This is a genomic window from Streptomyces sp. NPDC092952, assembly GCF_044754785.1.
Taxonomy (GTDB): domain Bacteria; phylum Actinomycetota; class Actinomycetes; order Streptomycetales; family Streptomycetaceae; genus Streptomyces.
Window position 1 is genome coordinate 1 of record NZ_JBIVPT010000004.1, and the last position, 56,542, is coordinate 56,542.

Annotated in this window: 50 protein-coding genes (1 of these 50 cut by a window edge); 19 read left to right on the top strand and 31 right to left on the bottom strand. The window is 72.3% G+C overall.

Features of this window, described 5'->3' with window-relative positions; translation table 11 throughout:
* Positions 1-419 precede the first annotated feature (419 nt).
* From ACIQGQ_RS11025 to ACIQGQ_RS11060, 8 genes are all read right to left on the bottom strand, one after another.
* A complete protein-coding gene (locus ACIQGQ_RS11025) occupies positions 420-1,040 on the bottom strand; it encodes a hypothetical protein (protein ID WP_402393472.1) in 621 nt (206 codons plus the stop codon).
* Between the two features lie 147 nt (positions 1,041-1,187).
* A complete protein-coding gene (gene ahcY / locus ACIQGQ_RS11030) occupies positions 1,188-2,645 on the bottom strand; it encodes an adenosylhomocysteinase (protein WP_402393475.1) in 1,458 nt (485 codons plus the stop codon).
* Between the two features lie 290 nt (positions 2,646-2,935).
* Positions 2,936-3,934: a cation diffusion facilitator family transporter gene (locus ACIQGQ_RS11035; RefSeq protein ID WP_402393477.1), complete on the bottom strand. Its 999-nt coding sequence runs from the start codon at positions 3,932-3,934 to the stop codon at positions 2,936-2,938.
* Between the two features lie 87 nt (positions 3,935-4,021).
* Positions 4,022-5,191: a mannose-6-phosphate isomerase, class I gene (manA, locus tag ACIQGQ_RS11040; RefSeq protein WP_402393480.1), complete on the bottom strand. Its 1,170-nt coding sequence runs from the start codon at positions 5,189-5,191 to the stop codon at positions 4,022-4,024.
* A gap of 131 nt (positions 5,192-5,322) precedes the next feature.
* The gene (locus tag ACIQGQ_RS11045) at positions 5,323-6,459 is read right to left on the bottom strand and encodes an SIS domain-containing protein (protein WP_402393483.1); all 1,137 of its coding nucleotides are present in this window, start codon (positions 6,457-6,459) and stop codon (positions 5,323-5,325) included.
* A 49-nt stretch (positions 6,460-6,508) separates the two neighbouring features.
* A complete protein-coding gene (locus ACIQGQ_RS11050) occupies positions 6,509-6,691 on the bottom strand; it encodes a Trm112 family protein (protein ID WP_352277050.1) in 183 nt (60 codons plus the stop codon).
* 102 nt (positions 6,692-6,793) lie between these two features.
* Positions 6,794-8,164 carry a phosphomannomutase/phosphoglucomutase gene (locus tag ACIQGQ_RS11055; protein ID WP_402393485.1) on the bottom strand — a complete coding sequence of 457 codons (1,371 nt, stop codon included), beginning with the start codon at positions 8,162-8,164 and terminating at the stop codon, positions 6,794-6,796.
* A gap of 129 nt (positions 8,165-8,293) precedes the next feature.
* On the bottom strand, positions 8,294-8,671 hold the full coding sequence (locus ACIQGQ_RS11060; RefSeq protein WP_402393488.1) for a DUF3499 domain-containing protein: 378 nt from the start codon (positions 8,669-8,671) through the stop codon (positions 8,294-8,296).
* 321 nt (positions 8,672-8,992) lie between these two features.
* On the opposite strand from ACIQGQ_RS11060, the gene ACIQGQ_RS11065 reads away from it, so the two are divergent.
* Positions 8,993-9,421, top strand: coding sequence for a metallopeptidase family protein (locus ACIQGQ_RS11065; RefSeq protein WP_402393490.1), 429 nt, complete (start codon positions 8,993-8,995; stop codon positions 9,419-9,421).
* A gap of 81 nt (positions 9,422-9,502) precedes the next feature.
* Here the strand turns inward: ACIQGQ_RS11065 and ACIQGQ_RS11070 are convergent, their stop codons facing one another.
* The 3 genes from ACIQGQ_RS11070 to ACIQGQ_RS11080 all read right to left on the bottom strand — a co-directional run bounded on the left by ACIQGQ_RS11070 (position 9,503) and on the right by ACIQGQ_RS11080 (position 15,535).
* Positions 9,503-11,038 (bottom strand): DUF5719 family protein, encoded by a 1,536-nt coding sequence (locus ACIQGQ_RS11070; RefSeq protein ID WP_402393493.1) that lies wholly within the window; start codon positions 11,036-11,038, stop codon positions 9,503-9,505.
* Positions 11,035-14,823 (bottom strand): glycosyltransferase, encoded by a 3,789-nt coding sequence (locus ACIQGQ_RS11075; protein WP_402393495.1) that lies wholly within the window; start codon positions 14,821-14,823, stop codon positions 11,035-11,037. Before ACIQGQ_RS11075 ends, ACIQGQ_RS11070 begins: the two co-directional genes overlap by 4 nt.
* Positions 14,824-15,271: 448 nt before the next feature.
* Complete coding sequence (locus tag ACIQGQ_RS11080; RefSeq protein WP_030927001.1) at positions 15,272-15,535, bottom strand: WhiB family transcriptional regulator; 264 nt, start codon at positions 15,533-15,535, stop codon at positions 15,272-15,274.
* A gap of 723 nt (positions 15,536-16,258) precedes the next feature.
* Between ACIQGQ_RS11080 and ACIQGQ_RS11085 the strand changes: the two genes are divergently transcribed.
* From ACIQGQ_RS11085 to ACIQGQ_RS11095, 3 genes are all read left to right on the top strand, one after another.
* A complete protein-coding gene (locus ACIQGQ_RS11085) occupies positions 16,259-16,759 on the top strand; it encodes a cysteine dioxygenase family protein (protein WP_366299267.1) in 501 nt (166 codons plus the stop codon).
* A gap of 98 nt (positions 16,760-16,857) precedes the next feature.
* A complete protein-coding gene (cofD, locus tag ACIQGQ_RS11090; RefSeq protein WP_402393499.1) occupies positions 16,858-17,814 on the top strand; it encodes a 2-phospho-L-lactate transferase in 957 nt (318 codons plus the stop codon).
* The gene (locus ACIQGQ_RS11095; protein ID WP_402393502.1) at positions 17,811-19,127 is read left to right on the top strand and encodes a coenzyme F420-0:L-glutamate ligase; all 1,317 of its coding nucleotides are present in this window, start codon (positions 17,811-17,813) and stop codon (positions 19,125-19,127) included. Before cofD ends, ACIQGQ_RS11095 begins: the two co-directional genes overlap by 4 nt.
* A 200-nt stretch (positions 19,128-19,327) precedes the next feature.
* Here the strand turns inward: ACIQGQ_RS11095 and ACIQGQ_RS11100 are convergent, their stop codons facing one another.
* The 3 genes from ACIQGQ_RS11100 to ACIQGQ_RS11110 all read right to left on the bottom strand — a co-directional run bounded on the left by ACIQGQ_RS11100 (position 19,328) and on the right by ACIQGQ_RS11110 (position 23,022).
* Complete coding sequence (locus ACIQGQ_RS11100; protein WP_402393504.1) at positions 19,328-20,347, bottom strand: DNA-3-methyladenine glycosylase family protein; 1,020 nt, start codon at positions 20,345-20,347, stop codon at positions 19,328-19,330.
* Positions 20,348-20,490: 143 nt separating this feature from the next.
* Positions 20,491-21,582 carry a sugar phosphate nucleotidyltransferase gene (locus tag ACIQGQ_RS11105; protein WP_402393507.1) on the bottom strand — a complete coding sequence of 364 codons (1,092 nt, stop codon included), beginning with the start codon at positions 21,580-21,582 and terminating at the stop codon, positions 20,491-20,493.
* Positions 21,583-21,684: 102 nt separating this feature from the next.
* Positions 21,685-23,022, bottom strand: a complete 1,338-nt coding sequence (locus ACIQGQ_RS11110; RefSeq protein WP_402393509.1) for a peptidoglycan recognition protein — start codon at positions 23,020-23,022, stop codon at positions 21,685-21,687.
* 138 nt (positions 23,023-23,160) lie between these two features.
* Here ACIQGQ_RS11110 and ACIQGQ_RS11115 point away from each other — a divergent pair, with 138 nt between their 5' ends.
* The 5 genes from ACIQGQ_RS11115 to ACIQGQ_RS11135 all read left to right on the top strand — a co-directional run bounded on the left by ACIQGQ_RS11115 (position 23,161) and on the right by ACIQGQ_RS11135 (position 30,942).
* Positions 23,161-23,913, top strand: coding sequence for a TIGR03089 family protein (locus tag ACIQGQ_RS11115; protein WP_402393512.1), 753 nt, complete (start codon positions 23,161-23,163; stop codon positions 23,911-23,913).
* A gap of 181 nt (positions 23,914-24,094) precedes the next feature.
* On the top strand, positions 24,095-25,459 hold the full coding sequence (locus ACIQGQ_RS11120) for an LCP family protein (protein ID WP_402393515.1): 1,365 nt from the start codon (positions 24,095-24,097) through the stop codon (positions 25,457-25,459).
* Between the two features lie 223 nt (positions 25,460-25,682).
* A complete protein-coding gene (locus ACIQGQ_RS11125) occupies positions 25,683-27,509 on the top strand; it encodes an LCP family protein (protein ID WP_402393517.1) in 1,827 nt (608 codons plus the stop codon).
* 49 nt (positions 27,510-27,558) lie between these two features.
* Positions 27,559-29,247 (top strand): LCP family protein, encoded by a 1,689-nt coding sequence (locus tag ACIQGQ_RS11130; protein WP_402393519.1) that lies wholly within the window; start codon positions 27,559-27,561, stop codon positions 29,245-29,247.
* 339 nt (positions 29,248-29,586) lie between these two features.
* Entirely contained in the window at positions 29,587-30,942 is a 1,356-nt protein-coding gene (locus ACIQGQ_RS11135) for an LCP family protein (protein ID WP_402393522.1), read from the top strand.
* A gap of 16 nt (positions 30,943-30,958) precedes the next feature.
* Here ACIQGQ_RS11135 and ACIQGQ_RS11140 read toward each other — a convergent pair whose 3' ends face one another.
* A complete protein-coding gene (locus ACIQGQ_RS11140; RefSeq protein ID WP_366299277.1) occupies positions 30,959-31,507 on the bottom strand; it encodes an acyl-CoA thioesterase in 549 nt (182 codons plus the stop codon).
* Between the two features lie 120 nt (positions 31,508-31,627).
* Here ACIQGQ_RS11140 and ACIQGQ_RS11145 point away from each other — a divergent pair, with 120 nt between their 5' ends.
* Both ACIQGQ_RS11145 and ACIQGQ_RS11150 read left to right on the top strand, forming a co-directional pair.
* Entirely contained in the window at positions 31,628-32,944 is a 1,317-nt protein-coding gene (locus ACIQGQ_RS11145) for an LCP family protein (RefSeq protein ID WP_402393524.1), read from the top strand.
* Between the two features lie 398 nt (positions 32,945-33,342).
* Entirely contained in the window at positions 33,343-33,705 is a 363-nt protein-coding gene (locus ACIQGQ_RS11150; RefSeq protein ID WP_402393526.1) for an SH3 domain-containing protein, read from the top strand.
* 98 nt (positions 33,706-33,803) lie between these two features.
* On the opposite strand, the gene ACIQGQ_RS11155 is transcribed toward ACIQGQ_RS11150, so the two are convergent.
* Positions 33,804-34,814, bottom strand: a complete 1,011-nt coding sequence (locus ACIQGQ_RS11155; protein ID WP_402393529.1) for a DUF5954 family protein — start codon at positions 34,812-34,814, stop codon at positions 33,804-33,806.
* A 132-nt stretch (positions 34,815-34,946) separates the two neighbouring features.
* On the opposite strand from ACIQGQ_RS11155, the gene ACIQGQ_RS11160 reads away from it, so the two are divergent.
* The gene (locus ACIQGQ_RS11160) at positions 34,947-35,714 is read left to right on the top strand and encodes an SMI1/KNR4 family protein (RefSeq protein ID WP_402393532.1); all 768 of its coding nucleotides are present in this window, start codon (positions 34,947-34,949) and stop codon (positions 35,712-35,714) included.
* A 77-nt stretch (positions 35,715-35,791) separates the two neighbouring features.
* Here the strand turns inward: ACIQGQ_RS11160 and ACIQGQ_RS11165 are convergent, their stop codons facing one another.
* A complete protein-coding gene (locus ACIQGQ_RS11165) occupies positions 35,792-36,406 on the bottom strand; it encodes a GNAT family N-acetyltransferase (RefSeq protein WP_402393534.1) in 615 nt (204 codons plus the stop codon).
* Positions 36,407-36,554: 148 nt separating this feature from the next.
* Complete coding sequence (locus ACIQGQ_RS11170) at positions 36,555-37,712, bottom strand: acyl-CoA dehydrogenase (protein WP_402394783.1); 1,158 nt, start codon at positions 37,710-37,712, stop codon at positions 36,555-36,557.
* Positions 37,713-37,918: 206 nt separating this feature from the next.
* Between ACIQGQ_RS11170 and ACIQGQ_RS11175 the strand changes: the two genes are divergently transcribed.
* Positions 37,919-39,262 (top strand): UDP-glucose dehydrogenase family protein, encoded by a 1,344-nt coding sequence (locus ACIQGQ_RS11175; protein WP_402393536.1) that lies wholly within the window; start codon positions 37,919-37,921, stop codon positions 39,260-39,262.
* Positions 39,263-39,305: 43 nt separating this feature from the next.
* Here ACIQGQ_RS11175 and ACIQGQ_RS11180 read toward each other — a convergent pair whose 3' ends face one another.
* Positions 39,306-39,815, bottom strand: coding sequence for a CGNR zinc finger domain-containing protein (locus ACIQGQ_RS11180; RefSeq protein ID WP_402393538.1), 510 nt, complete (start codon positions 39,813-39,815; stop codon positions 39,306-39,308).
* Between the two features lie 109 nt (positions 39,816-39,924).
* Here ACIQGQ_RS11180 and ACIQGQ_RS11185 point away from each other — a divergent pair, with 109 nt between their 5' ends.
* Positions 39,925-40,287 (top strand): VOC family protein, encoded by a 363-nt coding sequence (locus tag ACIQGQ_RS11185; protein ID WP_402393541.1) that lies wholly within the window; start codon positions 39,925-39,927, stop codon positions 40,285-40,287.
* Positions 40,288-40,321: 34 nt separating this feature from the next.
* On the opposite strand, the gene ACIQGQ_RS11190 is transcribed toward ACIQGQ_RS11185, so the two are convergent.
* Genes ACIQGQ_RS11190 through ACIQGQ_RS11200 form a run of 3 tightly spaced genes read right to left on the bottom strand, consistent with a single transcriptional unit; the run spans position 40,322 to position 43,209 of the window.
* Positions 40,322-41,509 (bottom strand): dipeptidase, encoded by a 1,188-nt coding sequence (locus ACIQGQ_RS11190; RefSeq protein WP_402393543.1) that lies wholly within the window; start codon positions 41,507-41,509, stop codon positions 40,322-40,324.
* A 21-nt stretch (positions 41,510-41,530) separates the two neighbouring features.
* Positions 41,531-42,061 (bottom strand): 5-(carboxyamino)imidazole ribonucleotide mutase, encoded by a 531-nt coding sequence (gene purE / locus ACIQGQ_RS11195; protein ID WP_352277006.1) that lies wholly within the window; start codon positions 42,059-42,061, stop codon positions 41,531-41,533.
* Positions 42,058-43,209, bottom strand: coding sequence for a 5-(carboxyamino)imidazole ribonucleotide synthase (locus ACIQGQ_RS11200; RefSeq protein ID WP_402393546.1), 1,152 nt, complete (start codon positions 43,207-43,209; stop codon positions 42,058-42,060). Before ACIQGQ_RS11200 ends, purE begins: the two co-directional genes overlap by 4 nt.
* Before the next feature lie 139 nt (positions 43,210-43,348).
* Between ACIQGQ_RS11200 and ACIQGQ_RS11205 the strand changes: the two genes are divergently transcribed.
* The gene (locus ACIQGQ_RS11205) at positions 43,349-43,843 is read left to right on the top strand and encodes a GtrA family protein (protein ID WP_366299290.1); all 495 of its coding nucleotides are present in this window, start codon (positions 43,349-43,351) and stop codon (positions 43,841-43,843) included.
* A gap of 10 nt (positions 43,844-43,853) precedes the next feature.
* On the opposite strand, the gene ACIQGQ_RS11210 is transcribed toward ACIQGQ_RS11205, so the two are convergent.
* Both ACIQGQ_RS11210 and ACIQGQ_RS11215 read right to left on the bottom strand, forming a co-directional pair.
* Positions 43,854-45,119 (bottom strand): ATP-binding protein, encoded by a 1,266-nt coding sequence (locus ACIQGQ_RS11210; RefSeq protein ID WP_402393550.1) that lies wholly within the window; start codon positions 45,117-45,119, stop codon positions 43,854-43,856.
* 64 nt (positions 45,120-45,183) lie between these two features.
* The gene (locus tag ACIQGQ_RS11215) at positions 45,184-45,861 is read right to left on the bottom strand and encodes a response regulator transcription factor (protein WP_352277000.1); all 678 of its coding nucleotides are present in this window, start codon (positions 45,859-45,861) and stop codon (positions 45,184-45,186) included.
* Positions 45,862-46,355: 494 nt separating this feature from the next.
* Here ACIQGQ_RS11215 and ACIQGQ_RS11220 point away from each other — a divergent pair, with 494 nt between their 5' ends.
* The gene (locus ACIQGQ_RS11220; RefSeq protein ID WP_402393553.1) at positions 46,356-47,846 is read left to right on the top strand and encodes a peptide MFS transporter; all 1,491 of its coding nucleotides are present in this window, start codon (positions 46,356-46,358) and stop codon (positions 47,844-47,846) included.
* 112 nt (positions 47,847-47,958) lie between these two features.
* On the opposite strand, the gene ACIQGQ_RS11225 is transcribed toward ACIQGQ_RS11220, so the two are convergent.
* The 6 genes from ACIQGQ_RS11225 to ACIQGQ_RS11250 form a co-directional block, all read right to left on the bottom strand.
* Complete coding sequence (locus ACIQGQ_RS11225) at positions 47,959-49,305, bottom strand: hypothetical protein (RefSeq protein ID WP_402394785.1); 1,347 nt, start codon at positions 49,303-49,305, stop codon at positions 47,959-47,961.
* A 47-nt stretch (positions 49,306-49,352) separates the two neighbouring features.
* Entirely contained in the window at positions 49,353-50,504 is a 1,152-nt protein-coding gene (locus tag ACIQGQ_RS11230; protein WP_402393555.1) for a hypothetical protein, read from the bottom strand.
* Entirely contained in the window at positions 50,501-51,460 is a 960-nt protein-coding gene (locus ACIQGQ_RS11235; protein ID WP_402393557.1) for a hypothetical protein, read from the bottom strand. The genes ACIQGQ_RS11230 and ACIQGQ_RS11235 overlap by 4 nt, the downstream gene beginning before the upstream one ends.
* Positions 51,461-51,506: 46 nt before the next feature.
* Entirely contained in the window at positions 51,507-52,181 is a 675-nt protein-coding gene (locus ACIQGQ_RS11240) for a peptidase (protein WP_402393559.1), read from the bottom strand.
* A 174-nt stretch (positions 52,182-52,355) separates the two neighbouring features.
* Positions 52,356-52,871, bottom strand: coding sequence for an ATP-binding protein (locus ACIQGQ_RS11245; RefSeq protein WP_402393562.1), 516 nt, complete (start codon positions 52,869-52,871; stop codon positions 52,356-52,358).
* A gap of 298 nt (positions 52,872-53,169) precedes the next feature.
* Entirely contained in the window at positions 53,170-53,538 is a 369-nt protein-coding gene (locus ACIQGQ_RS11250; protein ID WP_366299298.1) for an STAS domain-containing protein, read from the bottom strand.
* A 295-nt stretch (positions 53,539-53,833) separates the two neighbouring features.
* Here ACIQGQ_RS11250 and ACIQGQ_RS11255 point away from each other — a divergent pair, with 295 nt between their 5' ends.
* The 3 genes from ACIQGQ_RS11255 (at position 53,834) to ACIQGQ_RS11265 (ending at position 55,470) form a co-directional block, all read left to right on the top strand.
* Positions 53,834-54,763 carry an RNA polymerase sigma factor SigF gene (locus tag ACIQGQ_RS11255; protein ID WP_402393564.1) on the top strand — a complete coding sequence of 310 codons (930 nt, stop codon included), beginning with the start codon at positions 53,834-53,836 and terminating at the stop codon, positions 54,761-54,763.
* Between the two features lie 221 nt (positions 54,764-54,984).
* Positions 54,985-55,128 (top strand): hypothetical protein, encoded by a 144-nt coding sequence (locus ACIQGQ_RS11260; RefSeq protein WP_402393566.1) that lies wholly within the window; start codon positions 54,985-54,987, stop codon positions 55,126-55,128.
* A gap of 12 nt (positions 55,129-55,140) precedes the next feature.
* The gene (locus tag ACIQGQ_RS11265) at positions 55,141-55,470 is read left to right on the top strand and encodes a hypothetical protein (protein ID WP_402393568.1); all 330 of its coding nucleotides are present in this window, start codon (positions 55,141-55,143) and stop codon (positions 55,468-55,470) included.
* 107 nt (positions 55,471-55,577) lie between these two features.
* Here ACIQGQ_RS11265 and hutI read toward each other — a convergent pair whose 3' ends face one another.
* Positions 55,578-56,542 carry the 3' portion of an imidazolonepropionase gene (gene hutI, locus ACIQGQ_RS11270; protein WP_402393571.1) on the bottom strand. The gene runs 208 nt beyond the window's last position, so 965 of the gene's 1,173 nt are visible here — the last part of the coding sequence; its start codon lies beyond the right edge, outside the window; the stop codon is at positions 55,578-55,580.

Genomic DNA, 56,542 nt, shown 5'->3' on the forward strand with positions numbered 1-56,542 from the left:
CCGACTCTATCAGACTCTTTCGAGTCCCGATTCCCGGTCGAAGCGGGTTTCGCTTTCCAGTTCCTCGCTTCCGCGATTCCCTTTCCGGCGGTTCCAACCTTACCAGACTCTTTTCCGTCCCGTTTCCGGTCCGAATTTGAATTCCGGTGACCCGCTGGAAGGTCTTTGCCTTTCGGCTGATCCGACTTTATCAGAAACATTCGGCCGGAAATTCGGCTTCCTGATTGATACAGGTAAGGATCGGTGGCTCCGCGGAAAATTCCGGCGAGAGCGAAGTAGACATTAACCGTTGCGATCGAACTTGTCCAGCTCGACGCAACCCGTAAAATCTACCTCCCCGCATCGGCTGTGTCAACAGCTTTTTTGGGGCAAGAGGAAGACTAGCAGGTCAGCAAGGGGGAACGCACATCAGGCACCGGCTAGCTCGACGGGGCCGGGGAGGGCGGGGAGTACAGGTCCTCGAGCTCGATGCCCGGGGCCGCGAGGACCACGTCGCCGGCGAGGTGGACGGTGTGCTGTTCGCCGGTGTCCAGGGCGATGACCTGGTACTCGTCCACGGTCAGGAGGCCGTTGTCAGTGGCGTGCGCTTCACTCTTCACCAGGGACCAGGACTGGTCGACGGTGCGGGGCGCGAGGACCGGGTCGGTGAAGGCGACCAGGCGGACGCGCGTCGCGGGGGAACCGGGGGTGAGGCGGAGCAGTCGTGCGGTCGCGACGAGGAACGCGGGCGAGGTGCCGGTGAAGGCGTGGGCGCGGACATTGCCCTCGGTGGCACGGATGCCGGCCGGGTCGGTGCGGACCCAGGTGACGCCGTCGAGGGCGGCGCCGCGGACCTGCCAGCTCGCGGCATGGAGTTCGAGCCGGACGGGGCGGCCGAGATCGTCGACGGTGAGATCGACGGAGCCGGTGTGCTCGCCGGAGGGACCGGTGGTCCGGGAGAGGTAGCGCCAGCCGGAGGGGCCGGGGGCGCAGTGGAAGTGCTCTTCACCGAGGGGGGTGTGATCGTGGAGATCGTGAAGCGAATATCGGCCGCGGGGCATGGGGTCCTTCGAGGTTCCTCGGGCTGAGCGGCGCGGGACGGGAGCAGGCCCCCGGCACGGGGGTGCGGGGGCCTGCTTTCTCGTAGCCGCTGGAGGCCGTTCCGTCCGTCGGCGGCCGCTGGGGGCCGGCGACGGACGGTGGCGGGATCAGTAGCGGTAGTGGTCGGGCTTGTACGGGCCCTCGACCTCGACGCCGATGTAGGCGGCCTGCTCCGGGCGGAGCGTCGTGAGCCTCACGCCGAGGGCGTCCAGGTGGAGGCGGGCGACCTTCTCGTCCAGGTGCTTGGGCAGCACGTAGACGTCGGTCGGGTACTCCTCGGGCTTGGTGAACAGCTCGATCTGGGCCAGGGTCTGGTCCGCGAACGAGTTGGACATGACGAACGAGGGGTGACCGGTGGCGTTGCCCAGGTTCAGCAGGCGGCCCTCGGACAGCACGATCAGGACCTTGCCGTCGGGGAACGTCCAGGTGTGGACCTGGGGCTTCACCTCGTCCTTGACGATGCCCTCGATCTTCGCGAGACCGGCCATGTCGATCTCGTTGTCGAAGTGGCCGATGTTCCCGACGATGGCCTGGTGCTTCATCCTGGCCATGTCGGAGGCCATGATGATGTCCTTGTTGCCCGTGGTGGTGACGAAGATGTCGGCCTGGCCGACGACGTCGTCGAGGGTGGCGACCTGGTAGCCGTCCATCGCCGCCTGGAGGGCGCAGATCGGGTCGATCTCCGTGACGATGACCCGGGCGCCCTGGCCGCGCAGGGACTCCGCGCAGCCCTTGCCCACGTCGCCGTAGCCGCAGACGACGGCGGTCTTGCCGCCGATCAGGACGTCCGTGGCGCGGTTGATGCCGTCGATCAGGGAGTGGCGGCAGCCGTACTTGTTGTCGAACTTCGACTTGGTGACGGCGTCGTTGACGTTGATCGCCGGGAAGAGGAGGGTGCCGTCGCGGTGCATCTCGTAGAGACGGTGCACACCGGTCGTGGTCTCCTCGGTGACGCCGCGGATCTCGGACGCGAGCCGCGTCCACTTCTGCGGGGACTCGCCGAGGGTGCGGTTGAGGAGCGTGAGGATCTGGGCGAACTCCTCGCTGTCCGCGGTCGACGGGTCCGGGGCGGCGCCCGCCTTCTCGAACTCGACGCCCTTGTGGACGAGGAGGGTGGCGTCACCACCGTCGTCGAGGATCATGTTCGGACCGCCGGTGGGGCTGTCCGGCCAGGTCAGCGCCTGCTCCGTGCACCACCAGTACTCCTCCAGCGTCTCGCCCTTCCAGGCGAAGACCGGGACGCCCGCCGGGGCGTCCGGGGTGCCGTTCGGGCCGACGGCGATGGCCGCGGCGGCGTGGTCCTGGGTGGAGAAGATGTTGCAGGAGGCCCAGCGGACCTCGGCGCCGAGGGCGACCAGGGTCTCGATGAGCACGGCCGTCTGCACCGTCATGTGCAGCGAGCCGGTGATCCGGGCGCCGGCCAGCGGCTGCGTGGCGGCGTACTCCTTGCGGATCGACATCAGGCCGGGCATCTCGTGCTCGGCGAGGGTGATCTCCTTGCGGCCGAAGGCCGCGAGGGAGAGATCGGCGACCTTGAAGTCCTGTCGGTTGGCGACCGTCGTCATAACGGGCTGCTCCTCGTAATGGGGTCGAGGCGGGCACGGATGGCTCTGCGGCGGCGGGCACACGAATGCCCGGGCGCTCGCAGCGCAGTCCGTCGGAGGCCCTCTCTCCCTCGGCCGGTCCGGGCGTTCGGACCGATCGACCGCCATCAGCAGCGACGTCTGACACTGCCGTCGAATCTACACCGGTCGGCCCGGCCGTTCCCAGTCGTCCCGGGTCCGGGAGCCGTGGGGCGTGACCGGAAACGACGGGGAGCGGCGGGGTGCGGCCGGGCCGGGGAAGGCGGGGAAGATCAGTGGCCGGGGTCGGCCGGCGGCTTCGGGGCGGCGTCGGGGTCCCCGCCCGGGGCCTTGGCCGGATTGGTGCCGGCCGCGGCGGCGGCCTCGCTGTAGATGTCCGGTTCCAGGTAGATGACCCGGGCGATCGGGACCGCCTCGCGGATGCGCTGCTCGGCGGCGTTGATGGCGTTGGCCACCTCGGTGGCCGTGTCGTCGTGCTGCACCGCGATCTTGGCGGCGACGAGCAGCTCCTCCGGGCCGAGGTGGAGCGTACGCATGTGGATGACACCGGTGACGGTGTCGCCGTCGACGGCCGCGGCCTTGATCTTCTCGACCTGGTCGGTGCCCGCGGCCTCGCCGAGCAGCAGGGACTTCGTCTCGGCGGCGAGCACGATCGCGATCACGATCAGCAGGATGCCGATGCAGAGGGTGCCGATGCCGTCCCAGACGCCGTCGCCGGTCGCGAGGGAGAGGCCGACACCGCCGAGGGCGAGCACCAGACCGATCAGCGCGCCGAAGTCCTCCAGGAGCACGACGGGGAGCTCGGGGGCCTTGGCCCGGCGGATGAACTCGCGCCAGGACAGCGAGCCGCGGGTCTCGTTGGACTCCTTGATCGCCGTACGGAAGGAGAAGCCCTCGGCGATGATCGCGAAGACGAGAACGCCGACCGGCCAGTACCAGGACTCCAGCTCGTGCGGGTTCTTGATCTTCTCGTAGCCCTCGTACACCGCGAACATGCCACCGACCGAGAAGAGGACGATGGAGACGAGGAAGGCGTAGATGTAGCGCTCGCGGCCGTAGCCGAAGGGGTGCTGGGGGGTGGCCTCGCGGCGGGCCTTCTTGGCGCCGAGCAGCAGCAGCCCCTGGTTGCCGGAGTCGGCGACCGAGTGGACGCTCTCCGCGAGCATCGACGACGAACCGCTGAACAGGAACGCCACGAATTTGGCCACCGCGATCGCGAGATTGGCGCCGAGCGCCGCCACGATCGCCTTGGTTCCGCCTGACGCACTCATCGGTGCCTGGTGTCCCTTCGTCGGTGCCGCGCCCTCGGCGCCGCGTTACGGCCGGACATTGTTGCAGCAGCCGGGGCGGGTGGTGCGTCAGACCACCACTGTGGCGCGGAACAGGGTTCCCGTACCGGACACTTCGACCTTTTCGCCTGCGGGTACGAAGACGGAGGCGCCCGGGGTGAGGTCCAGTGCGCCCGCCTTCGTGGTGCCCGCGGCGCAGAGCAGGATCTGCGGGGCGGCGCGGGTCAGGTCGACGGGGGCGGCGCCGGGGGCGAGGCTGAAGCGGGAGAGCCGGAACTCGTCCACGGGCGTCTCGTAGAGCTCCTCGCCCGAGGGGGCGGCCTCGGGGCGCAGGATGCCGGGGTCGGCGGCCTCGAAGCGGACCACGCGCAGCAGTTCGGGGACGTCGATGTGTTTGGGCGTGAGTCCGCAGCGCAGCACGTTGTCCGAGTTGGCCATGATCTCGACGCCGAGGCCGAAGAGGTAGGCGTGCGGGACGCCCGCGCCGAGGAACAGGGCCTCGCCGGGCTGGAGTTCCACGTGGTTCAGCAGCATCGCGGCGAGGACGCCGGGGTCGCCGGGGAAGTGACGGGCGATCCGGGCGTACGGGGCGTACGGGCCGCCGAGGGCCTCGGCGGCGGCCGCGGCGCGGTGCACCGTGTCGGCGGTCTCCGCCGGGTCGGCGCCGAGGATCGCGGTGAGGACCTCGCGCAGGGCGGCCGTCTCGGGATGGGCGCCGAGGAGGTCGACGTACGGCTTCAGGGTGTCGACGCCGAGGGCCGCCATCGTGCGGGCCGCCTCGGCGGGGTGGCGGAAGCCGCACAGGCCGGTGAACGGGGTGAGCGCGCAGATCAGTTCGGGCTTGTGGTTGGCGTCCCTGTACGTCCGGTACGGGGCGTCGACCGGGACGGACCGGCGTTCCTCGTCCGCGTAGCCCCGTCGGGCCTGGTCGAGGTCGGGGTGGACCTGGAGGGAGAGCGGGGCGCCGGCCGCGAGGAGTTTGAGGAGGAAGGGGAGGTGGGGGCCGAACTTCCGGACGGTGGCCGGGCCCAGTTCGCGCTCGGGGTCGGCGGCGATGACGTCGGTGAGGGACTGCCGGGTGCCGGTGCCGGGGCGGGTCAGGAGCGAGGGGGCACCGGGGTGGGCGCCCATCCACAGCTCGGCCTGGGGTTCACCGGTGGGGGCGGTGCCGAGCAGCTCGGGGATGGCCGTGGTGGAGCCCCAGGCGTACGGGCGCACCGTGTTGAGGAGCCGGTCCATGGTGTTCGTCCTTGTGGGATGCGCGGGTCGGGAGCATCGGAAGCCGTGGCACCGGCGGGTGCGCGGGAGTGGTCCGCGGTGCTGGTGTGGACACTGCGGGAACGAGGCGTCCACGGGGAGGACCGCAGGTGTCAGGCTTCGGGCGCGGAGGCGAGTGCGAGGTAGACGGCGGCGAAATCGGTGACGGCCAGCAGCTCGGCGAGGGCTTCGAGTCCGGTGCCCTCCTCGGGTTCGAGTTCGCTGATCGCGGTGGTGTGGCCGAGGGCGAGCTCGCGGGCGGCGGGGGCCGCGCTCAGCCCGCCGGTGGGGCGGTCGCGGAGCAGGACGACGCGGGCGTGCAGCGGGTCCGGCTCGTCGACCCGGTCGCGGAAGAAGTCGTCGGGGTCGGCGGCCGCGGCGAGGCGTCCGGCCAGCAGCGTGCCGTGGGCGGGCAGTGCCTCGGGCAGTTCGGCGGCGAGGGCCGGACGGCCGGCCAGCTCGGCCAGGACGGCGGCGAACCTGCGGCCGACCGGGCCGGCGGCGTCGCCCTCGGTCCAGATGAGGGGCAGGCTGTCGGCGAGCTCGGCCGCGAGGGTCTTGGCCGGGTTGCTGTAGGTGGCGACGGCCGGACCGCACCGTTCCGCCGTGCGGTCCAGGCGGTCGGCGACGCCCTGGAGCGCCTCGGCGGGGGCGGTGAGCAGACCGACCCGGTCCAGCAGCGCGAGGAGCGGGGTGAACAGCGCCCAGAGCGTGCCCGGACCGGCGGCCGAGGTCTCGGCGTCGTACTCGCCGTGCGGGGCGGTGGCCAGCGGGACGAGGAGGCCGCGCGCCCCGTCGACCGTCTCGCGCAGCGGCGACCGGCTCGGGGCCACGGCGACGACGCTGCTCCCCCGGCGGTACGCCTGTTCGGCGAGGAGGGCGAGGCCGGGCTCGGAGCCGTCCGCCGTGACGATCAGCAGCAGGTCCATGGGGCCGGCCCAGCCGGGCAGCGCCCAGCGCATCGCGCCCGCGGCGGGGGCGACCCCGGTGGGGTGGATGCGGGTGACGGGGGCGGAGGCCCCCGCCAGGGCGGTGATCAGGTCGGCGACGCCGGAGGCGGCGGTGCCGGAGCCCGCGACGAGGACGGCGCGGGGCCGCCCCTCCGGGTTCAGCGCGGGGATCCCGGCCTCGGCGGCGTTCCGGGCGGCGGTGCGGACCCGGGCCCCGGCCTCGGCCGCGCCGCGCAGCAGGCCGCGGCGGTCGGCCCGGGCCAGGGCCTGCGGGGTGTCGAGCAGCGACTCGTCGAGCATGGGGGCGGTCCTCCGATCACCTGCTGACACCGTGCGGGTACGGGCTCCGTTACGCGGGGCGGCGGGCCTCGTCGACGAGGAGGACGGGGATGCCGTCCCGTACCGGGTAGGCCAGGCCGCAGTCGGCGCCGGTGCAGACCAGCTCGGGGGTGTCGTCGGCCGTCCGGTCGTCGAGCGGGGAGTGACAGGCCGGGCAGGCGAGGATCTCCAGGAGGCCAGCTTCGAGCGGCATGGTCGGTTCCCTTCGGGCAACGGATCGGGCCACGTCAGCCTACCGCCGTGGGACGGGGGCTGCGGGGCGGGTCGAGGGGGGCGCGGGCGGTGCGGCCGGGCCTCAGGATCCGGCGCGGACCAGGGCCAGCACTTCGTCCCGTACCGCCGTCATCGTCCCCTCGTCGCGGGCCTCGACGTTCAGCCGGAGCAGGGGCTCGGTGTTGGAGGGGCGGAGGTTGAACCACCAGTCGGGGCCGGTGACGGTGAGGCCGTCCAGCTCGTCGGTGGTGACGCCGTCGCGGGGCGCGTAGGCGGCGCGTACGGCGTCGGTGCTGGCCTGCTGGTCGGCGACGGTGGAGTTGATCTCGCCGGAGCCGCTGTAGCGGTCGTACCGGGCGACCAGTTCGGAGAGCGGGCCCGGCTGTCCGCCGAGCGCGACCAGGACGTGGAGGGCGGCGAGCATGCCCGTGTCGGCGTTCCAGAAGTCGCGGAAGTAGTAGTGCGCGGAGTGTTCGCCGCCGAAGATCGCGCCGTGCTCGGCCATCTCCGCCTTGATGAAGGAGTGGCCGACGCGGGTGCGGACCGGGGTGCCGCCGTGTTCGCGGACGACCTCGGGGACGGTGCGGGAGGTGATCAGGTTGTGGATGACGGTGCCCGTGCCGCCGTTGCGGGCCAGCTCGCGGGCGGCGACCAGGGCGGTGACCGCAGACGGGGAGACGCCCGCGCCCCGCTCGTCGACGACGAAGCAGCGGTCCGCGTCCCCGTCGAAGGCGAGTCCGAGGTCGGCGCCCTCGGCGACGACGCGGGCCTGGAGGTCGAGGAGGTTCTTCGGGTCGAGGGGGTTGGCCTCGTGGTTCGGGAACGTGCCGTCGAGCTCGAAGTACATCGGTACGAGCTCGACGGGCAGACCGGCGAAGACGGTGGGGACGGTGTGGCCGCCCATGCCGTTGCCCGCGTCGACGACGACCTTCAGCGGGCGTACGGAGTCCAGGTCGACGAGGGAGAGCAGGTGCGCCGCGTAGTCGGCGAGCGTCTCGCGCGCGGTGACGGTGCCCGGGACGGCGACCGGGCGCGGGGCGCCCGTGGCGGACCACTTCTCGACCAGGGTGCGGATCTCCAGCAGCCCGGTGTCCTGGCCGACGGGGGCGGCGCCCGCCCGGCAGAGCTTGATGCCGTTGTACCGGGCCGGGTTGTGCGAGGCGGTGAACATGGCGCCGGGGAGGCCCAGGCTGCCGGAGGCGAAGTACAGCTGGTCGGTCGAGCAGAGGCCGATGAGCGTGACGTCCGCGCCGCGGCCGGCCGCCCCGCGGGCGAAGGCGTCCGACAGGCCGGGCGAGGAGGGGCGCATGTCGTGGCCGATCACGATCGCGTCCGCGCCCAGCACCTCGACGAACGCCGCCCCGAACTGCTCGGCGAGCGCCTCGTCCCATTGGTCGGGCACCACTCCGCGCACGTCGTACGCCTTCACGATCTGCGCCAGATCAGCAGCCACGGCCGGTCCTCCTGAGATTTCTGCGGACCGCCCAACCTACCCGGGCGCGCGTCCCCGCCCTGCTCAGGGAGGTGTCCGGAGGTATCGGGAGGTGCCTGGAGGCATCCGGCCAGGAGGTGCGGACTCCGGTCAGGAGTCGGGGGAACGCAGCACCCGCAGATGGCCGCGGCGCGCGACCTCCATCGGATCGGCGGTGTGCGGGCCGACGCCCCGGGCGTCGGCCGGGCGCTCCTGCGGACGCGCCGCCTCGCGCACGGCGTTGGCGAGCGCTTCGAGGTCGTCACCGCTGGGGCGGGTGGGGGCGGAGGGGTCGGTGAGCCGGACAACCTCCCAGCCACGAGGGGCCGTCAGCCGCTCACTGTGCTCGGCGCAGAGGTCGTAGCAGTGGGGCTCGGCGTAGGTGGCGAGCGGGCCGAGGACCGCAGTCGAGTCGGCATAGACGTACGTCAGTGTCGCGACGGCAGGGCGGCCGCACGCGGTGCGCGAACAGCGACGTACAGGGCTCACGGTATTGGACGTTACCGCACTCTTGAACGGGCTGCGACGACTCTCCCCCAGCTCACCCCACCGTGTCGCCCCGTCAGGCACCTCCCCAACGCCTTCCGGACAACTCTTCTGACCTGCGGAGGGACACGGAATCGCAGGTCCGGCCGACCTCGCTCCCCGCCTTCATTCCATACAAAAGGCGCCATACAGCATGAGATCAACGGTCAGGAGCAGGGCCGGAAACGAGCCCTTGGTTGGCCGGATTGTTCAGGATTGGACATGTCATTGCCCTGCGCCCGTCCCGTCCCCCTGGCGCGCGCGGAGGGTTACCCTGCGTCAGTGATGGACAGCCCCGTACCTCCCCGCCCGTCCGAGCCGCGCCCGCGCCACCGCGACCGCCACGGCCGCGGCATGCGGGGTCCCGTCGCCCCGCCCCAGGTGCCGCTCTCGGTCAGCAGGGCGGAGAGCTTCCGCGATCTGGTGCAGGACTCGGTGGAACGGCTGGAGCGGCTCTGGCCGCAGCTGGCCGATGTCGACTTCATGGTGCTCGACGTGCCGGGCCCCCAGGAGGAGACCGTGCCGCTGGGGCAGTCGCTCTCCGCCGAGAAGGACCGGCCCGCGCAGATCGTCGTCTACCGGCGGCCGGTCGAGATCCGGGCCAAGAACCGCGACGAACGGGCCCTGCTGGTGCACGAGGTCGTGGTGGAGCAGGTCGCCGAACTGCTGGGGCTCGCGCCGGAGTCGGTCGATCCGCGGTACGGGCAGGAGTAGCCGGGAACGCCGAGGGGCGGGCCGGTCGTGCCGGTCCCGCCCCTTTCCGGTGGCTCCGCCGCCCGGCGCTCGCCCGTCCGACTACTCGTCGAGGACCGAGAGGTCCTGCCGGGCGGCCGGCACCTCGACCGTGCTGCGGTCGTCGGGAAGGGTCTGCACGGTGAACATCTGGATGCCGCCCTTCGGCAGGGTCAGCGTACGGGCGGCGTGCACCGGGCCGCCGGACTCCGTCTCGACCGTCAGCGCGTAGCCGCCCTTGAGGCCGGACGGTACGGGCGGGGTGACCGCCAGCGTCGTACCGGCCTTGACCGTGTACTTCTTGACGGTCTGTTCGCCGCCCTTGCTGCCCGCCGAGGCGGTGACCTTCACGGTGGCGTCGGCGGTCGGGGCGGTGAGCGAGAGGGTCGAGCCCTTGTCGCGGTTGTCGGCCACGGTCGCCCGCGCGCCCACCGGGCCGGTGGCCGGGATGTAGGCGATCTCCTGCTTGTCGCCGGAGCCGCGGACCACCCGCAGGGCGGCGACCACCGGGGTGCGCTTCCCGCTCTGCACGGGGGTCAGCAGCAGGGAGCCGGCCTCGCCCTTGGTGAGGTCCTTCAGGTCGACGCTCGCGGTCATCCGGGACTTGACATGGAGCGAATCGTGGCCGACCGGGGAGATGGCGCCGGTCTTGCCGAGCAGCCTCACCTTCAGATCGGCGTCGTCGTCGCCGGGCGCGAAGGCCACCAGGCGGACCGAGGTGGCGTCCGCGGGGATGCCGGGGAGGACCAGGGTGTCCGTCGGGCCGGTGGAGGCGGGCAGCCAGTCGCTCCCGGCCGTCTCGTCCGAGGCCCGTACGACCGCCGCGACCCGTCCGGTGCGGGTGGTGACGTGCACGGTGACGTCGTCGGCGGCCTGGCTGGTCAGCGTGGAGATCAGGACCGGCACGCTGGAGCGGGCGGGCACCGTGATGCCCTCGCCGACGTCGGACTTGAGGGAGCCGTCCGGTCCGTACAGCTCGATGTCGGCGACGGCCGCGGTGTCGTCCGGGTTGGTCAGGTGGACGTAGTCCTCGCGGGACTTCGCGGTGCTCGCGGCCGGGATCCAGAAGCCGGTGTCGGGCGCGGTGCAGCTGACGCCGAGCAGGCCCCGGCCGGCGCCCGCCTCGACCACGGTGGTCTCCTGGGCGGCCCAGCCGGGGGCCAGCCGGCCGGTGGCGGTGCCGACCAGGGCGGGGCTGCCCGCGCCGGACGCCTCGGCGGTGACCGGCTTCCCGGGCTCCTTGAGCGCGACGACCGGCTTGCCGGGGGCGTCCTTCTTCCCCTTGTCCTTGCCGTCGTCCTTCTTCCCGTCGTCCTTCTTGCCGTCGTCGAGATCGGCCGAGGCGGACTTGTGGAGGTCGGCCGAGCCGGCCGGGCCGCCGGAGCCGCCCGCCGGGGTGAAGGCGGTGTAGGTCGTCTCGGCGAGCGGCGAGAGGCCGGAGGACGGGCAGAGCAGGCTGGTCCGCTCGACCGGGAGCCGGGCGGCGGCCTTCGCCGGGGCCGCGTCCGCGGTGCCGTCGGGTGCGGTGAGCGCGGCGAAGGCGGTGACGGCCGCGAGGGCGGCGGCACCCGCGATGAGGGACAGGCTGGGGGTCTTCACTCGGACTCGCCTCGCGATGCGTTGCCGGTCGGCCACGGGTTCTGGCCCGGGGTCGGGTTCTCGTCGTGCGGCTGGGGTGCCTGCTGCCCGTACGGGGCCTGCGGGTCGTACGGCTGGGGGGCGGCCTGGTAGCCGTACGGGTCGTAGGCCTGGGCGTTCTGCTGGTACGGGTCGGCGGCGAGGTGGTCCTGCCCGGTGCCGTACGCGTACGGCTGCCCGTCCTGCTGGTACGGATCGGCCGGGTACTGCTCGCCGCCCTGGTACTGCTGCGGGTAGCCGGTGTCCTGGTACTGCGGGGCGTCCCAGGTGCCGTACTGCTGCTGCGGGACCGCCGCGTAGCCGTCCTGCCCGTCGTCACCGTGACCGGGCGCGGGGGGCTCGGCGGGGTGCGGGTACTCCTGCGACTGCGGGAACTCCTGGGCCTGCGGGAAGTCCTGTGCCTGCTGGGCCGGGATGTACGGCTCCGCCGTCTCCCCCGCCTCCTCGGCCCCGCTCTCCGTGCCGTTCTCCGCCTCGGCCTCGGCCTGGGCGGCGGCGCGCAGCCGGCGGGCCCGGCGTCCCTCGCCCGCGACCGGCTCCGCGGGGACCGGGGCGGTCTCCTCGGGCAGGTCGTCGTCGATCTCCCGGCGGCGGCCCGGCAGGGCGAGCACCAGCAGGACGACGGCGAGCGCGGCCTGGGTCCAGATCCAGGCGGTGTGGGTGAGCGGGGTGTCGTACGTGAGGTCCAGCGTGCCGCCCTCGGTGGGCAGCTCGAAGCCCTGGGCCCAGCCGTCGACGGTCTTCGGGGTCAGCGTCCGGCCGTTCAGCGTGGCCTTCCAGCCGGGGTCGGCGGCGTCCGCGATCCGCAGCGTCCGGCCGGAGCCGCCCGCGGGGATCTTCGTGTGCGCCTCGACGGGGAGGGAGCCCACGGGCAGCTCCTCGCCGCCGGTGCCGGACGGGACGATCATGACGCGGGCGACCTGGCGCTCCACCCGCCACAGCGCGCTGCCGTCGAGCTGGCTGAGCCGGCTGAGCCCGGGGGTCGCGTCGAGGACCCGGCTCATCCGCTCGGGGGCGCCGTCGCGGACCAGTACGTATCGGATGGCGAAGCCGCTGAGCTGGCTGCCCTGGTCGGCGCCGGAGCCCGCGACCAGGTTGGCGACGACCTTGTCGAGGTGGCTGTTGCTGCCGCCCGCCTCGGTCAGTTCGGCGTCGCCGAGGCGGCCGCCGGAGCCCCGGACCAGGGTGTACGCGACGGTGCCGGGCGAGGTTCCGCCGAGGACCAGGGTGCGCGGCTGGTCGCGGGTGGCGCTCTCCTCGGCGACGAACGCGGGCACCTGGACCGGGTCGCGGCGTTCCAGTGGTCCGTCGGCGCCGCCGATCATCCAGCCCGCGGCGGCCACCACCGGGGCGAGCCCGGCGGCCAGGGCGATCAGCGCGGCGACCGGCTGGCGCCAGCCGAAGCTCAGCTCGGCGACGCGGATGCGGGCGCCGTCCGCGCCGACGAGCGCGGCGGCGATGAGCGCGGTGCCGTAGACGAGCGTGGCGGGTCCGGCCCAGTGCGATCCGTTGGTGAGGGCCGCGAAGACGAGGGCGACCAGCGCGACCGCCCAGGCGGTGCGCACGGCGAACTGCCGCTCGCCGCGCAGCAGCGCGGCCAGGGCGGCGAGCACGATGCCGAGCAGCAGCACCCCGCCGGCGGCCCTGGGGCCGCCGGGGCTGAGGGAGAGCAGGTCGAGCGCGGAGGCGCCCCCCGTACCGATGTCCCGGCCCGCCTCCTCGAAGAAGCGGGACGGTTCGGTGAGCAGCGAGAGCGACCAGGGCGCGAGGACGAGCAGCGGGGTGCCGAGCGCGGCGAGGAGGCGGAGCCCGTACGCGACGATGTCGTCGCGGCGCAGGGCGAGGACGCCGAGGCCGAGGACGGCCGCGAGCGGCCAGACGACCGGCGTGAACGCCATCGTGAAGGTGAGGAGCAGGGTGTACGCCCAGGTGGCGCGCCAGCTGCCGCGGGTGCCGTCGGCGGACCGCAGCCCGTACGCGGCGACGGCGGCGCGGGCGATCAGCGGGAGCAGTACGGCCAGGACGGCGGTGCCGAGCCGCCCGGTCGCCAGGGCGCCGGTCGCGGCGGGCAGGAAGGCGTACGCGACGCTCGCCCAGGCGCGCAGGAGGCGCGAGGGGAGCAGCGGCCGGGAGGCGAAGTAGGCGGTGAGCCCGGCGAGCGGTACGGAGCAGACCAGCAGCAGGGTGAGTGCGAAGCCGGTCGAGCCGAGGAAGAGCGCGGAGAGGCCCGCGAGGACGGCGAGGTAGGGCGGGGCGGTCTGGGTGCCGCCGGTGTTGACGGTGTGCCAGGCGTCCGCGTAGCGGCCCCACAGGTCGGAGACGTCGGCGGGGGCGGGCAGCAGGGCGCCGCCGGTCAGCGATCCGCCGCCGAGGAGGTCGCGGCAGGCGACGAGCGAGACGAGGAGGAGGACGGCGAAGAGCACCGGGCCGGGTTTGCGGCCGATCCGCTTGAGCCGGGCGAACTGCTCGATCTCCAGGAAGTCGGCCTCGTCGCCGCCGGGGCCGGACTCGACGGCGCCGTGCCGGGAACCGGTTTCCGCGTCGGAGCGGCTGCCGAGGTTCCCGGCCACCTGCTCGACGGTGGCGCGGACGGTGGCGCCGGGCGGCGGGAAGAGGCCGCGCAGCTCGGCCTGGTCGACGGCGCCCCTGCCGCGGGCGCGCCGGGCGGCGAGGACGCGGCCGGGGCGCAGGAGGGTGCCGAGGAGTCCGGTGACCTCGTCGAGCGCCTGGCCGGGGACCTTGCCGACGAGGTAGGCGAGGGTGCGCAGGAGGGTGCCGACGACGATCCTGAGCAGCACCCAGGGCAGCACCTTGGGGCGGGCGTTGACCAGCATCGTGTAGACGGCGCCGGCCTTGTCGACGCGGTGCGGGGAGGCGACGGAGCGTCCGACGCAGTCGATGGGCCGGCGTTCGCGGGCGGCCGCCTCGGCGTGGCGCAGGACGGCGTCGGGGGCGATCAGGACCCGGTGTCCGGCGACGTGGGCGCGCCAGCACAGGTCGACGTCGTCACGCATCAGGGGGAGTCCGCGGTCGAAGCCGCCGAGCTCCTCCCAGACGTCGCGGCGGATCAGCATGCCCGCGGTGGAGACGGAGAGGACGGTGCGGACCTGGTCGTGCTGGCCCTGGTCCTGTTCGCGGCGGTCGAGGCCGGTCCAGCGGCGGCCGCTGTTGGCGATGGAGACGCCGACCTCCAGCAGCTGCTTGCGGTCGTACCAGCCGCGGAGCTTGGGGCCGACGATCGCGGCGTGCGGGTCGTCCTCGACGACGCGCAGGAGTTCGGCGAGCGCGTCGGGCGCGGGCGCGCAGTCGTCGTGGAGGAGCCAGAGCCACTGCACGGGTTCGCCGTGCGGCAGCTCGGGCATCTCGTACGCGTCGTCGCGCCAGGTCCTGGTGACGGGGTCCCAGCCGCTGGGGCGCTTGAGGTACGGCAGGTCCTCGGGGGTGAGGACGCCGGCCGTGCGGACCGCCTCGTCGACGGCGGTGCCGAAGCTCGTACGGCGCGCGAGGTGCAGGACGCGGTCGGCGCCGAGCGCCTCGGTGACCAGTCGCGCGGAGTCGTCGGCGCTGCCGGTGTCGGCGGCGACGACGTTCTGCGCGGGGCGTTCCTGTCCCAGTAGTCCGGCGAGCGCGTCGGGCAGCCAGCGCGCGCCGTCGTGGGCGACGAGCACGGCGGTGACGACGTGCCGGGGGAACTCTGGGGCGGTGGCGGCCGCGTACGGCGCCGCCGATTGGCTGTGCACGGACATCGAGGTACGGGCCCTCCGGCCGGGTCCGGGGGCGTCTCCCCGGGGGCTGCATCGGTGTACGCGCGCGCCCCGGCGGGGCGTTGGCGCGTCTCGGACGGGGCCCCACACTAGCCCGTGCGGATCACCCCGGTGGCGCCGAGCGCGGGAAGGCGGCGGTGGCCGGGCGGCACCGGAGCGGTGCGCGGGTACGGCGACGGCCCGTCACCTGCGGGCGGGCGCAGGGGGCGGGCCGTGGTGGGTACGGGATGCGGACGGCGGCCGGTACGGGCCGGACGGCGGCGGCTGCCGGCGGCTGCTCCGGAGGGCGGCCCGGGTCGTACGGGCGCCTTCTCCGGAGGGCGGTCCTCTCCGGGTTCGAGCGGCCTTCCCCGGGCTCAGGAAGCCCGTGCGGCGGCCCGCACCGCTTCCTCCGTGCGGCGTGTGGAGGCCGTGGGACCCCTGTGGCGGCTCACACCGCGGCCTTCTTCAGGCGGCGCCGCTCCCGCTCCGAGAGGCCGCCCCAGATCCCGAAGCGCTCGTCGTTGGAGAGGGCGTATTCCAGGCATTCGGACCGGACCTCGCAGGCGAGGCAGACCTTCTTGGCCTCGCGGGTCGATCCGCCCTTCTCGGGAAAGAAGGACTCGGGGTCGGTCTGGGCGCACAGTGCGCGCTCCTGCCAGCCGAGCTCCTCGTCCGCGTCCTCGACCAGCAGTTGCTGGAACAGCTCGGTCATGTGCGCCCCTCGTCTGTCTCTCGCGTCCCCGTGATGCGGCCGTCACTGTTCGCGGCCGAACGACACGAGTGAAATTACAAGTGTGTAGCTTCAGGCCAGTCAAGCGAGGTTCTGCTATTGGCCCGGGTATTCACCCTGCGGAACCACACCTAGACGGAAAGTGTGCATATAACCAAAAACCTGACATATGCCACCTCGCCTGTCACACCCGCTCCTTCTTCCCATCTCCTTCTCACCCAGTGAGACGACGCGGACGGCCCCGATGTTTCGATTCGATCACCGAAGCGATCAAGATCACATTCGGGTCACGGAGCCTCAGGAAGGTTTCCGGGCACGGCCGATGCGCCACATCTCCGCCCCTCTGACCGAATAAACCTTTCTGCATCCCGGGTGGCCGGATGGGGTGAACCACCGCACGGCGCACCGGGCACCGAGTTGACATCGGCCGATCCGGCCGGTCACTCTCGACGCATGCCAGCGACCGCCGCGATGTACGCCGCCCACGTCCGTGGGTTCCGCACCGCTGCCCCGACGCGCTGTTGCTGTTCCAGCTGTCACAGCTGTTGATGCCCCCGGGGCCCCGGCTCTGATCCGGCCCCTCCCGCAGCACCCTCTCCGCACCTCCGCGCAGGGCCTCCGCCCCTCCGTCCGCGCTCCCCGCGCGGTAGGCACCGTGGCCCCGCGCCCCGCACACGCCCCCCATGCCGAGGAATCACCGCATCCATGAACAGCGACAGCGACCTCCAGATCGCCGGCGACATCCTTGAGGTCCAGCACCTTCTCCAGCCCGCCCGGGAGCACCCCGTCACCGTGGCGGAGTTCGCCGGGCTCGCCCGTTCCGTCGCCGCCGACCGCGCCCGCTGGGAACCGCTGGTCCGGTACGACGCCACCACCCGCTGGTACCACCGGCTCGGCACCGGGCCGGGCTACGAGCTCTGGCTGCTCAGCTGGGTGCCCGGTCAGGGCAGCGGGCGCCACGACCACGGCCGGTCCTCCGGCGTGCTGACCGTCCTGGACGGGACGCTGACCGAGCGCACCGGGCGCGCCGCCCGCTCCCTGGCCCCCGGCGCGCAGCGGGTCTTCGCGCCCGGCTATGTGCACGAGGTGGTCAACGACTCGCTCGAACCGGCCGTCAGCCTGCACGTCTACTACCCGGGGCTCACCGAGATGCCGATGCACGCCGCGCGGTGCGCCGCCGCGGCGGACGCCGTGACCACCGTCTGACGCCGTCGCCCCCGCCGGTCCCGGGGCCCGCCGTCGGCTCCGGCCGCCCGTCCGGTGCCGCGGCGACGACTGTCCGTGCTGCCTGACAGACTGTCCGCATGCGCATTGTGGTTCTGGCCGGCGGTATCGGTGGTGCTCGTTTCCTGCGTGGCCTCAAGCGGGCCGCGCCCGACGCGGACATCACGGTGATCGGCAACACCGGCGACGACATCCATCTGTTCGGGCTGAAGGTCTGCCCCGACCTCGACACCGTGATGTACACCCTCGGCGGCGGCATCGACGAGGAGCAGGGCTGGGGGCGTACGGACGAGAGTTTCCAGGTCAAGGAGGAGCTCGCGGCCTACGGCGTGGGCCCCGACTGGTTCGGGCTCGGCGACCGCGACTTCGCGACGCACATCGTCCGTACGCAGATGCTGGGCGCGGGCTACCCGCTGAGCGCCGTCACCGAGGCGCTCTGCGCCCGCTGGAAGCCGGGCGTCCGGCTGCTGCCGATGTCCGACGACCGGGTCGAGACCCATGTCGCGGTCGATCTGGACGGCGAGCGCCGGGCGATCCACTTCCAGGAGTACTGGGTGAAGCTGCGCGCCTCGGTCGACGCGCAGGCCGTCGTGCCGGTCGGCGCCGAGCAGGCCAAGCCCGCGCCGGGCGTCCTGGAGGCCGTCGCCGAGGCCGATGTGATCCTCTTCCCGCCGTCCAACCCCGTCGTCTCGGTGGGCACGATCCTCGCCGTGCCCGGGATCCGGGAGGCGATCGCCGAGGCCGGGGTGCCGGTCGTCGGCCTCTCCCCCATCGTCGGGGACGCCCCGGTGCGCGGCATGGCGGACAAGGTGCTCGCCGCGGTGGGCGTCGAGTCGACGGCCTCGGCCGTGGCCGCGCACTACGGCTCCGGACTGCTGGACGGCTGGCTCGTCGACACGGTGGACGCCGGGTCGGTCGCCGAGGTGGAGGCCGCGGGCATCCGCTGCCGCGCCGTACCGCTGATGATGACCGACGTCGACGCGACGGCCGAGATGGCCCGGCAGGCGCTGGCCCTGGCCGAGGAGGTACGGGCATGACCGCCGGGGCGGACGGGGCGCCCGCGTACCGGGTCTGGGCGCTGCCCGGGATGCCGGAGGTGCGGGCCGGGGACGATCTGGCGAAGCTGATCGCCGTCGCCGAGCCGGGCCTGGCCGACGGCGACGTCCTGCTGGTCACGTCGAAGATCGTCTCCAAGGCGGAGGGCCGGATCGTCGAGGCGACCGACCGCGAGGCGGCGATCGACGCCGAGACGGTACGGGTGGTGGCCCGGCGCGGCACGCTGCGCATCGTGGAGAACCGGCAGGGCCTGGTCATGGCCGCGGCCGGGGTCGACGCGTCGAACACCCCGGCCGGGACGGTGCTGCTGCTCCCCGAGGACCCGGACGCCTCGGCGCGGGCGATCCGCGACGGGCTGCGGGAGACCCTGGGGGTCGAGGTCGGGATCGTCGTCACGGACACCTTCGGGCGCCCGTGGCGCAGCGGGCTGACCGACGTGGCGATCGGGGCGGCCGGGGTCCGGGTGCTGGACGATCTGCGCGGCGGGACCGACGCGTACGGCAATCCGCTGAGCGCCACCGTGGTCGCCACCGCCGACGAGCTGGCCGCCGCCGGCGACCTGGTCAAGGGCAAGGCCGCGGGGCTGCCGGTCGCGGTGGTGCGCGGGCTCGGCCAGGTGCTGGACCCGGCGGATTCGGCCGGGGCGAGCGCGCTGCTCCGGGGCGCCGAGGGCGACATGTTCCGGCTCGGTACGTCGGAGGCGGTGCGGGAGGCGGTGACGCTGCGGCGCACGGTGCGCGAGTTCACCGACGATCCGGTGGACCCGGGTGCGGTGCGGCGGGCCGTTGCGGCGGCGGTGACGGCGCCCGCGCCGCATCACACGACGCCGTGGCGGTTCGTCCTGCTGGAGTCCGAGGAGTCGCGGACCCGGCTGCTCGACGCGATGCGGGAGACGTGGATCGCCGACCTGCGCCGGGACGGGAAGAGCGAGGAGTCGATCGCGAAGCGGGTGCGGCGGGGCGATGTGCTGCGCCGGGCGCCGTATCTGGTGGTGCCGTGCCTGGTGATGGACGGCTCCCACACCTACGGGGACGAGCGGCGGGACACCGCGGAGCGCGAGATGTTCGTGGTCGCGGCGGGGGCCGGGGTGCAGAACTTCCTGGTCGCGCTGGCGGGCGAGCGGCTCGGCTCGGCGTGGGTCTCCTCGACGATGTTCTGCCGTGACGTGGTGCGCGAGGTGCTGGACCTGCCGGGGTCGTGGGATCCGCTCGGCGCGGTGGCGGTGGGGCGCCCGGCGGCTCCGGCCGCGGACCGGCCGGAGCGGGACGTGGCGGAGTTCGTGACGGTGCGCTGAGAGCCTGCCGGGTGGCCCCGGTGCGCGCGGGGTTCCCAGGGCGTGTCCGGCGCATCTGGGGCGGGCAGGTCGCGGCGTCGGGTGCGGTGCGTCGCAAGACGCCGGGGCGTGTCCATGGCAGAGATCCGGGGGCGTTTCGGCAACGCCGCGAGGTGCCGTGCCGGACGCCGCGGCCCCGGCCATGATGTGCCGGACACGCCCTACAGGCTCGCGATGTCGCCCCGGGTCATGCGCGGGGCGCGGCGCGGCGGGGTGCGGCCGGAGAGCAGGACGAGCCGGGTGGCCCGGTGGCGCTGGCCCTCGTACGGGGCGAGCAGGGCGAGCATCTCCGCGTCGTCGGCGTCCCTGCGGTCGGCGAGGGCGTGGCCGACGATGCCGGGGAGGTGGAAGTCCCCGACGGTGACGGCGTCGGGGGCGCCGTTGGAGCGCTGGAGGGTCTCGGCGGAGGTCCAGGGGCCGATGCCCGGGACGAGCTCCAGCCGGGCCGCGGCCGCCGGGAGGTCCATGGCCGCCGCTTCCTCCAGCCGCCGGGCCACCCGTACCGCGCGCAGGATCGTGCCGGAGCGCTTGGCGTCGACGCCCGCCCGGTGCCACTCCCAGGACGGGATCAGGGACCAGGTGCGGGCGTCCGGCATGACGTACAGGCCCAGCGCGGTGAACGGGGCGTGGCCGGTGGGGCCGGGTGCCGGGGTGCCGTGCGTCCGGACCAGGTGGCGCCAGGCGCGGTACGCCTCGTCCGTGGTGACCTTCTGCTCCAGGATCGACGGGATCAGCGACTCCATCACCAGCCCGGTGCGCAGCAGGCGCAGGCCGGGGCGGCGGTGGTGGGTCAGGGCGAGCAGCCGGTGGCGCGGGCGGAAGGCGTCCGGGTCATCGTCGGCGCCGAGCAGTGTCGGGAGCCGGTCCAGCAGCCAGGGCCCGCCGGGGCCCCAGGCCGCCGCCTCGATCCGGCCGCCCCGGTCGGCGACGCGGAGGGTGCCGGGTCCCTCGGGGGTGCGGCTGGCCCGCCAGAACGTGCCGTCGCCGGTCATCCGGTAGGTGGGGTCGGCGGGGCCCCGGCGCAGCGGGCCGAGGACCAGGCGCAGGTCGAGCGGGCCGGGCGGGGTCCAGTCGCGGGTGAGGGCGTCCGCCGCCGGGGCCGCCGCCTGGGCCGCCTGGCGCGGAACGGCGGCGCGCGGCGTGCCGCGGGGAAGGCCGCGGGGGGCGAATCGTCCTGCCACGGGTCGGGGTCCTCGGTGGTCGGTTCTCGGCGGCCCGGTCGTCGGTTTCGGCCGCGGGCTCTCGGCGGCCGGCTCCCCGGCCGGGTCGTCGGTTTCGGGGCTTGCCCGTCGAGGGTAAGCCCGGCGCGGCCCTTTGTCCGTTCCTACTGGTCCGAGGAGAAGCGCACCGCCCCGTCCGGGATGACCGCCCCGCACCAGACGCGGATGCCGTCGCGCAGCTCGTTGTCGGCGCCGATCCGGGCCCCGTCCCCGACGACCGCGCCGCTGAGCACCGTCCGCCCGCCGATCCGGGCACCGGCCCCGACCAGCGAGTCCTCGATCACGGCGCCGGGTCCGACGACCGCGCCGGCCAGGATCGCCGAGCCGTCGATCCGGGCCCCCGCGCCGACCAGGGCGCCCTCCCCGATCACCGAGCCGCCGCCGATCTTGGCGTCGGGGGCGACGGAGGCGGCCGGCAGGACGAGCCGGTCGCCGCACCGGCCCGGGACGGCCGGGGACGGGGCGCGCCCCAGGACCAGGTCGGCGGAGCCGCGGACGAATGCCTGCGGGGTGCCGAGGTCCAGCCAGTACGTGGAGTCGACCATGCCCTGGAGGTGGGCCCCGGCGGTGAGCAGTCCGGGGAAGGTCTCCCGTTCGACGGAGACCGGGCGGCCGGCCGGGACGGTGTCGATGACCGAGCGCCGGAAGACGTACGCCCCGGCGTTGATCTGGTCGGTGACGATCTGTTCGGGGGTCTCGGGCTTCTCCAGGAACGCGGTGACCCGGCCGTCGTCGTCCGTCGGGACGAGGCCGAAGGCGCGCGGGTCCTCGACCCGGGTGAGGTGGAGGGAGACGTCGGCCCCGGAGGCGGTGTGGGTGGCGGCCAGCGCCCGGATGTCCAGGCCGGTGAGGATGTCGCCGTTGAAGACGAGCACCGGTTCGTCCGGGGCGGCGGTCAGCCGGGACGCGGCGTTGCGTATCGCGCCGCCGGTGCCGAGCGGTTCGAGCTCGGTGACGTACTCGATGTGGAGGCCGAGTCCGGAGCCGTCGCCGAAGTACGGCTCGAAGACCTCCGCCAGGTACGACGTCGCGAGCACGATGTGCTCGACCCCGGCGGCGCGGGCGCGCGCCAGCTGGTGCGAGAGGAAGGGCACGCCCGCCGCCGGGACCATGGGTTTGGGCGTGTGCACCGTGAGCGGGCGCAGCCGGGTCCCCTTCCCGCCGACCAGGAGGATCGCTTCTTTTGCCTCTGTCACCGCGCTGACTCTGCTTCCTGCTGGGGCCCCGGCCGGGATTTCGGCTGGCCAGTGTATGCAGCGCGGTCCGGTGGCGGCCCCGGGCGGTCGCGGCGGCCCGGGTCAGCGGCCCTGCATCTGGGCCGAACTGCTCCGGGCCGAGCCGAGCTTGCTGTAGAGGCGGGCGCCCGGGCATTCGGTCAGATAGCCGTCCCGGTGGCCGGAGATGACGTTGAGGCTGACCTTCGCCCCCTTCTTGTACTTGTTGCTGCCGCCGGAGACGAGGGTGACCTTGCCCTTCGGGTTGGCGCCGAACAGGCCGAGCTTCCAGGCGGTGAGCTTCGCGACGGCGTTGACGGCGGCGGACGGCGGGGTGGAGTCGGTGAAGGTGCCGAGCACCGCGATGCCCATGGTGTTGCTGTTGAAGCCGAGGGTGTGTGCCCCGAGCACGGCCTTGGTCACTCCTCCGGCCCGTCCTTCGTAGATGTTTCCGCACTTGTCGACGGCGAAGTTGTAGCCGATGTCGCGCCAGCCGCTGCTCTTGACGTGGTAGCGGTAGATGCCGCGCAGTACGGCGGGGGCCTGGGCGCAGGTGTAGTTGTTGCCGGTGGCGCTGTGGTGGATGAAGGCGGCCTTGACGGTGCTGGTGTAGACGAAGGTCCGTTCCCGGAGCTTCTCGTCGGCGCCCCAGCCCTTGCGGGTGATGATGCCGGGGCGGGGTCCGATGTACGGGCGGGCGCCCCGGGCGAGACCGGCCTCCGCCTCGCCCAGCGCCTCGGAGGCGGCCTTGTTCAGGGCGGGGAGCATGCCGCCCGGCACGTTCCGCGCCGCCGGACCGGACTGCCCGGTGCGTCCGGCCGTCGCCGTACCGCTTCCGGGGGACTTCGGGTCCTTGCCGGGGTCGACGAGTTCGAGGTGCAGCCCGCCGGGCAGCGGTGTGGCGGTGCCGGTGCGGTCCTGCGGGTCCGGCGCCTCGGGGCGTACCCGGACCGACACGGCGTCCGAGTCGCCGACCCAGAGCGGGGCGGTGGAGCCCCGGACGCCGCGGGACTCGCGTTCGGCGGTGCCGGGGTCGGCGGAGTGTTCGGCGTTGTGCGTCTCCAGGTCCTGCCAGCGCGACCAGGTGCCGGTGCCGGTGGCACGGGTGCGGACCTGGACGGTGCCGTGGAGTTCGGCGTCCGCGTCGTTCCAGACGACGCCGAGCATGGAGAAGGGGTGGACCTCGCGGTCGAGCAGGCCCTGTTCGGGGGTGGTGGTCCGGTGGTCGACCCGGTCGGACGGCAGCGGCAGGGCCCGCAGCGCCAGGGACTGGGTGGAGCCCGGCACATCGACGGATCCGGCCGGCGCCGCGGAGGCGGTGCGGGGAGCGGGGGCGGGGGCGGCGCCCGCGGGCACGGCCGACGGAAGGGCGAGAACGGCCGCGCAGGCGACGCCGATCGAGGATGCAAGGAAGGCACGCATGCGAACAATCCTGGCCATACTCCGGCAAGTCCGGCTACCCGGACAGGGGCCCGTACCTGACGGTCCCTCGGTTCCGACGGCGGCCGGGACGGTCGTTTCCGCCCTTGGGGGCACCCCCCGCCGCGTACGCTTGCGCGGATGAACGCCACCGACCGCACCCCTGCCGACCTGCTGCGTTCCGCGCTCGCCGCGGATCCGGCCCGCCCCCTGGTCACCTTCTACGACGACGCCACCGGCGAACGCGTCGAACTGTCCGTGGCCACCTTCGCCAATTGGGTGGCCAAGACCGCCAATCTCCTCCAGGGCGACCTGGCCGCCGAGCCCGGTGACCGGCTCGCGCTGCTGCTGCCCGCTCACTGGCAGACCGCGGTCTGGCTGCTCGCCTGTTCCTCGGTCGGGGTGGTCGCCGAGGTCGGGGGCGATCCGGCCGGCGCCGACCTCGTCGTCAGCGGGCCGGACGGGCTGGAGGCGGCGCGCGCCTGCTCCGGCGAGCGGGTCGCCCTGGCGCTCCGTCCGCTGGGCGGCCGGTTCCCGCAGCCGCCCGAGGGGTTCGCGGACTACGCGGTCGAGGTGCCCGGCCAGGGCGACCGCTTCGCCCCGTTCGCCCCGGTGGACCCGGACGGCCCGGCGCTGGTGGTGGACGGTACGGAGCTGACGTCCGCACAGCTGGTGGCGCGGGCCCGCGAGGAGGCGGCGGCGCTGGGCCTGTCCGCCGGATCGCGGCTGCTCACGGGCGGTTCGTACGATTCCTGGGCGGGTCTGGCCGCGGGGCTGTACGCGCCGTTGGCCGCCGGGGGGTCCGTCATCCTCTGCCGCCATCTGGACCGGCTGGACGCGGACGGGCTGGCGAAGCGCGTGGCGAGCGAACGGGCCACCGCCACCGCGGTATGACAAACACCCCCGGCCGCCACTCGTCCGGCCCACACCGGGTCGAGTCCCGGTGGCTGTGCGTCAACTCCGGTACATGATCGGCGCTACGGGCCATCGGGGGCACAACCAAGCGTGAAGTTCATCCGTCTACTTGTGCGACCGGCGGCCCGAGGTGCCGCCGAACGTGAAGGATGGACGCAACGTGAGCGAAAGCGCCGGGCCGCCGGACGAACCGGCGGCGGGCGGGGGCGCGCCGCACCCCGGACACGACGCCGGAAGCGGATCCGCGGACACCCCGGGGGCCGATTCCGGGAGAGCCCCCACCGACAGCTCCGGGAACGGCTCCCCGGACGACCCCGGGGCCGCCCCGGGAAACGGCTCGCCGGAGAGCGGCCCCGGCCCCATCCCCGTCACCGCCGTCGCCGCGCCCCGCCCCCGCCGCCACTGGCTGCGCTGGACCGCGCTGGGCGCCTCGTTCGTCGTCCTGGTCGCGGCGGGCGTCGGCTGCTGGCTGTACCGGAAGCTCGACGGCAACATCCGGACCGACACCTCGGTCGCCGCCGAGCTCAAGGTGTACGAGCGGGAGCGGCCCGTGCCGGTGGTGCGGGACGCGGAGAACATCCTGCTCATCGGCTCGGACAGCCGGGCCGGCGAGAACCGCGCGTACGGCCGGGACGACGGCGGCAGCCAGCGCTCGGACACCACGATCCTGCTGCACCTGGCGGCGGACCGGAAGAGCACCACCGCGATGTCCCTGCCGCGGGACCTGATGGTGGACATCCCGGCCTGCCACCAGGCGGACGGCACCACGACCAGGGCGATGTTCGCCCAGTTCAACTGGGCTTTCGAGCGGGGCGGCGCGGCCTGCACGATCCGTACGGTCGAGAAGCTGACCGGCATCCGGATAGACCACCACATGATCGTCGACTTCAACGGCTTCAAGGACATGGTCGACGCGGTCGACGGCGTCCAGGTCTGCCTCAAGAAGCCGGTGGACGACGCCGACGCCCATCTGAAGCTCCCCGCCGGGCGCCAGACGCTCGACGGCGAGCAGGCGCTGGGCTACGTACGGGCCCGCAAGTCGATCGGCAACGGCAGCGACACCGAGCGGATGGACCGCCAGCAGCAGTTCCTGGGCGCGCTGGTGAGCAAGGTCCAGAGCGACGGCGTCCTGCTCAACCCGACCCGCCTCTACCCGGTGCTGGACGCCGCCACCAAGGCGCTGACCACCGACCCGGGGCTGGACAACCTCAAGGACCTGTACGACCTGGTGCGCGGCCTGCGCGACGTACCGACCGACAAGGTGCAGTTCCTGACCGTGCCCCGGCAGCCGTACGTTGCCGACCGAAACCGGGACGAACTCGTACAGCCCGCCGCAGGACGGCTCTTCAAGCGGCTGCGCGCGGACAAGCCGGTCACGGTCGTCCCGGCGGACCAGCTCGCGGATGACAACGGGAAGAACACCGGGAAAAACAATGCCGCGGCCGATACTCCGGATGCTTCCGGCCCCACTCCGACGCCCACGTATTCGGGCAACAACGCGGCGGCGGACCTGTGCGAGCAGTAAAGCAATTCCCAAACGGAAGCCGGTGATCGGCGTGTAATGAGCAGTATGACCAGTTGTAAGGAGCGTGGAATTTGTCACGCACGTCGCTCGACGTCGAATCGGGCGGATAGTGTGACGCGATCCGGTGCTGCCGGCCGTCTGGCCGCGCACTTCTGGAGCGAAAGATCGAGCGCCTGATCGGGGGAGGCGCCTCGCGTGGCACCGACGGAGGACACAAGCAACCGTGGATGCGCAAAGCCGTGGGCGGGCGGACGGAATCGACCCCGCAGACCAGTGGGTACTCAACCCGAACACTGGCGATTACGAGCTGCGACTGAATAATTCCGGAGGGGATTCGGGCGACTCCGCCCGGACTTCCGGCCCACGTGTCCCCCACAGCAGAGGCCCGGTCCAGGACAGAGAAGGCGGGCGGCGGGGCGGGGGCGACCGCCGCGCCCCGGCCGGCGACGGCGAGGACGACTCCGCGGGCCGCGAGGGCCGCCGGGGCGCCCCGGGCCGCGAGGTGCCCGGCCAGCGCCGCCGCTCCGCCAACGGGACGCGCAGCACGGAGGGTTCCGCCCCCGAGGCCGCGGGGTCCCGGCGCGCCCGCAAGTCCCGCAAGGCGCCCAAGGCGCGGCGCAAGAAGGCGCTGATGTGGACGGGCGGTGTGACGGCCTTCGTGCTCGTCGGGCTGTCGGTGGGCGGCTACGCGCTCTACCAGCACTTCAACGGCAACCTGAACACGGTCGACGTGGGCGGGTCCGGCAACAAGAACGTCTTCGACAACGACGCCCCGATCAACATACTCGTCGTCGGTACGGACAAGCGGACCGGCAAGGGCAACGCGGGCTACGGCGACAAGGGCAGCGTGGGCCACGCCGACACCAACATCCTCTTCCACGTCTCCGAGGACCGCACCAACGCGACGGCGCTGAGCATCCCGCGCGACCTGATCACCGACATCCCCGACTGCAAGGTCAAGCAGGAGGACGGCTCGGAGAAGCTGGTCCCGGGCTCCCAGGGCGTGCGGTTCAACGAGAGCCTCGGCCAGAAGGGCCGGGGGGCGGGCTGCACCATGGACACCGTCAAGGCGATAACCGGTATAAAGGTCGACCACTTCATGATGGTCGACTTCAACGCGGTGAAGGAGCTGTCCACAGCGGTCGGCGGGGTCGAGATCTGCCTGGGGAAGGCGGTCAACGACCCGGACTCCCATCTGAACCTGCCGGCCGGTGAGCACCGCATCCAGGGCGAGGACGCCCTGGCGTTCGTCCGGACCCGGCACAGCTTCGGCAACCGGGGCGACCTGGACCGCATCCAGGTCCAGCAGCAGTTCATCGCGTCGATGATCCGGCAGATCCAGTCGGACGACACCCTGACCAGCCCGACCAAGCTGTACAAGCTGGCGGACGCGGTGGTCAACGCGCTCACCGTGGACTCGGGCATCGGTTCGGTGAAGAAGCTGTCCTCGCTGGCCCAGGAGATCAGCAAGGTCAACACCAAGAACATCACCTTCACCACCGTGCCGGTGCTCGACAACCCGGCGGAGAAGGTCAAGGCGACCGTCGTGCTCAACCCGCCCAAGGCGGACGCGCTGTTCGCCATGATGCGCGACGACACCTCGCTCACCGAGGTGAAGTCGAAGAAGAAGGCCGCGAAGAACAAGCAGGAAAAGCTCCTCAAGGGAACCAAGGCGGCCGCGGCCGACGTCCGCGTCGACGTGTACAACGGCGGCGAGGTACCCGGAGGGGCGCAGGCGACGGTCACCTGGCTCCAGAACGAGCAGGGCGTCCTCAAGTCCACGAACAAGTCCAACGCCCCGTCGAAGATCGAGAAGACGACGTTGGAGTACGCCCCCAACCAGGCGGACCAGGCCCGGGCGCTGGCCGCCATGATGGGCCTGCCCGGCTCGGCCATGAAGCCGGGCACCGAGGACGCCGAAGGGCTCCAGGCGATGGTCCTGACCCTCGGGAAGGACTTCAAGGCGGCGGGCACGCCCATCACCGGTCCGGCCAAGGTGCCGGACGACATCCAGCAAGCCAACGCCGACAAGGCAGTGTGCGCCAAGTGACACCGGGTCACCGCGCTGAACCACGAATCTGAGCATCAGGGGGGTCCCGGTGGGACGGAGCAGCACGCCCGGAGAGGGGACGCGACCACGCGTCCGTCGCGCCGAACAACTCGGCTGGGACGACGGGTTGTACGAGGACGGGTCGGAGCGGGGGACGGGCTCCGGCGACGGGGAGCGGCGGACGGCCGGCGCGGACGGGGCGGACGGCGGCCACCGGCGCGGCGGCGGCCGCAAACGGCGCGGCAGGAGCGGCAAGCGCAAGGTGCTGCGCTGGAGCGCCTCCGTCCTGGCGCTGCTCATACTGGGCGGCGCGGGGGCCGGATACCTCTACTACGAACACCTCAACAACAGCATCAAGAAGGCCGATCTGACCCTCGGCGACAAGAAGATGGCCGATCACAAGGCCAACTCCGCCGGTCAGACCCCGCTGAACATCCTGCTCCTGGGCTCGGACGCGCGGGACGACAAGGAGAACCAGAAGCTCGGCGGGGCCAAGGACACCTTCGGGGCGCCGCCCCTGGCCGATGTGCAGATGCTGCTCCACCTCTCCGCCGACCGGTCCAACATGTCGGTGATCAGCATGCCGCGCGACACCATGCTGAAGATCCCCAAGTGCACCGACCCGGAGACGAAGAAGGTCTACCCCGCCAGCACGGGCCTCACGATGACCAACGAGACGCTGATGCGCGGCGGTCCGGGCTGCTCGGTCGCCACCTGGTACGAGCTGACCGGCATCACCATCGACCACTTCATGATGATCGACTTCTCCGGAGTGGTCTCGATGGCCGACGCCATCGGCGGCGTCCCGGTCTGCGTCAAGCAGAACGTCTACTCGCACACCAGCGCGGGCAAGGGCTCCGGGCTCAAGTTGCGGAAGGGCACCACGAAGATCAAGGGCAAGCAGGCCCTCCAGTGGCTGCGCACCCGCTACGGCTTCGAGGACGGCACCGACCTCGGCCGCACCCACGCCCAGCACATGTACATGAACTCGATGGTCCGCGAGCTGCGCAAGGGCACCAAGCTCACCGACCCGGGCAAGCTGATGGACCTGGCGGACGCGGCGATCAACGCGCTGACGGTCGACAAGGGCCTCGACACGGTCAAGAAGCTGTACGACCTCGCGGAGGAGCTGAAGAAGGCTCCCACCGACCGCATCACCATGACGACGATGCCGAACGTCTACGGGACGGGGAACCTGAAGGACCGGGTGCTGCCGATGGCCGGTGACGCCGAGCGGCTCTTCCAGATGGTCCGCGACGACGTCCCGCTCGACGGCAAGGCCTCCAAGAAGAAAAAGAAGGCCCCGGTCGCCGAGAAGCCCACCTCGACCCCGGCCGAGACGCCGGTGACCATCCGCAACGGCACCCGTACCGAGACCGAGTACCCGGTCAAGGGCCGGGCGACGGCGGTCCAGGGGCTGCTGGCCGGAAAGGGCTTCACCCAGTCCTCGCTCGACACCGCGAACACCGAGGCGTCGGTTCGGACCACGGTGGCCTATCCCAGCGTGGACATGAAGGGCAACGCCCAGGCGGTCGCCAAGGCGCTCGGCCTCCCGCTGAGCGCGGTGAAGAAGTCGACCGACGTCTCCGGCATCACGCTGACCGTGGGCGCGGACTGGCGGGAGGACGGGGTGTACAAGGCGCCCCCCGCCGAGGAGAAGACCCCGGACACCGCGCGGGCGCTCAACGGCAGTGACGAGTCGGCCTGCATGGACATCCAGCCGGGCTTCACCTGGTAGCCACCCGGTCACCCGCCCGCGAAGCGCCGAAGGGGCCCTCCGGAACACCGGAGGGCCCCTTCGGCCGTTCCGACGGCGCTACCGAGGGGAACCCCCGTCCGGAACCGGCATCCGGCCGCAGCGTTACCGCGAACGGGGGACACCGGCGCGTCCCACTGGGCGGTATGGCGGATAAAAGATCATATTGGCCTACCGTACGGACGGTCCCGCTCCCTCGCACCCCGGAGGTCCCCCGTGCCCGTACCGCACCGCTCCCTGGGCCCGTCGAGCTCCCGCGGGGTTCCGCCGCGCCCGCGGTCCAGAAGACAGGACGAGCGGCCGCGCTGGGGCGCGCGGCTGGTGACCGGGCTCTCGGTGCTGGTCCTCGGGGCCGGCGGGGTCGGCCACGCGGTGGTCTCCGGACTGGACACCGGGATCGACCGGGTCGACCCGTTCAAGGACATGAAGAACCGGCCGAGCGCGGGCGTCGGCACCAATCTGCTGCTCGTCGGCACCGACGGCCGCGACCGGATCACCCCGCAGGAGAAGCGGCGGTACCGGCTGGGCGGCGCGCCCTGCCACTGCACCGACACGGTCATGCTGGTCCATCTGTCGGCCGACAAGAAGCGCGCCAGCGTCGTCTCACTGCCCCGGGACAGCTACGCCGAGGTCCCCGAGCACCGCGCCCCGGACACCGGCGCACCGCACCCCGCCCGCCCGATGAAGCTGAACGCGGCCTACGCCGAGGGCGGCCCGAACCTGACCGTGCGGACCGTCGAGAACATGACGGGCATCAAGATCGACCACTACCTGGAGGTCGACTTCACCAGCTTCATGCGGACGGTCGACACCCTGGGCGGGGTACGGATCTGCACGCCCCGGCCGCTGAAGGACACGTACACCGGCCTGGACCTGGCCGCCGGCCCGCACGACCTGAACGGCGGGCAGGCCCTCCAGTACGTACGCTCCCGGCACATCGACGGCGCCGCCGACCTGGGCCGGATGCAGCGCCAGCAGAAGTTCCTCGCCTCCCTGATCGAGCGGGCGACCGGCAGCGGGGTGCTGCTGAACCCGGTGAAGCTCCGGGACGTCGTCTCCACGGTGCTGGGCTCGGTCCGGGCCGACGGGGGGTTCGGGGCGGAGCAGATGCTGGAGCTGGGCCGGGCGATGCAGGGCTTCTCGCCCTCGTCGTCGGAGTTCACCTCCGTACCGGTGGGGAACCCCTCGCACCCGGTCGAGGGCATCGGCTCGACGGTCACCTGGGACCCGGTGAAGTCCAAGAAGCTCTTCCGGGCGCTGCGCGAGGACGAGCCCCTCGCCCCCGCGCGCCCCGCCGGCCCGCGGGCGCTGCCAGTCGACGTGGACCCGAAGCTGATCCGGATCCAGGTCTACAACGGGACGCCGAGGGACGGCCTCGGGCAGAAGGCCGACGACGCGCTGCGCGCCACCGGCTTCGACACCACCCGCGCCCCGCTGAACGGGGACGCGCACGACCTGGAGCACACCCTGGTCACGTACGACCCGCGCTGGGACCGGTCCGCGAAGTCTCTGGCGGTGGCGCTGCCGGGGGCGCGGCTGCACCCGGTGAAGGGGCAGGGGCCCACGATCCGGGTGACGGCCGGGACGGACTTCGGCGAGGTGCGCCGGGTGCGGGCCGAGGACCCGGAGAGCGGCCCGTACGGCGCCGTCACGGGCGACCAGGTGGTCTGCCCGTGACGGAACGGCCGAGGCCTCAGTCCTCGATCCCGTCCGCGGCGCGCTTCTCCCGCAGTTCCCTGATCGCGCGGCGGCGGGCGAGCCGGTGGGTGCGCCGGATCTGCGCCTCCTGGTAGCGCCGCCGGTCGCGCTCCGTCTCGGGGATCACCTGCGGTACGGGGCGCGGCCTGCCGTCCGCGTCGACCGCGGCGAAGACCAGGTAGGCGCTGCCGACCTGCTGGGCGGGGGTGGATTCGTTCCAGCGCTCGGCCATGACCCGGACGCCGACCTCCATCGAGGAGCGGCCCGTCCAGTTCACCTGGGCGCGGACGTGGACCAGGTCGCCGACGCGGACCGGCTCCAGGAAGACCATCTCGTCCATGGAGGCCGTCACGGCGGGACCGCCGGAGTGCCGTCCGGCCACGGCGCCCGCCGCGTCGTCGACGAGCTTCATGATCACGCCGCCGTGCACCGTGCCCAGCAGGTTGGTGTCGTTGCCGGTCATGATGTGGCTGAGGGTGGTCCGGGAGGCGGCGGTGGGCTTGCCCGGGATGTCGCCCTCCGGGTGCGGGGCCTGATCTGTCATACAGTCCACCTTATGCGGGGCGCTTCGGCCGGGTCGCAATGCATCAGCTTCGCAACAGCCCCGGTCCGATTTCCCGCTCCCCCTGTAAGAGGGGCGCCTCGGGCCTGCACACTGGTCCGTATGAACGATTGGCCCGAGGGATGGTCCGACGACAACCGCGGCGGTAACCGCTACGGGCAGGGCAGCGCCGGCGAGCGGCCCGAGGGTGCCCGCGTGATGCGGCACGTTCAGCGCCCCGCCGCCCCGCCCCAGCAGCGGCCGGCCCCGCCGCGCCCGGCCGCGCCGCCCCGGCAGCGCCGGGCGGAGCCGTCCCCGTACGGCGGCCCCGACGAGAACACCGGGTACGACAGCGGTTACAGCACGGGCCAGGTCTACGGCGGTGGCGGCCGGGACGGCGGCCACGGCGGCGGACCGGGCGGCCGGGACGGCGGCGGTCACACCCCGCAGGGCCGTTCGGCGCCGGACTGGCGCCGCCGGATCAAGATAGGCGCGCTCTCCCTGGTGATCGTGGTCCTCGCGGTCTCCATAGGCACCTACTTCTGGGCCGATTCCAAGCTCAGGCGCGAGGTGGACCTCTCCAAGGTCATCGAACGGCCGGAGAGCGGCAAGGGCACCAACTACCTGATCGTCGGTTCCGACAGCCGCGAGGGCATGACGTCCGACGACAAGAAGCGGCTGCACACCGGCTCCGCGGCGGGCAAGCGGACCGACTCGATGATGATCCTGCACGACGGGGCGAACGGGCCGACGCTCGTCTCCCTGCCGCGCGACTCGAACGTCGAGATCCCCTCGTTCAAGGGTTCCGAGTCCGGCAAGCTCTACCCGGCCCGTGGCCGCTTCACCAAGCTGAACGCCGCGTACGCCATGGACGGCCCCGAACTCCTCGTCCGCACGGTCGAGTTCAACACCGGGCTGCACATCGACCACTACGTCGAGATCGGCTTCGGCGGCTTCGCCAAGATCGTGGACGCGATCGGCGGGGTGGAGCTGGACATCCCCAAGGCGTTCAAGGACAAGAAGTCCGGCGCCGACTTCCAGGCGGGCAAGCAGACGCTGAACGGCGAGCAGTCGCTGGCCTTCGTCCGCACCCGGTACGCCTTCGCCGAGGCCGACCTGGCCCGTACGAAGAACCAGCAGAAGTTCCTCGCGGCGCTGGCGAGCCAGACGGCGACGCCGTCCACGATCCTCAACCCGTTCAAGCTGTACCCGACGATGGGCGCCGGGCTGGACACCCTGATCGTGGACAAGGACATGTCGCTCTGGTCCCTGGGCAAGATGTTCTTCGCCATGAAGGGCGTCACGGGCGGCGACGGAAAGTCGATGAACATGCCGGTCGCGGGCTTCAGCAACGGAAACGTGGACTGGGACAAGCCCAAGGTCAAGCAGCTGGTGGACCAGCTGAAGAACGACGAGACGGTCACCGTCTCCGGCCGCTGACGACGACCGGGCAACCGGGCAAGGGCCCGGGCGGCTCCTGGAACCCCAGGAGCCGCCCGGGCCCTTGCGCTTGTCCACTCCCCTTGGCACATGCCGGACACTCCTGCCTGAAACCTCCACCTTCCAGCCATCCGGTTTCGGGCCCGGCCACCCATACAGGCACCGGCGTTTGGCTGAAATGCACGCGATTCAAGTCAATGATTCACCAAGCGTTCACCACGTCGTGCAGCACATGGCCCCGGCCATAGAAAAGTTGTGCACATTCACGTCGCGTTCGACGCCCGAAAACCAGGTGTCCGATACGCACCTGCCAGAAAGCTGTGGGCCGAACATAGTTTCTGCCTGTACCTGGAAGCGCGCCCCACCGGCAGGTCGGGTGCACGACGAACAGGAAGAACGTGAAGAGAACGAAGCTCTGGACCTCGCTGGCCCTTCCGTTCCTGGTCGCCTCGGCGGCCATCGTCTCCGCCCCGGCCGCGGGCGCGGCCACCACCGGCGCAAGCGCGTGCACGCACCCGGCGTGGTCCAACAAGGACGCCGGCTACGGATACGTGTCCGGCAGTTCCGCGCCGCTGCGCACCGGCCCGAGCGCCGACTGCCCCACCACCGCCACCGTCTACTCGGCCAGGCTCTACTACCACTGCTACGTGGTGAACTCCGCGGGCAACACCTGGACCCACGCGCGGATCGACGGCACGCAGATCAACGGCTGGATCTACGACGGCAACCTGAGCAACTCCGGGGCGCTCAAGGCCTGCTGACCCGGGCCGCCGACCCCGCACCGCTCCGAGGCGCCGTTCCCCCTCCCGGGGAGCGGCGCCTCCGTCTTCACGCCGGCCCCGGTCCCGGCCCGCGCCGCCTATGACTCGGGGGTGATGTTGCCCCACTCGTCCATCACGGGGTGCATCCGCATGGGGTCGTGGATCTCGACGTCCGACTTCCGCGGGCCCTCCGGACCGGCGGGGCCGATCCGCATCATCCGTTCGACCCGGACGATCTCGAAGCGCCGCCCGCGCACCTCCATTTCGTTGGGGCGCCGCCGCTTGCTGAACGCCTCGGCGGCCCGGGCGTAGATGACCGCCTCGTCCTCGTCGATCTGCTTGAACATCGGCAGGAACTTCGTCAGGTGGTAGACCAGCGAGCGCCGCGCGTCCTGCGGGGTGGGGTGCTGGGACGACACCAGCGACCAGGAGTGCTCCTTGCGCTCCATCACCCGGAAGGCGACCGGCAGCAGCACCAGCCCGGGGTGGGTCCGCAGCGCACGCCGCGAGTCCGCCAGCACGTCGGCCGGGAAGCGCTGGGAGGTGTACGCGAGCGGCACGAGGCCCATCCGGTCGAGCCCCTCGGTCAGCCCCACCGCCGCCGCGTGGTCGATGACGAAACCCTTGGTGGTCGAGGGCGAATCCAGATCGAGGTCCCAGCCGTCCGTGTCGACGTCGGTGGCCCGGGGCGGCTCCATGCGGCCCCCACCGATCCGGGCGAACTCGTCTGCGCGCACGATCCGGTAGCGGGTGTCGCCCACGGTCAGGTCGTTGACCCGCTCGGTCTCCAGTCGGCGGACCGCGTCGAGCAGGGCACGCCGCTCACGGGGATCGTCCGTCTCGTCCCTGGCCTTGAACCAGAGGTGGCTGTTCAACTCGTCGCGGACGTCCTGCGGGTAGCCGGACTCCATGTCGGTGATCAGCCGCCACCGCGGCCGCTCGCCCCGGCGCTGCTCGGCGACGCCGAAGAGCGGGCCCCGGATGACGACGTTCGAGTACGTCCGGGACGAGGCGAACGCGTCCGCCTCGGTGACCATGGACACCGGGTCCTCCCGGCGCTGCACATTGATGACGAGGTGATCCGGCAGTGCCTGATGGTGATCGTTCATGCACCCAGTGTGCCGATCACGTGACCGGAGGGTGCGCGGATTCCCTGAAAGCGCCCCGGAGCGCGGGGAGTCGGGGCAGAGTGCGCTGCCGTCGGCGGGCCCCTGTCAGTGGTGCTCCCTATAGTCACGCCCATGACGCAGGAACAGCCGCCCCCGCCCCCGGAGTCCGCCCCGGCCCCGGAACCCGCCCCGGACCCCGCCCCCGATCTGGCCCTGGACCTGGAGGCGTTGACCGCGGCGGCCGGCGTGCGGCCCGACCGGCGGGCGGCGTGGCGCTTCGTCCGCGCCTTCGCCCGCGACTGGAGCCCCCGCCCGCTCACCGCGGCCGACGGCCGCACCCCCGCCGAACTCGACGCGGCCGCGGAGCGGCTCGGCCTCCCCCTGCCCGCCGCCCTGCGCGAGGCCCACCACCTCCTCGGCCTGCGACCCGATCTGACGAACAACCAGGACACCTTGCTCGCCCCGGAGGACCTCTACCTGGACGGGGACCGGGGCGTGCTGGTCTTCCGCGTCGAGAACCAGTCCTGCGCCTACTGGGGCATACGCGTCGCGGACCTCGGCCAGGAGGACCCGCCCGTGGTGTTCCGCCTCGACGTCCCCGGGCCCACCGCCGACGACTGGATCGCCTGGCTGGACCGGCTGAGCGTCGCGCTCGTCGAAGTCGTCCTGTCCGAGGCGCTGTACGCCGACGAGGACCTGATGGGCTGGCTGGACCCCGAGGACATCCCCCCGGCCTTCCGCCGCCTCCCGCTCCCGGAGTACCCGACCGCCCAGCGGCCGGGCTCACGCTGGTTCGCGCACGACGGGATCATCATCCGCGACGACCACGGAACCGCCCTCCTCCGGGCCCGCACCGAGGAGGACCTGGACCGCTTCGACGGTGAGTACGACGGCATCTGACCGGGCGGGAGGAGGGGTGCTCGCACGAACGTGACAGAGGGCGGGGAAGTGTCACGTCCGCGGGGGCGGTACGGGGTTCAGCGCGCGGACACCGGCTCCGCCGGCGGCCGCCACTCCCGCCTGAGCAGCCCGTAGACCCATGAGTCGGACACCTCGCCGTTGACGACGCAGTCCTCCCGCAGCGTCCCTTCACGGACGAACCCGAGCTTCTCCAGCACCCGGGCGGACGCCGCGTTGCGGGTATCGGCCTCGGCCTGGACGCGGTTGAGGTCCAGCGTGTCGAACGCCCACCGCAGCAGGGTGCCGGCGGCCTCGGTCGCGTAGCCGTGGCCCCACGCCGCTTCGCCGTAGCAGTAGCCGAGCGACGCGCTGCGGTAGTCCGGATTCCACCCGAACAGGCCGCACCAGCCGAGGAACGCCCCGTCGGAGGCACGGTCCACGGCGAGCCGCACCCCGGTGCCCTCCCGCGCCATCCGCCGACAGGTCTCGACGAACCTCCCGGCACGCTCGCGTTCGCTCCACGGCGGTGAGTCCCAGTACCGCAGCACATGGGCGCTGCTGTGCAGCGCGAAGAGCCCGTCCGCATCCGCGTCCTCGAAGGCGCGCAGCCGGAGGCGGCCGGTGCGCAACGAAGGGGCGGGCAGCGCCGTCGTCATGTTCCCTCCCCGGACGGTGACCGGTCCATCAGCCATCCGGCGCAGACTACCGGCGCCCGCCCGCGCCGTCGCCCCGAATAAGGAACGCCCCCACCGTTCGGCGGGGGCGTTCCTCGTGCGATCCGAGCGGTCGGAGCGGGGTGCGGACGGAGGCCCGGTTCCGCCCGGACGCCACGAGACCCCGCTACGGCAGGTTGCGCGCCATGACGATGCGCTGGACCTGGTTCGTACCCTCATAAATCTGGGTGATCTTGGCGTCGCGCATCATGCGCTCCACCGGGTAGTCGCGGGTGTAGCCGTAGCCGCCGAGGAGCTGGACCGCGTCCGTGGTGACCTCCATCGCGACGTCGGAGGCGAAGCACTTGGCGGCGGCGCCGAAGAAGGTCAGGTCGGCGTCGACGCGCTCGGACTTGGCGGCGGCGGAGTAGGTGAGCTGGCGGGCCGCCTCCAGCTTCATGGCCATGTCGGCGAGCATGAACTGGATGCCCTGGAAATCGGCGATCGGCTTGCCGAACTGCTTGCGCTCCTGGACGTAGCCCTTGGCGTAGTCGAGGGCGCCCTGGGCGATGCCGAGGGCCTGGGCCGCGATGGTGATGCGGGTGTGGTCCAGGGTCTTCATCGCGGTGGCGAAGCCGGTGCCCTCCTCGCCGATCATGCGGTCGGCGGGGATGCGGACGTTGTCGAAGTAGACCTCGCGGGTCGGCGAGCCCTTGATGCCGAGCTTCTTCTCCGGGGCGCCGAAGGAGACGCCCTCGTCCGACTTCTCGACGACGAAGGCGGAGATGCCCTTGGAGCGCTTGGTCGGGTCGGTGACGGCCATGACCGTGTAGTACTCGGAGACGCCCGCGTTGGTGATCCAGCGCTTCACGCCGTTGAGGACCCAGAAGTCGCCGTCGCGCACGGCCCGGGTCTTCATGCCGGCCGCGTCCGAACCCGCGTCGGGCTCGGAGAGGCAGTACGAGAACATCCCGTCGCCCTTGGCGAGCGGGCCCAGGTACTTCTTCTTCAGGGCCTCCGAGCCGGAGAGGATCACCGGGAGGGAGCCGAGCTTGTTCACGGCCGGGATGAGGGAGGAGGAGGCGCAGGCGCGGGCCACCTCCTCGATGACGATGACCGTGGCGAGGGCGTCGGCGCCCGCGCCGCCGTACTCCTCCGGTACGTGGACCGCGTGCAGGTCCGCCGCGGTCAGGGCGTCGAGCGCCTCCTGCGGGAAGCGCGCCTCCTCGTCGACCGCTGCCGCATGCGGGGCGATCTTCGCCTCGGCAAGCGCACGCACCGTCTCCCGGAGCATCTCGTGCTCCTCGGCCGGACGGTACAGGTCGAAATCGGTCGAACCCGCCAAGACGCTCACTCCCCATACGCTAACTACCGTTAAGTAACTCAATTTTAGGGCGCCGCGCCCGCGATGGCCTACGCAAAGGCCGCGTGAGCTTCATGACAGGGGTCCAAAAGGGCGGCGCGACCGTACGGGCGGCCGGAATCCGGGCCTTCGCAAGCCGGACTATGCTCGTTCACCGCACGTCTGTCCGCATCTTCCAGGAGCACTTCATGGCCCTCAGGATCACTGTGATCGGCACCGGCTACCTCGGCGCCACCCATGCCGCGGCCATGGCGGAGCTGGGGTTCGACGTGCTCGGCCTCGATGTCGTGCCCGAGAAGATCGAGACGCTGAGCGCCGGCCGGGGTCCGATGTACGAACCGGGTCTGGACGAGCTGCTGCACAAGCACGTCGCGGGCATCGAGGGCTCCACCGGGCGGCTGCGGTTCACCACCTCCTGGGAGGAGGTGGCCGAGTTCGGCGATGTGCACTTCGTCTGCGTGAACACTCCGCAGCGGCACGGCGAGTACGCCTGCGACATGAGCTACGTCGACTCCGCGTTCGAGTCGCTGGCCCCGCACCTGACCCGGCCCACCCTGGTCGTCGGGAAGTCGACCGTCCCGGTGGGCTCGGCGGCCCGGCTGGCCGGGCGGCTGGCGGAGCTGGCCCCGGCGGGCGCCGACGCGGAGCTGGCCTGGAACCCGGAGTTCCTGCGCGAGGGCTTCGCCGTGCAGGACACCCTGCACCCGGACCGGATCGTCGTCGGTGTACGGAGCGAGCGGGCCGAGAAGCTGCTGCGCGAGACGTACGCGACGCCCGTCTCCGAGGGCGCGCCGTTCGTGGTGACGGACTTCCCGACCTCCGAGCTGGTGAAGACGGCGGCCAACTCCTTCCTGGCCACGAAGATCTCGTTCATCAACGCCATGGCGGAGGTCTGCGAGGCCACCGACGGCGACGTGGTGAAGCTGGCCGAGGCGATCGGCCACGACGAGCGGATCGGCTCGAAGTTCCTGCGGGCCGGGATCGGCTTCGGCGGCGGCTGCCTGCCGAAGGACATCCGGGCGTTCATGGCGCGCGCCGGTGAGCTGGGCGTGGACCAGGCGCTGACCTTCCTCCGGGAGGTCGACTCGGTCAACATGCGGCGCCGCGGCCACATGGTGGAGCTGGCCCGGGAGGCCGTGGGCGGCGACTCGTTCCTCGGCAAGCGGGTGGCGGTGCTGGGCGCGACGTTCAAGCCGGACTCGGACGACGTACGGGACTCGCCGGCGCTGAACGTGGCGGGGCAGATCCAGTTGCAGGGCGGCCAGGTCACCGTCTTCGACCCCAAGGGCATGGACAACGCCCGGCGCCTCTTCCCGACCCTGGCGTACGCGGAGACGGCGCTGGACGCGGTGCGCGGCGCCGATGTGGTGCTGCACCTGACGGAGTGGCGGGAGTTCCGCGAGCTGGACCCGGCGGAGCTCGGCGAGGCCGTGGCGCACCGGATCGTCCTGGACGGGCGGAACGCGCTCGACGGCGAGCGGTGGCGCGCGGCCGGCTGGACGTTCCGGGCCATGGGGCGGCCGACGGCCTGATCCGGGCCGTTCCCCACAGCTCTGCCGGGCGGAGGGCCCGGCCTCAGCCGCGCTTCGCGCGGTAGGTGCGCATCTTGGCGCGGGAGCCGCACACCGCCATCGAGCACCAGCGGCGGCGCCCCGCCGGGCTGCGGTCGTAGTACGCCCACCGGCAGTCGTCGGCCTCGCACGCCTTGAGCCGGGCCCAGGTGCCGTCGGCCGCCGCCGCGGCGATGGCCGAGGCGACCCGGGCGGTCAGCCCGGCCGGTTCGGCGACGGGGCGCAGCGCGGCGGCGCCGGCCGCGTCCACGGTGACCCTTAGCGGCGCCCCGGCGAGCAGCCGGTCCAGCGGGGAACCGGCGCCCTGGGGCGGGCGGTGGCCCGCGTGGGCCAGACAGGCGGTACGGAGCGCCTCGCGCAGGACGCGGGCGTCCGGGACCTCGGCCTCGGTGAGGCCGAAGGCGGCGCGGCCGTCCGCCGTGTCGAGCGTGTCCGCGCCCGTCTCGACGTCCAGGGTGTTGACCAGGGACTCGATCAGCGCCAGCGGGCCGGGCGCGGCGTCCTTCTCACTCATGTTCCTTCTCAATCATGTTGCGACGTTACCTCTGGTGCGGCAGCATGCAGTAACGGTTACCGGTTAAGCCGATTTACCGGTAACACCGTTTCCGAGGGAGGGCTGTGTCATGGCTGTGGCCGCACTGGGTTCCGTTGTTCTGGACTGTCCGGATCCGATCGCGCTCGCCAGGTTCTACGCGGGGCTGCTGGGCGGGGAGATCGTGCCCGGCGGGGAGGACTGGGTGGAGCTGACCGGGGCCGGCTCCACGGTGATCGCCTTCCAGGCCGCGCCCGGCTTCGTACCGCCCGAGTGGCCGCGCCCGGACGCCTCGCAGCAGGCCCATCTGGACCTGACCGTGGCGGATCTGGACGCGGCGGAGAAGGAGGCGCTGGCGCTGGGCGCGACCGTGCTGGACGCGGCGGACCGGGAGCGGACCTTCCGGGTGTACGCGGATCCGGCGGGGCACCCGTTCTGCCTCTGCGCCTGCTAGAGAAGCGGGGCGCCCGGTGGGGCGCCCCGTCCGTTCAGCGGTCGAGCTGCTCGATCGTGGCGTGCGAGGGGCCGCGGCGGGTGCGCAGGTCGCGGGCGACGTCCTCCGCGTCGCGCAGCACCCGTACGGCATTGCGCCAGGTGAGCTTGGCGAGGTCGTCGGCGGACCAGCCGCGGCGGAGCAGCTCCGCGATCAGGTTCGGGTATCCGGCGACGTCCCGCAGGCCGTCGGGGAGGAAGGCGGTGCCGTCGTAGTCGCCGCCGATGCCGATGTGGTCGATGCCGGCGACCTCGCGCATGTGGTCGAGGTGGTCGGCGATGGTCGCCACGGTGGCCGCCGGGCGCGGGTTGGCCGCCTCGAAGGCCGCGTGGATCTCCATGGCCCGCGCGGTGGTGTCGAGGTGGTGCAGCCCGTGGGCGCGGAGGTTCTCGTCGGCGGCCAGCGTCCAGGCGACGGCCGCCGGCAGGACGAACTTCGGGACGAAGGTGGCCATGGCGATGCCCCCGTTGCCGGGGAGCCGGCCGAGGACGTCGTCGGGGATGTTGCGCGGGTGGTCGCAGACGGCGCGCGAGGAGGAGTGCGAGAAGATCACCGGCGCGACGGAGGTGTCCAGCGCGTCGCGCATCGTGGAGGCCGCCACGTGGGAGAGGTCGACCAGCATGCCGGTGCGGTTCATCTCGCGGACGACCTCGTGGCCGAAGGGCGAGAGGCCGCCGACGCCCGGTTCGTCGGTCGCCGAGTCCGCCCACGCGATGTTGTCGTTGTGGGTGAGCGTCATGTAGCGGACGCCCAGCGCGTGCAGGCCGCGCAGGGTGCCCAGCGAGTTGTTGATGGAGTGGCCGCCCTCGGCGCCCATCAGGGAGGCGATGCGGCCCTCGGCGCGGGCCGCCTCCATGTCGTCGGCGGTCAGCGCGCGCCGCAGGTCGGCGGGGTACCGGGCGAGCAGCTCGGTGACGACGTCGATCTGTTCCAGGGTGGCGCTGACGGCCTCGTCGCCCGCCATGTCGGTCCGTACGTAGACCGACCAGAACTGGGCGCCGACGCCGCCGGCGCGCAGCCGGGGGATGTCGGTGTGCAGATGGGCGGACTGGTCGTCGGCGATGTCGCGGGCGTCGAGGTCGTAGCCGACCTGTTCGCGCAGCGCCCACGGCAGGTCGTTGTGTCCGTCGACGACGGGGTACTCGGCGAGGAGTTCCCTCGCCCGCTCCACGTGCTGCTCCACCGGTCCTCCCCTCGCTCGCGTCTACTTGCCGAAGCCGAAGGCGTCGGCGCCCTTGACCTTGTTGCGCAGGCGCTTGCCCTTCTCCGTCGCCTGGTCGTTCAGCTCCTGCTGGAACTCCCGCATCCGGGCCAGCAGCTCGCCGTCGTGGGCGGCGAGGATGCGGGCGGCGAGCAGGCCGGCGTTGCGCGCGCCGCCGACCGAGACGGTCGCGACCGGCACCCCGGCGGGCATCTGCACGATGGAGAGCAGGCTGTCCATGCCGTCCAGGTACTTCAGCGGGACCGGCACACCGATGACCGGCAGCGGGGTGACGGAGGCGAGCATGCCCGGCAGGTGGGCGGCGCCGCCCGCGCCCGCGATGATCGCCTTGAGGCCGCGGTCCGCCGCGTGCTCGCCGTACGCGATCATCTCGTGCGGCATGCGGTGGGCGGAGACGACGTCGACCTCGTAGCGGATCTCGAACTCGTCGAGGGCCTTGGCCGCCGCCTCCATGACGGGCCAGTCGGAGTCCGAGCCCATGACGATGCCGACGAGCGGCGCGGGGGAGGTCATTCGGTGATCGTTCCTCGCAGGTAGTCGGCCGCGTGGCGGGCGCGCTCGCGCACGTCCGCCAGCTCGTCGCCGTAGGTGTTGACGTGTCCGACCTTGCGGCCGGGCTTCACGTCCTTTCCGTACATGTGGATCTTGAGCCGCGGGTCGCGGGCCATGCAGTGCAGGTAGCCCTGGTACATGTCCGGGTAGTCGCCGCCGAGGACGTTGCACATGACCGTCCAGGGGGCACGCGGGCGGGGGTCGCCCAGCGGCAGGTCGAGCACGGCGCGGACGTGGTTGGCGAACTGCGAGGTGACCGCGCCGTCCTGCGTCCAGTGGCCGGAGTTGTGCGGGCGCATGGCCAGCTCGTTGACGAGGATGCCGGGCTTCCCGTCGGGTCCGCGGGTCTCGAAGAGCTCCACCGCGAGGTGACCGACGACACCCAGCTCGGCGGCGATCCGCAGGGCCAGCTGCTGGGCCTCGCCGGCCAGGGTCTCGTCCAGATCGGGTGCGGGGGCGATGACCGTGTCGCAGACGCCGTCGACCTGGATGGACTCGACGACCGGGTAGGCGACGGCCTGGCCGTGCGGCGAGCGGACGATGTTGGCCGCCAGCTCCCGTACGAAGTCGACCTTCTCCTCCGCGAGGACCGCGACGCCGGCCCGGAAGGGCTCGGCCGCGTCGGCCTCGGAGCGGACCACCCAGACGCCCTTGCCGTCGTAGCCGCCGCGGACCGTCTTGAGGATCACGGGGAAGCCGCCGGCCTCCTCGGCGAAGGCGGCCACGTCGGCCGGGTCCTCCACGATGCGGTGGCGGGGGCAGGGCGCGCCGATCTCGGTGAGCTTCGCGCGCATCACCCCCTTGTCCTGGGCGTGCACCAGCGCGTCGGGGCCGGGGCGCACGGGGATGCCGTCCGCCTCCAGGGCCCGCAGGTGCTCGGTGGGCACGTGCTCGTGATCGAAGGTGATCACGTCGCAGCCGCGCGCGAAGGCGCGCAGCGTGTCCAGGTCGCGATAGTCGCCCACGACGACTTCGCTCACCACCTGGGCCGCCGAGTCCTGGGGGGTGTCACTGAGGAGCTTGAACTTGATGCCGAGGGGGATGCCCGCCTCGTGGGTCATACGGGCGAGCTGACCGCCACCGACCATGCCGACTACCGGGAACGTCACTCCTCCAGGGTATCCGCCGCCTCCACGGGCTCCGGACGACACCCTCCGTCCCCCTTCCGGACAGGCTCTAGCATGACCGGGTTGACGGAGTCGACGCATGTACACGGCAGGCACACGACGGACGGGCTGAGCGATCACCATGGGCGAGCGGGGCGGACTGCGGGCGCGGCTGGAGCTACTGGCCCGGGAGGTCGCCAAGTTCGGCGTGGTCGGAGGGGTCGGCCTGGTGGTCAACATCGTGGTGTCCAACCTGCTCTGGCGCTACACCCCGATCCCCACGGTGCGGGCCGGTCTGCTGGCCACCTTCGTCGCGATCCTCGGCAACTACATCGGCTTCCGCTACTGGACGTACCGGGACCGCGACAAGAGCGGCCGGACCCGGGAGCTGACGCTGTTCCTGCTGTTCAGCGCGGTGGGAGCGGTCATCGAGACCGGTGTGCTGTACGTGGCGACGTACGGCTTCGGGTGGGACACCCCGGTCCAGAGCAATGTCTTCAAGGTCCTCGGGATCGGCATAGCGACCCTGTTCCGTTTCTGGTCCTACCGGACGTGGGTCTTCAAGGCCCTGCCCGCCGCGGCCGCCGTGGAGGTGCCCGCCGAGGAGTCCGCGGCGGCGCCCGCCGCGCGCCGGTAGGTACGGGGGCTCAGCGCACCGGGCGCTCCGGCTCCTGCCGGTTCAGGGCGGTCCGGCTGAGGAAGAGGGCGAAGACCGCGGGCTTCGGCTGGAGCAGTTCGAGGCGGCCGCCGTCCGCCTCGGCCAGGTCCCGGGCCACGGCGAGGCCGATTCCGGTGGAGTTGCGGCCGCTGATCGTCCGCTCGAAGATGCGGGCGCCCAGGTCGGCGGGGACGCCGGGGCCCTCGTCGGTGACCTCGATGACCGCCTGGTTGCCGGTGACCCGGGTGCGCAGGGCGACCGTGCCGCCGCCGTGCATGAGGGAGTTCTCGATCAGGGCGGCCAGCACCTGGGCGACGGCGCCCGGGGTGCCGACGGCCTGGAGCCCCTGCTTGCCGGAGCGGACGATGGCGCGGCCCGCGCTGCGGTAGGCGGGGCGCCACTCCTCGATCTGCTGCTTGACGACCTCGTCGAGGTCGAAGACGACGGCGGAGCCGGTACGGGGGTCGCGGGCGTTGGTGAGCAGCCGCTCGACGACGTCGGTGAGGCGCTCGACCTGGGTGAGGGCGATGTTCGCCTCTTCCTTGACCGTCTCCGGGTCGTCGGTGACCGAGATCTCCTCGATCCGCATGGAGAGCGCGGTGAGCGGGGTGCGGAGCTGGTGCGAGGCGTCGGCGGCGAGGCGGCGCTCGGCGGTCAGCATCCGGGCGATCCGTTCGGCGGAGGAGTCCAGGACGTCGGCGACCCGGTCCAGCTCCGGTACCCCGTACCGCTTGTGGCGCGGGCGGGGGTCGCCCGAGCCGAGCCGCTCGGCGGTCTCGGCCAGGTCGGTCAGCGGCGAGGTGAGCCGGTTGGCCTGGCGTACGGCCAGGAGCACGGCGGACACGATGGCCAGGAGCGCCACCGCACCGATGATCAGCAGTGTGCGGCCGACCTCACGGGTGACCGCCGAGCTGGACTCCTCGACGGTGACCTTCTCGCCGCGCTCCCCCACGGCCGTGCTGCTGATCACATTGCCGGACGGCTGCTCGCCGAGCTCGATGGGAGCCCGGCCGGGGATCTTGACCAGGGCGTAGCGCTTGTGGTCGATCTGCTGGGAGAGGAGTGCCGAGGTGACCTTCTCGTCCTCCAGGATCCGGCTCTCGACGACGCTGATCAGCCGCAGTGCCTCGGAGTCGACGCTCTCCTGGGCACTGTTGCTGATGGTGCGGGTCTCGACGATGACGAGGGAGACGCCGAAGACGCCGATCACCACGAGCACCACGGCGAGCGTGGAGTTGATCAGTCTGCGGCGCATGGGTGCTGGGTGCTTCCGTCCTCGACGTTTCCGTCCTCGGTGTTCGCCCCTGGGGCGTCGGGCGTCAGCTCTTCTCGAAGCGGAAGCCGACACCGCGCACGGTCGCGATGTAGCGGGGGTTGGCGGCGTCGTCGCCGAGCTTCTTGCGGAGCCAGGAGATGTGCATGTCGAGGGTCTTGGTCGACGACCACCAGGTGGTGTCCCAGACCTCGCGCATGAGCTGGTCGCGGGTGACGACCCGGCCGGCGTCGCGGACCAGGACCCGCAGCAGGTCGAACTCCTTGGCGGTGAGCTGGAGTTCCTCCTCGCCCATCCAGGCGCGGTGCGACTCGACGTCGATCCGGACGCCGTGCGTGGCGGGCTGCGGCGCGGGCTCGGCGGCACCGCGCCGGAGCAGGGCCCGGACGCGGGCGAGCAGTTCGGCGAGGCGGAAGGGCTTGGTGACGTAGTCGTCGGCGCCGGCGTCGAGACCGACGACGGTGTCGACCTCGTCGGCCCGGGCGGTCAGTACCAGGATCGGTACGGCGTGTCCCTCGGCCCGGAGCCTGCGGGCCACTTCCAGTCCGTCCATCCCGGGGAGCCCCAGGTCGAGCACGACCAGGTCGATTCCGCCCTGGAGGCCGGCGTCGAGCGCGGTCGGTCCGTCCTCGCGGACCTCGACCTCGTATCCCTCCCGGCGGAGGGCGCGGGCCAGTGGCTCCGAGATGGATGCGTCGTCCTCGGCGAGCAGTACACGGGTCATGGACTGATGGTAGTCCGCGCGGGGTCCCTGCCGGGAGGTGATCCGGAAGCCCTGCGGGTCTACTCACCAGATGGGTCGACACCTTCGAATGTGCGAGTACGGTTCCCCCTCCACCTGTGATCCATCTCTCAAGTCCTTTCATATCGGGCTCTGTCGTGCCGTATGGTTGCTTGACGCCTGTTGCACGACTCAAGGACCCTTGGGCAGCTTTTAGCGCCGAGGGTCTCTTTTGTTGACCGGCTGGTACCCGCCAGTCGCGACTTCAGTGAATGACCTGTGGCCGGGCCCGGAACGCGAGGAAGCGTGCCGGGCGTGGATCCCGGCGCGGTCGGTCCTCGTCCCTTCCGTTCCGGCTCCCCCACGGTGCCGGAGCGGGTGGGACGGCTTCCCCTCCCGGGCGTGAGGGGCGGGACCGGCACGCGCCGGTGCCGGCCTCCCCCCACCGGGCGCACCACGCTCACCAGCGCCGCGTCCCGAGCACACAAGGATCGACCATGGCGTCCAGCCTGACGAAGGACCCGGCCAGTACCTCCGGTGCCGAGAAGACCTTCTTCGGCCACCCCCGCGGCCTGGCCACTCTCTTCATGACCGAGATGTGGGAGCGCTTCAGCTTCTACGGCATGAGGGCCCTGCTTCCGCTGTACCTGGTCTCCGGATCCGGCCTGCACATGAACGCGGCCACAGCCACCTCGATCTACTCCATCTACATGGCGATGGTGTACCTGCTCGCCATGCCCGGCGGCTGGTTCGGCGACCGGGTCTGGGGGCCGCGCAGGACGGTCACCGTCTCGGCGTCGATCATCATGCTGGGGCACCTGACGCTCGCGCTGCCCGGTACCGGCACGTTCTTCGCCGGTCTGGCGCTGGTCGCGCTCGGCTCGGGGCTGCTGAAGGCCAACATCTCGACGATGGTCGGCCACCTCTACAAGGGCCCGGACGACCCGCGCCGCGACGGCGGCTTCACCGTCTTCTACATGGGCATCAACCTCGGTGCCTTCGCCGCGCCGCTGATCATCGGCACCATCGGCGAGAAGGTGAACTGGCACCTCGGCTTCGCCATCGCCGCGGTCGGCATGGCGCTGGGTCTGGCCCAGTTCCTGATCGGCACCCGTCACCTCAGCCCGCGCAGCAGCGTCGTACCGAAGCCGCTGTCGGAGCAGGAGCGCCGCTCCACCCTGCGCAAGGGCCTGATCTGGCTGGCCGTCGCGGTCGTCTTCTACGGTGCGGTCGTCGCCGCCGACCTCTACACGCTGAACTGGGCGCTGGTCCCGATCACCGTCGCCGGTCTGGTGATCCCGGTCATGGTGCTGGCGCGGATCAAGCGCGACCGCGACCTGTCGAAGACCGAGCAGTCGAAGATGTCCGGCTACATCTGGTTCTTCGTCGCGGCCGCCGTGTTCTGGATGATCTACGACCAGGGCGGCTCCACGCTGTCGCTGTTCGGCGAGTCCTCCACCACCAACAGCCTGCTGGGGATGAACTTCCCGACCTCCTGGTACCAGACGATCAACCCGGTCTTCATCATGGCGCTGGCCCCGGTCGTCGCCTGGATATGGCTGGCGCTGAACCGGCGCGGCAAGGAGCCGAGCACGGTCGTCAAGTTCGGCTCGGGCCTCTTCCTGGTCGGTGTCTCCTTCTTCGTCTTCATGCTGCCGCTGACGATGGCCTCGGACGGCGAGAAGGTCAGCCCGATGTGGCTGGTGTCGATCTACTTCCTGCAGACCGTCGGTGAGCTCTGCCTCTCCCCGGTCGGCCTGTCGGTCACTACGAAGATGGCCCCGGCGAAGTACGGCAGCCAGATGATGGGCGTCTGGTTCCTCGCGGTCACCGCGGGCGACTGCACCACCAGCCTGCTCTCGCTGGCCGGGGTGAACCTGGACAAGACCGGGATCGTGGCCTTCGAGGCGGGGCTCGCGGTGGTCGCCGCGTTCGCGATCTGGATGTACCGCAGGAAGGTCAGCGCCCTCATGGGCGACGTGCGCTGACCCGCGCCCCTCGCGTACGCGGGGCCCGCCGCACCGTCCCGGTTCAGACGGTGCGACGGGCCCCGCGGTGTTTCCGGAGCACCTGGCCCCCGCGGCTACGGGAGCCGGGCCGTCACCGGGTGGCGCGCAGCCTGCGCCACGGGGTGAAGGTGAAGACCGCGCCGCCGAGCAGGATCGCGGTGCCCGCGACCAGGCCGAGGGCGCGCAGGGTGCCGGTGTCCTCGGCCCCGGTGGCCGCCAGTCCGCCGCCGGAGGCCGTGCCGCCCGCCGCGGAACCGGCCGCGCCGGCGGAGCCCGTGGTGGCGGAGCCGGTGGCGCCGCCCTCCTGGGCCGCGGTGTCGAGCGTCAGCGACGTGGGCGCCGAGCCCTTCACCTTGCACGGGATGCTGAGCTTCTGGCCGCCCAGGTTCACGTCGATCGTGAGGGTGCCGGGGCTCAGGGTGGACTTGCCGGACGCGCCGGGCTTGTACGTACCGGTCATGTCGGCCAGGTCGACCGGCTTGCCCAGCTTCAGCGGTTCGGCGTTGGCGGGTCCGGTGACCTTCACCGAGCCCTTGTCGGCGCCGCCGAGGGCGACGTCCATGGACGGCTTGAGCGCACCGGCGGGCAGGTCGGCCGGGCTGTCCATCACGCCCTTGGCCGTCTTGACCGTGAGGGCGTAGCTCCCGCCGCTCTTCTTCGCGTTGATCGTCACCTTGGAGCCGATGTCGGCCGGTCCCGGGGAGGTGCAGGCGAAGTGGACCGCGACCTCCTTGCCCGGGAAGTCGGTCTGACCACCGCCGCCGCCGGAGGTGGAACCACCGGAATCACTGCCCCCGGAGGTGGTGCCTCCCGAGGCGGTGCTTCCGGACGTGGTGCCTCCCGAGGCCGTCGTTCCGCCGGATGCGGTGGAGCCGGAGGTCGTGCCGCCCGCCGTGGTGGAGCCGGTCGTCGTACCGCCGGCCGTGGAGCCGCCGCCCTCGGTGACCTTGATGGTCGCGCCCGGCTGGACGGCCTCCTTCGGGGTGCACTTGGTGTCGGTGGAGATCGGCTTGGAGACGTTGATGTTGTACGCGTCCGGCGTCAGCGTGATTTCGCCGGCCTTCTCCAGCTTGAGCGTGCCCTTCATGTCGGACAGCACCATGTCGCTGTTCTTCGGGATCGGCGGGTTCTGCCGCTCCCCCTCCATCTGCAGGGTGCCGGTCGCGGCGCCGCCGACCTTCACGGTGCCGGTCGGTTTGACCGTGTTCTCCCCCAGGTCGATCATGCCGGGGTTCTTGGAAGCGCCCTGGACCGTCTTCCAGACCACCTCGACGGTGTCGCCGACCTTCGCCTCGGCGGGCGCGGTCAGTTGCACCTGGGTGGTGCCCTCCACGGGCGGCAGCCCCGAGATGGGCGGCGGAATGCACTCCGTGGCGTACGAGACGTCGGCGGCCTGGGCCGGACTCGCGACCAGCAGGATGCCCGCGCCGCCGAGCATCATCGCGACCCCGGCCGCGACGGTCCTGCGTTGCGTCCGTTGCGTCCTCACGAATGTCCCTTCGTCGTCGGTCTGTTCTCTGACGGTGCGGAATCGGGTGTGAACCACGGCAGCGTGGCCGTGGTCGTGACCGGGGAGCCGGTGGGCCCGTCGGGTCCGGTGGGTCCGGTAGGTCCGGTAGGTCCGGTGGGTCCGGTAGGTCCGTCGGGGGCGCCTCGCTTCGGAGCTGGCTTCGGGGCGCGCCTCGTGGGGCGTGCGGAGCGGGGCCGTACCTTGTCGACGACCGCCATGCCGATCCGGAAGACGGCGGCCGGCACCACCAGGCACAGCAGCACCCAGAAGAGCGTGACGCCCCAGGGCCGTCCGACCCCCCAGGGCTGCTCGGCCAGCACCTTCCCGCCGTACCGCAACGACACCTGGTAGTCGCCGTGGGCCCCCGCCGTCAGCTCGACCGGGAGTTCGACGCGGGCCTTGCCGCCGGGCCGGATGGAGCCGCGCCACTGCCGTTCCTCCCACTGCGGGGCGAAGACGCCGTGCGCGGTCCCGATCTCGAAGACCGGGTCCTCGACGGGCGAGGAGCCCAGGTTGCCCACGGTGAGGACCAGCCGCCGGGCCGGCGGGGCGCCGAACCAGGTGAGGACTCCGCTGTCACCCGCCAGCCGGGGCGTGGCGAGCACCGCCAGCCGGCCGCCGGTGCCCTCCTTCGGCAGCGGGGCGATCGGGTGCCCGGCGACGACGAACGCGGCGTCGGCGGCGGCGGACGCGCCGGTGACGGTCGCGACGTGCACCACGCAGGGGCAGGGCACCGGCGGTTCGGCCACCGGGAGCTTCTTCCGGAAGGCGCCCCGGCCGTCGGTGGTGACGGCCTGGCCCTCGGCGTTGGCGCAGGAGTTGGTGCCGCCGATCACGCCCCGCTCGGTCGTGGACCGGCCGCAGATCAGCATGATGAGCAGGGCCTTGGGGCGCCAGCCGCCGCCCTTCACGGTGATCGTGCCGCCCTTGCCCGCCTGCTGAGTGGAGAGGGAGACGGCGGGGGTCGCGTCGGCGGCGCTCGCCGTGCTCATGACCCCCGCCACCGGGAGTACGGGCAGGGCGGCCAGCAGTACGGTCAGCAGGGCCATGAGCAGCGCGGGGCACGGGGCCGCGGCCCGGCGGTGGCCGCCGCCGCGGGGTGCTGCCGGTCCGGCCTGTCCAGTCACGATTCCGCTCCCGCCTTCGCCACGTGCCTGCTCCTGGAGTGCTCCCGGCCGTCCGGCCGCAGTTCCACGCCGCCCGGCAGCGGTTCCCCGCCGTCCGGCCGCCGCCGTTCTCCGTCACCCGGTCGCCGGCCGCGCGCCCGCCTTCGGCGCAGGGCGTGCGCGCCCGCGCCCGCGCCGGTCAGGACGAGCAGCGCGCCGGCGGTCAGTGGTGCCCACGGGACGGAGACCGCGCGTACCGTCGCCTCGTCGTGCGCCCCGCCCGCCGCGTCGACCGCCAGCCGTACGGTCGCCGAGTCGAACGCGGGGCGCTCCCGCCACGGCTCGGTGAGCCGGACCCGCCCGCCGGGCCGTACCCGTACCGGAAGGTCCCGGGCCGGACGCCGCAGCAGCGGCCCGAACACTCCGTCGGCGCGGACGGCGAGCCTCGGGGCGAGGACCGCGTTGCCCCGGTTGACCAGCGTGTAGTGGATGAGCCGTCCGGACACGGCGACGTCCTCCACGGTGAGCGCGGCCAGCGTCGGCCCGGCGACCCGCAGCCGGACCCGTACGTCCGCCGAGCGGCCGCCGCCGCGCACCGTGATCGCGCCCGGGTGGTCGCCGGGCGGAGCCGTCGTCGGCACCGTCACGGTGAACGGCACGTCGGCCCGGGTGCGGGCCGGGACGGTCACCTCGGCGGCGGCCGTCCGCAGCCGCCCCCCGAGCCCCGAACCGCTCAGCCGTACGGTGACCGGGGACCGGCCCGGGTTGGTGACCGAGAGCCGGTCGTGGAGCACGGCCCCGGGCGGGCCCTCCAGATAGACGTACGGCCGGCCGCCCGCGCCGGAGCCGGGCACCCCGGGCCGTGCCGTCCACGCGTCGGCGGCCGACGCCCCGGTGGCCGGGGCGAGGACGAGCGCGAGGGCGCACAGCGCCACGGCGAGGGCGAGTCGGGCGGCGTGGCCTGGCGGCGACGGCATGGGCGGCTCCCTGGACGTGTCCGGCGGATCGGGGCGGGGCCGTGCCTCAGCGGGCCTCGGCGCCCTGGCCGCGCCGGGTCAGCCAGAGCACCCCGGCCGCACCGGCCAGCAGTACCGTGCCGCCCAGCGTGCCGAGGGCCACCGCCGAGTCGAGCGGGCCGGTCTTGGGGAGCTGCCCCCCGCCGTCGCCCGAGGTGCTCTGCGGCGCGCCGCCGGAGGCCGTGACGTCCAACTGGAGCGCGGGGCCGGGGTTGTTGGCCGGGGTGCAGGTCGTCGTCGTACCGATCGCCTTGATGGTGAGCACGCCGGCGGTGAAGTCGACCTTGCCGCTCTTCTTCGGGGTGTACGTACCGGACAGGTCGCTGATCTTGATGGGGGTGTTGGCGGGTATCGCGGCGGAGTTCGCCGGGCCGGAGACCTGGACCTGGCCCGTGTCGGCGCCGCCCACCTTGATGACCGCGCTGGGGTTCATGGCGCCCTTGCCCAGTTCGATCGGGCTGGAGGAGACGCCCTTCTGGAAGGACATCGTGAGCCGGTAGCCCCCGCCGCTCTTCACCGCCTTGATGTCGATGGGCGACACGGCCTGCTTGTCGCCGATCGGGGTCTTGCACTTGTAGTCGACGTCCACGACCGTGGCGTGGGCGGCGGGCGCGGCCATCAGCACCACCGTGCCCGCCAGCGCGGACGCCAGCGCGAGAGCTGTTCGCTTCTGGTAGGACACCTGAGTTCCCCTCGTGCCGGAGGTCGTCGCACGCCGGTTGCCACCGACGCGATTTCCTGACGACATATCAGATCGGGCGCTCAAGGTACGCCCGGCACCTTGTGGAGGGAAGACAAAGAGCGCGCCGATCCGGCGCGCTCCTCGAAGTGTGGTGAAAGGCCCTGGGCGGGCGTCCTACGCGGGCGCGGCCAGCTCCGCCCACACGGTCTTGCCGGGCCTGCCGGGCACCCGCAGCACGCCCCAGTCGAGGCAGAGCCGCTGCACGATGAACATGCCGTGGCCGCCGGGGCGGCCGGCGCGGTGCGGCGTACGGGGCGCGGGCTGACCGGCGCCCCCGTCGACGACCTCCACCCGCAGCACCTTCGCCGTGCGGGCGATCCGGATCTCGTCCGGGCCCTCGGCGTGCAGGCAGGCGTTGGTGACCAGCTCGGAGACGACCAGCAGGACGTCCTCGGCGGCGGCGCGGGCGTCGGCGCCGGAGGCGGGGAGCCAGCCCCATTCGTGCAGCGCCTGGCGGGCGAAGTCCCGGGCGGCCGGTACGACCCCGGGGACACCGCGCAACGCCAGGGCGTGCCACTGCCGCCCGTCCGGACCGGGCGCGGCTGCGGCGGCGCCCCCGTCCGCGCCGGAGTCGGCGCCCTGCGGCTCGCGGCCGAGGTCGCCCGGCGGATGCTGCCGGGTGGTGCTCATCAGCGCTTCACCTCACCGATTCACCTTGTCGCCGCCAGAGCCGCCCGACGGTCTGCGACGGTTCCAGTTGCGATCACACATGTGGTTACGAATGCGAGTACGGATACGGACACGGTTGCGGATACGGAGCGTTCGGGTCGTCCATGGCCCTGCCGGATGTCTTCTGCCCGGCCGAATCGTGACAACACCCACTTCGTCCGCGCGGATCGCGTGACGCGGGCAACACCAGGTGCGCCCGGGGCCGCTCCGCGGGTGCGGGCGCGCGCCCCGGCCCCCGTACGCCGGTCGCGCGCCCCGGTCACGTCTCCAGGGCCGATTCCAGGGAGTCGTGGACGGTGAAGACCGCCTCGGCGCCGGTGATCTCGAAGACCCGCGCCACCACCGGCAGCATCCCGGCCAGATGGACCCCGCCACCGGCCGCCTCCGCCTTCAGGCGGGCGCCGAGCAGCACGTTGAGCCCGGTGGAGTCGCAGAATTCGAGCCCCGAGCAGTCCACCACCAGGCGCGCCCGGCCCTGCTCGACCGCACGCTCCAAGGGCTCGCGCAGCAGGTCGGCCGTGTGGTGGTCCAGCTCACCCACGGGCGTCACGACCTCACTGCGCCCTTCGGTCCGGACCCCGACCTGAAGTCGACCCCGATTCGCACTGCCGACCGTCCCGCGGTCCATGCCGCCCCTCTTCGCCGTTCGTCACCGCCCGCGCCACTACGTGCACGGACGTGGATGTGCTGCCTCTGACGTTCTTGAAAGATTACGCGGTCCACGCGTGATCTGTGTGCCATGCGATACCGGACGACACCAACAAACCGGGCATAACGTCTCAATTGGCGCTTGTAACTGCCTGTCCGGAACGGGTAAGGGTAGAGAACACCCACCCGACACGACCGGCTTCGGAGGCGCCGCTTCACCGCAGGCACACGTATGGGCATCGGCAGCCATATGCCGAGAACGATGGAGGAGACCCATGTCACCCCGGCTCGACGGAACGCGCCCCCACATCGCGACGTCAGCATGTCCTCAGGAACCGGCCCCGGCGGACTCCCCCGCCACGGACGTCCTCGCCGCGGACCCTTCCGCCGCCGACGCCGGCCTCGAAGGACTTCCCGAGATCCCGCCGTTCGACGAGGTCGATCCGCTGGACGCGAGGGCGTTGTCCAAAACGCTCTTCGCCCGGCTGGAATCCCTCGAAGAGGGCACCCACGAGTACGCGTACGTCCGCAACACGCTCGTCGAACTGAACCTGGCCCTGGTCAGGTTCGCCGCCTCCCGGTTCCGTTCCCGCAGCGAACCGATGGAGGACATCGTCCAGGTCGGCACGATCGGCCTGATCAAGGCGATCGACCGGTTCGAACTCAGTCGCGGGGTGGAATTCCCCACCTTCGCGATGCCGACCATCGTCGGCGAGATCAAGCGCTTCTTCCGCGACACCAGTTGGTCCGTGCGCGTTCCGCGCCGGCTCCAGGAACTCCGGCTCGACCTGGCCAAGGCGGGCGACGAGCTCGCCCAGCGACTGGACCGCTCACCCACCGTGGGCGAGCTCGCCGACCGCCTCGGCATCACGCACGACGAAGTGGTCGAGGGCATGGCCGCGAGCAACGCGTACACCGCGAGCTCACTGGACGCCAAGCCAGAGGAGGACGACCACGAGGGCACGCTGGCGGACCGGATCGGTTACGAGGACCACGGGCTCGAAGGCATCGAGTACGTCGAGTCCCTGAAGCCGATGATCGCGTGTCTGCCGCAGCGCGAACGCCGCATCCTCTCCCTCCGGTTCGTCGCCAACATGACACAGTCGGAGATCGGCGAGGAGCTGGGCATCTCGCAGATGCATGTCTCCCGGCTGCTCTCCCGCACGCTGGTCCGGCTCCGCAAGGGACTGACCCTGGAGGAGTGAACGGGCGTGCGGCACGCCGCACTTACGGAAGGGCCCGCCCCACGGCCGACGCCGGGGCGGGCCCTTCCGCATGCCCGGAAGAACCGGACGCCTTGTCAGCTCACCTTCACTGCCGTGACGTTGTCCGTCAAAACCGACATCGAGCAAGGAAACGCAGAGTTGAGCATCAATTTTGGACAAGTCAGATAAATATATGTAAACATCGCCTTCCTTGTGCGGCTTTGCATCCCGCTGCGATCGGCATCAAGAAGACGGCGAACCTGATCCGCACCCACACCAAGCGCCGGAGGACGACGTCGGCGCACCGCAAGGCCATCGCAGCGCTCCTCGGCATCTCCGCCATCCAGAATGCCTGCAAGTTCTAGGAGTCGTGCACGATGTTCGCTCTGACGGCGCTGCTGGGGCAGATCGCGCTCATCCTCGTCCACCGGTCGCGGAACGGACTCCGCTCCCGGCCCGACCCCCGCGTGCTCTGCACCGGCCTGTGCCTGGTCGGTATCGCGGCCGGCTGGGCGGCCATCGGCCGTCCGGAGATCACCTGGGGCGACGGTGCGCTCGTCCTGCTCAGCGGCCTGCTGGTCACGGTCGAAGCGGCGGACGCGGCGGCGGAACTCGGTGCGCCCCGTTGGGCGGACAAGGCACTGTGCCTGCTCTGCGGGGCCGCGGCGGCGACCTGGATGGCGCCGGGGTGGATTCCCTGGTCCTGACCGGAGGGGACGGCCCGGCGACCGCGCCGGCCGTGCTCGGCCCGCTGTGACGTGACCGCGCCGCCCGGCACCCTGCCGGGCGGCGCGTTCGCGTGCCGCCGTCCGGGTCAGACGACGCGTGCGCCGCTCCGCCAGACCGCGTGGACCAGCGGGACGCCCGGCCGGTAGGCCAGGTGGACGTGGCTGGGCGCGTCCAGGAGCACCAGGTCGGCGCGGGCACCGGGGGCGATGCGGCCGATGTCCGTGCGGCGCAGGGCCGCGGCGCCGCCCGCGGTGGCGGACCAGAGGGCCTCGTCCGGGGTCATGCCCATGTCCCGTACGGCGAGGGCGATGCAGAAGGGCACGGACGAGGTGAACGACGAGCCCGGGTTGCAGTCGGTGGAGAGGGCGACGGTGGCCCCCGCGTCGAGCAGGCGGCGGGCGTCCGGCCAGGCGGCGCGGGTGGAGAACTCGGCGCCGGGGAGCAGGGTGGCGACGGTGCTGCCCTGGGCCAGGGCGTCGACGTCGGCGTCGGTGAGATGGGTGCAGTGGTCGGCGGAGGCGGCGCCGAGCTCCACGGCGAGCTGGACGCCGGGACCGTGGCCGAGCTGGTTGGCGTGGACCCGGGGGTGCAGGCCCTTCGCCATGCCCGCGGTGAGGACCGCGCGGGCCTGGTCGCCGTCGAAGGCGCCCCGCTCGCAGAAGACGTCCACCCAACGGGCGTACGGGGCGCAGGCGTCGAGCATCTTCCCGGTGACCAGGTCGACGTAGCCGGCCGGGTCGTCGGCGTGGTCCTGGGGGACGACGTGGGCGCCGAGGTAGGTGACCTCCTCGGTGTGGCGGGCGGCGATGCGCAGGGCGCGGGCCTCGTCCTCGACGGTGAGTCCGTAGCCGGACTTGGTCTCGAAGGTGGTGGTGCCCTGGCGCAGCGCCTCGGCGAGGTGGTGGGTGAGGTTGGCTTCGAGTTCCTCGTCGGTGGCGGCGCGGGTGGCGGCGACGGTGGTCCGGATGCCGCCCGCGCTGTAGGGGCGGCCGGACATCCGGGCGTTGAACTCCTCGGTGCGGTCGCCCGCGAACACCAGGTGGGAGTGGG

Coding starts and splice junctions, on each gene's coding strand:
- ACIQGQ_RS11025 (WP_402393472.1), bottom strand. CDS start 1,040: ATGCCCCGCGGCCGATATTCGCTTCACGATCTCCACGATCACACCCCC.
- ahcY (WP_402393475.1), bottom strand. CDS start 2,645: ATGACGACGGTCGCCAACCGACAGGACTTCAAGGTCGCCGATCTCTCC.
- ACIQGQ_RS11035 (WP_402393477.1), bottom strand. CDS start 3,934: ATGAGTGCGTCAGGCGGAACCAAGGCGATCGTGGCGGCGCTCGGCGCC.
- manA (WP_402393480.1), bottom strand. CDS start 5,191: ATGGACCGGCTCCTCAACACGGTGCGCCCGTACGCCTGGGGCTCCACC.
- ACIQGQ_RS11045 (WP_402393483.1), bottom strand. CDS start 6,459: ATGCTCGACGAGTCGCTGCTCGACACCCCGCAGGCCCTGGCCCGGGCC.
- ACIQGQ_RS11050 (WP_352277050.1), bottom strand. CDS start 6,691: ATGCCGCTCGAAGCTGGCCTCCTGGAGATCCTCGCCTGCCCGGCCTGT.
- ACIQGQ_RS11065 (WP_402393490.1), top strand. CDS start 8,993: ATGGACAGCCCCGTACCTCCCCGCCCGTCCGAGCCGCGCCCGCGCCAC.
- ACIQGQ_RS11075 (WP_402393495.1), bottom strand. CDS start 14,823: ATGTCCGTGCACAGCCAATCGGCGGCGCCGTACGCGGCCGCCACCGCC.
- ACIQGQ_RS11080 (WP_030927001.1), bottom strand. CDS start 15,535: ATGACCGAGCTGTTCCAGCAACTGCTGGTCGAGGACGCGGACGAGGAG.
- ACIQGQ_RS11085 (WP_366299267.1), top strand. CDS start 16,259: ATGAACAGCGACAGCGACCTCCAGATCGCCGGCGACATCCTTGAGGTC.
- cofD (WP_402393499.1), top strand. CDS start 16,858: ATGCGCATTGTGGTTCTGGCCGGCGGTATCGGTGGTGCTCGTTTCCTG.
- ACIQGQ_RS11095 (WP_402393502.1), top strand. CDS start 17,811: ATGACCGCCGGGGCGGACGGGGCGCCCGCGTACCGGGTCTGGGCGCTG.
- ACIQGQ_RS11110 (WP_402393509.1), bottom strand. CDS start 23,022: ATGCGTGCCTTCCTTGCATCCTCGATCGGCGTCGCCTGCGCGGCCGTT.
- ACIQGQ_RS11115 (WP_402393512.1), top strand. CDS start 23,161: ATGAACGCCACCGACCGCACCCCTGCCGACCTGCTGCGTTCCGCGCTC.
- ACIQGQ_RS11140 (WP_366299277.1), bottom strand. CDS start 31,507: ATGACAGATCAGGCCCCGCACCCGGAGGGCGACATCCCGGGCAAGCCC.
- ACIQGQ_RS11145 (WP_402393524.1), top strand. CDS start 31,628: ATGAACGATTGGCCCGAGGGATGGTCCGACGACAACCGCGGCGGTAAC.
- ACIQGQ_RS11155 (WP_402393529.1), bottom strand. CDS start 34,814: ATGAACGATCACCATCAGGCACTGCCGGATCACCTCGTCATCAATGTG.
- ACIQGQ_RS11160 (WP_402393532.1), top strand. CDS start 34,947: ATGACGCAGGAACAGCCGCCCCCGCCCCCGGAGTCCGCCCCGGCCCCG.
- ACIQGQ_RS11165 (WP_402393534.1), bottom strand. CDS start 36,406: ATGGCTGATGGACCGGTCACCGTCCGGGGAGGGAACATGACGACGGCG.
- ACIQGQ_RS11175 (WP_402393536.1), top strand. CDS start 37,919: ATGGCCCTCAGGATCACTGTGATCGGCACCGGCTACCTCGGCGCCACC.
- ACIQGQ_RS11180 (WP_402393538.1), bottom strand. CDS start 39,815: ATGAGTGAGAAGGACGCCGCGCCCGGCCCGCTGGCGCTGATCGAGTCC.
- ACIQGQ_RS11185 (WP_402393541.1), top strand. CDS start 39,925: ATGGCTGTGGCCGCACTGGGTTCCGTTGTTCTGGACTGTCCGGATCCG.
- purE (WP_352277006.1), bottom strand. CDS start 42,061: ATGACCTCCCCCGCGCCGCTCGTCGGCATCGTCATGGGCTCGGACTCC.
- ACIQGQ_RS11205 (WP_366299290.1), top strand. CDS start 43,349: ATGGGCGAGCGGGGCGGACTGCGGGCGCGGCTGGAGCTACTGGCCCGG.
- ACIQGQ_RS11210 (WP_402393550.1), bottom strand. CDS start 45,119: ATGCGCCGCAGACTGATCAACTCCACGCTCGCCGTGGTGCTCGTGGTG.
- ACIQGQ_RS11215 (WP_352277000.1), bottom strand. CDS start 45,861: ATGACCCGTGTACTGCTCGCCGAGGACGACGCATCCATCTCGGAGCCA.
- ACIQGQ_RS11220 (WP_402393553.1), top strand. CDS start 46,356: ATGGCGTCCAGCCTGACGAAGGACCCGGCCAGTACCTCCGGTGCCGAG.
- ACIQGQ_RS11225 (WP_402394785.1), bottom strand. CDS start 49,305: ATGCTCGGCGGCGCGGGCATCCTGCTGGTCGCGAGTCCGGCCCAGGCC.
- ACIQGQ_RS11235 (WP_402393557.1), bottom strand. CDS start 51,460: ATGCCGTCGCCGCCAGGCCACGCCGCCCGACTCGCCCTCGCCGTGGCG.
- ACIQGQ_RS11245 (WP_402393562.1), bottom strand. CDS start 52,871: ATGAGCACCACCCGGCAGCATCCGCCGGGCGACCTCGGCCGCGAGCCG.
- ACIQGQ_RS11250 (WP_366299298.1), bottom strand. CDS start 53,538: ATGGACCGCGGGACGGTCGGCAGTGCGAATCGGGGTCGACTTCAGGTC.
- ACIQGQ_RS11255 (WP_402393564.1), top strand. CDS start 53,834: ATGTCACCCCGGCTCGACGGAACGCGCCCCCACATCGCGACGTCAGCA.
- ACIQGQ_RS11265 (WP_402393568.1), top strand. CDS start 55,141: ATGTTCGCTCTGACGGCGCTGCTGGGGCAGATCGCGCTCATCCTCGTC.